The organism is Sporosarcina sp. P25 (assembly GCF_002743235.1).
GTDB lineage: Bacteria > Bacillota > Bacilli > Bacillales_A > Planococcaceae > Sporosarcina > Sporosarcina ureae_B.
This window is the reverse complement of record NZ_PDYV01000015.1, coordinates 1-57,671: the sequence shown is the minus strand read 5'-3', so window position 1 is coordinate 57,671 and position 57,671 is coordinate 1. Positions and strand designations below refer to the sequence as shown.

The 57,671-nt window shown below is 40.8% G+C and carries 49 protein-coding genes, 1 pseudogene and 1 other annotated feature (1 of these 51 running past the window's edge); of the genes and pseudogenes, 33 read left to right on the top strand and 17 right to left on the bottom strand.

The window, feature by feature from the left end:
- On the top strand, window positions 1-807 hold the final stretch of the coding sequence (locus tag CSV70_RS12585) for an ATP-binding protein (RefSeq protein ID WP_143560919.1). Its footprint begins 2,214 nt before the window's first position; only the last 807 of its 3,021 coding nucleotides appear in the window; its start codon lies beyond the left edge, outside the window; it ends in the stop codon at window positions 805-807.
- 38 nt (window positions 808-845) lie between these two features.
- Here CSV70_RS12585 and CSV70_RS16940 read toward each other — a convergent pair whose 3' ends face one another.
- Window positions 846-1,175: a bacterial transcriptional activator domain-containing protein gene (locus tag CSV70_RS16940; protein WP_369822361.1), complete on the bottom strand. Its 330-nt coding sequence runs from the start codon at window positions 1,173-1,175 to the stop codon at window positions 846-848.
- On the bottom strand, window positions 1,166-1,969 hold the full coding sequence (locus CSV70_RS12575; RefSeq protein ID WP_158232418.1) for a LytR/AlgR family response regulator transcription factor: 804 nt from the start codon (window positions 1,967-1,969) through the stop codon (window positions 1,166-1,168). The genes CSV70_RS16940 and CSV70_RS12575 overlap by 10 nt, the downstream gene beginning before the upstream one ends.
- A gap of 215 nt (window positions 1,970-2,184) precedes the next feature.
- Between CSV70_RS12575 and cls the strand changes: the two are divergent.
- A pseudogene (cls, locus tag CSV70_RS12570) lies at window positions 2,185-3,638 on the top strand (cardiolipin synthase).
- Between the two features lie 104 nt (window positions 3,639-3,742).
- Here the strand turns inward: cls and CSV70_RS12565 are convergent.
- Both CSV70_RS12565 and CSV70_RS12560 read right to left on the bottom strand, forming a co-directional pair.
- Window positions 3,743-5,881 carry a type IA DNA topoisomerase gene (locus tag CSV70_RS12565; RefSeq protein ID WP_099661100.1) on the bottom strand — a complete coding sequence of 713 codons (2,139 nt, stop codon included), beginning with the start codon at window positions 5,879-5,881 and terminating at the stop codon, window positions 3,743-3,745.
- A gap of 489 nt (window positions 5,882-6,370) precedes the next feature.
- Window positions 6,371-7,351: an NAD(P)H-quinone oxidoreductase gene (locus CSV70_RS12560; protein WP_099679262.1), complete on the bottom strand. Its 981-nt coding sequence runs from the start codon at window positions 7,349-7,351 to the stop codon at window positions 6,371-6,373.
- Window positions 7,352-7,923: 572 nt separating this feature from the next.
- Between CSV70_RS12560 and CSV70_RS12555 the strand changes: the two genes are divergently transcribed.
- A complete protein-coding gene (locus CSV70_RS12555) occupies window positions 7,924-8,811 on the top strand; it encodes a stalk domain-containing protein (protein WP_099661102.1) in 888 nt (295 codons plus the stop codon).
- Window positions 8,812-8,868: 57 nt separating this feature from the next.
- Here the strand turns inward: CSV70_RS12555 and CSV70_RS12550 are convergent, their stop codons facing one another.
- On the bottom strand, window positions 8,869-10,239 hold the full coding sequence (locus CSV70_RS12550; RefSeq protein ID WP_099661103.1) for an alanine/glycine:cation symporter family protein: 1,371 nt from the start codon (window positions 10,237-10,239) through the stop codon (window positions 8,869-8,871).
- A 292-nt stretch (window positions 10,240-10,531) separates the two neighbouring features.
- Window positions 10,532-10,770, top strand: a binding site (T-box leader).
- Between the two features lie 60 nt (window positions 10,771-10,830).
- Here CSV70_RS12550 and CSV70_RS12545 point away from each other — a divergent pair.
- Entirely contained in the window at window positions 10,831-12,417 is a 1,587-nt protein-coding gene (locus CSV70_RS12545) for a 2-isopropylmalate synthase (protein ID WP_099627813.1), read from the top strand.
- A 393-nt stretch (window positions 12,418-12,810) separates the two neighbouring features.
- Here CSV70_RS12545 and CSV70_RS12540 read toward each other — a convergent pair whose 3' ends face one another.
- Entirely contained in the window at window positions 12,811-14,175 is a 1,365-nt protein-coding gene (locus CSV70_RS12540) for a sigma-54 interaction domain-containing protein (RefSeq protein WP_085132361.1), read from the bottom strand.
- Window positions 14,176-14,424: 249 nt separating this feature from the next.
- Between CSV70_RS12540 and CSV70_RS12535 the strand changes: the two genes are divergently transcribed.
- The 6 genes from CSV70_RS12535 to CSV70_RS12510 all read left to right on the top strand — a co-directional run bounded on the left by CSV70_RS12535 (window position 14,425) and on the right by CSV70_RS12510 (window position 21,146).
- Entirely contained in the window at window positions 14,425-15,459 is a 1,035-nt protein-coding gene (locus CSV70_RS12535; RefSeq protein ID WP_085132362.1) for an NAD(P)/FAD-dependent oxidoreductase, read from the top strand.
- 25 nt (window positions 15,460-15,484) lie between these two features.
- Window positions 15,485-15,733, top strand: coding sequence for a ferredoxin (locus CSV70_RS12530; RefSeq protein WP_085132363.1), 249 nt, complete (start codon window positions 15,485-15,487; stop codon window positions 15,731-15,733).
- 47 nt (window positions 15,734-15,780) lie between these two features.
- Window positions 15,781-16,875: an aromatic ring-hydroxylating oxygenase subunit alpha gene (locus CSV70_RS12525; RefSeq protein WP_085132364.1), complete on the top strand. Its 1,095-nt coding sequence runs from the start codon at window positions 15,781-15,783 to the stop codon at window positions 16,873-16,875.
- Window positions 16,868-18,313, top strand: a complete 1,446-nt coding sequence (locus CSV70_RS12520) for an aldehyde dehydrogenase family protein (protein WP_099661104.1) — start codon at window positions 16,868-16,870, stop codon at window positions 18,311-18,313. The genes CSV70_RS12525 and CSV70_RS12520 overlap by 8 nt, the downstream gene beginning before the upstream one ends.
- 17 nt (window positions 18,314-18,330) lie before the next feature.
- Window positions 18,331-19,413 (top strand): tartrate dehydrogenase, encoded by a 1,083-nt coding sequence (locus CSV70_RS12515; protein WP_099627836.1) that lies wholly within the window; start codon window positions 18,331-18,333, stop codon window positions 19,411-19,413.
- 110 nt (window positions 19,414-19,523) lie between these two features.
- Window positions 19,524-21,146: a BCCT family transporter gene (locus CSV70_RS12510; RefSeq protein WP_085132366.1), complete on the top strand. Its 1,623-nt coding sequence runs from the start codon at window positions 19,524-19,526 to the stop codon at window positions 21,144-21,146.
- A 62-nt stretch (window positions 21,147-21,208) separates the two neighbouring features.
- Here CSV70_RS12510 and yedF read toward each other — a convergent pair whose 3' ends face one another.
- A complete protein-coding gene (gene yedF, locus CSV70_RS12505; RefSeq protein ID WP_099627815.1) occupies window positions 21,209-21,448 on the bottom strand; it encodes a sulfurtransferase-like selenium metabolism protein YedF in 240 nt (79 codons plus the stop codon).
- Entirely contained in the window at window positions 21,438-22,646 is a 1,209-nt protein-coding gene (yedE, locus tag CSV70_RS12500; protein ID WP_099627816.1) for a selenium metabolism membrane protein YedE/FdhT, read from the bottom strand. Before yedE ends, yedF begins: the two co-directional genes overlap by 11 nt.
- A gap of 515 nt (window positions 22,647-23,161) precedes the next feature.
- Here yedE and CSV70_RS12495 point away from each other — a divergent pair.
- On the top strand, window positions 23,162-24,700 hold the full coding sequence (locus tag CSV70_RS12495) for a BCCT family transporter (protein WP_198166120.1): 1,539 nt from the start codon (window positions 23,162-23,164) through the stop codon (window positions 24,698-24,700).
- A 111-nt stretch (window positions 24,701-24,811) separates the two neighbouring features.
- Here the strand turns inward: CSV70_RS12495 and CSV70_RS12490 are convergent, their stop codons facing one another.
- The 4 genes from CSV70_RS12490 to CSV70_RS12475 form a co-directional block, all read right to left on the bottom strand.
- Window positions 24,812-25,381, bottom strand: coding sequence for a nitroreductase family protein (locus tag CSV70_RS12490; protein ID WP_099629386.1), 570 nt, complete (start codon window positions 25,379-25,381; stop codon window positions 24,812-24,814).
- Window positions 25,382-25,498: 117 nt separating this feature from the next.
- Window positions 25,499-27,031 carry an AbgT family transporter gene (locus CSV70_RS12485; RefSeq protein ID WP_085132371.1) on the bottom strand — a complete coding sequence of 511 codons (1,533 nt, stop codon included), beginning with the start codon at window positions 27,029-27,031 and terminating at the stop codon, window positions 25,499-25,501.
- A gap of 349 nt (window positions 27,032-27,380) precedes the next feature.
- The gene (locus CSV70_RS12480; RefSeq protein ID WP_085132372.1) at window positions 27,381-28,223 is read right to left on the bottom strand and encodes a YitT family protein; all 843 of its coding nucleotides are present in this window, start codon (window positions 28,221-28,223) and stop codon (window positions 27,381-27,383) included.
- 140 nt (window positions 28,224-28,363) lie between these two features.
- Window positions 28,364-28,798 (bottom strand): hypothetical protein, encoded by a 435-nt coding sequence (locus tag CSV70_RS12475; RefSeq protein ID WP_085132373.1) that lies wholly within the window; start codon window positions 28,796-28,798, stop codon window positions 28,364-28,366.
- Window positions 28,799-28,932: 134 nt separating this feature from the next.
- Here CSV70_RS12475 and CSV70_RS12470 point away from each other — a divergent pair, with 134 nt between their 5' ends.
- The 14 genes from CSV70_RS12470 (at window position 28,933) to CSV70_RS12405 (ending at window position 41,184) form a co-directional block, all read left to right on the top strand.
- Window positions 28,933-29,832 (top strand): DMT family transporter, encoded by a 900-nt coding sequence (locus CSV70_RS12470; protein ID WP_099661105.1) that lies wholly within the window; start codon window positions 28,933-28,935, stop codon window positions 29,830-29,832.
- Window positions 29,833-30,092: 260 nt separating this feature from the next.
- Window positions 30,093-30,785 carry a GntR family transcriptional regulator gene (locus CSV70_RS12465; RefSeq protein WP_099629388.1) on the top strand — a complete coding sequence of 231 codons (693 nt, stop codon included), beginning with the start codon at window positions 30,093-30,095 and terminating at the stop codon, window positions 30,783-30,785.
- 137 nt (window positions 30,786-30,922) lie between these two features.
- Window positions 30,923-31,345 carry a phosphonate C-P lyase system protein PhnG gene (gene phnG, locus CSV70_RS12460; protein ID WP_099627822.1) on the top strand — a complete coding sequence of 141 codons (423 nt, stop codon included), beginning with the start codon at window positions 30,923-30,925 and terminating at the stop codon, window positions 31,343-31,345.
- A 36-nt stretch (window positions 31,346-31,381) separates the two neighbouring features.
- Entirely contained in the window at window positions 31,382-31,978 is a 597-nt protein-coding gene (gene phnH, locus CSV70_RS12455; protein ID WP_099629389.1) for a phosphonate C-P lyase system protein PhnH, read from the top strand.
- Entirely contained in the window at window positions 31,979-33,094 is a 1,116-nt protein-coding gene (locus tag CSV70_RS12450; RefSeq protein WP_085132378.1) for a carbon-phosphorus lyase complex subunit PhnI, read from the top strand. It abuts the gene before it with no gap.
- Complete coding sequence (locus tag CSV70_RS12445; protein WP_099629391.1) at window positions 33,084-33,950, top strand: alpha-D-ribose 1-methylphosphonate 5-phosphate C-P-lyase PhnJ; 867 nt, start codon at window positions 33,084-33,086, stop codon at window positions 33,948-33,950. Before CSV70_RS12450 ends, CSV70_RS12445 begins: the two co-directional genes overlap by 11 nt.
- On the top strand, window positions 33,943-34,782 hold the full coding sequence (locus CSV70_RS12440) for an ATP-binding cassette domain-containing protein (protein ID WP_099627825.1): 840 nt from the start codon (window positions 33,943-33,945) through the stop codon (window positions 34,780-34,782). Before CSV70_RS12445 ends, CSV70_RS12440 begins: the two co-directional genes overlap by 8 nt.
- A gap of 14 nt (window positions 34,783-34,796) precedes the next feature.
- Window positions 34,797-35,978 carry a phosphonate metabolism protein PhnM gene (phnM, locus tag CSV70_RS12435; protein ID WP_099627826.1) on the top strand — a complete coding sequence of 394 codons (1,182 nt, stop codon included), beginning with the start codon at window positions 34,797-34,799 and terminating at the stop codon, window positions 35,976-35,978.
- A 26-nt stretch (window positions 35,979-36,004) separates the two neighbouring features.
- Window positions 36,005-36,730, top strand: a complete 726-nt coding sequence (locus tag CSV70_RS12430) for a phosphonate C-P lyase system protein PhnL (RefSeq protein ID WP_099629393.1) — start codon at window positions 36,005-36,007, stop codon at window positions 36,728-36,730.
- Window positions 36,720-37,517 carry a PHP domain-containing protein gene (locus CSV70_RS12425; protein ID WP_099661111.1) on the top strand — a complete coding sequence of 266 codons (798 nt, stop codon included), beginning with the start codon at window positions 36,720-36,722 and terminating at the stop codon, window positions 37,515-37,517. Before CSV70_RS12430 ends, CSV70_RS12425 begins: the two co-directional genes overlap by 11 nt.
- A gap of 113 nt (window positions 37,518-37,630) precedes the next feature.
- Complete coding sequence (locus CSV70_RS12420; protein WP_099661106.1) at window positions 37,631-38,674, top strand: PhnD/SsuA/transferrin family substrate-binding protein; 1,044 nt, start codon at window positions 37,631-37,633, stop codon at window positions 38,672-38,674.
- Between the two features lie 77 nt (window positions 38,675-38,751).
- On the top strand, window positions 38,752-39,534 hold the full coding sequence (phnC, locus tag CSV70_RS12415; protein ID WP_085132384.1) for a phosphonate ABC transporter ATP-binding protein: 783 nt from the start codon (window positions 38,752-38,754) through the stop codon (window positions 39,532-39,534).
- A 13-nt stretch (window positions 39,535-39,547) separates the two neighbouring features.
- On the top strand, window positions 39,548-40,336 hold the full coding sequence (locus CSV70_RS12410; protein ID WP_085132385.1) for a PhnE/PtxC family ABC transporter permease: 789 nt from the start codon (window positions 39,548-39,550) through the stop codon (window positions 40,334-40,336).
- Complete coding sequence (locus tag CSV70_RS12405) at window positions 40,336-41,184, top strand: ABC transporter permease subunit (RefSeq protein WP_099661107.1); 849 nt, start codon at window positions 40,336-40,338, stop codon at window positions 41,182-41,184. Before CSV70_RS12410 ends, CSV70_RS12405 begins: the two co-directional genes overlap by 1 nt.
- Before the next feature lie 211 nt (window positions 41,185-41,395).
- Here CSV70_RS12405 and CSV70_RS12400 read toward each other — a convergent pair whose 3' ends face one another.
- On the bottom strand, window positions 41,396-42,046 hold the full coding sequence (locus CSV70_RS12400; RefSeq protein WP_099661108.1) for an SDR family oxidoreductase: 651 nt from the start codon (window positions 42,044-42,046) through the stop codon (window positions 41,396-41,398).
- A 141-nt stretch (window positions 42,047-42,187) separates the two neighbouring features.
- Between CSV70_RS12400 and CSV70_RS12395 the strand changes: the two genes are divergently transcribed.
- The 4 genes from CSV70_RS12395 (at window position 42,188) to proS (ending at window position 47,318) form a co-directional block, all read left to right on the top strand.
- A complete protein-coding gene (locus tag CSV70_RS12395) occupies window positions 42,188-43,462 on the top strand; it encodes a sensor histidine kinase (RefSeq protein ID WP_099627831.1) in 1,275 nt (424 codons plus the stop codon).
- Window positions 43,459-44,334, top strand: coding sequence for a response regulator (locus tag CSV70_RS12390; RefSeq protein ID WP_099661109.1), 876 nt, complete (start codon window positions 43,459-43,461; stop codon window positions 44,332-44,334). The genes CSV70_RS12395 and CSV70_RS12390 overlap by 4 nt, the downstream gene beginning before the upstream one ends.
- Window positions 44,335-44,432: 98 nt before the next feature.
- Complete coding sequence (locus tag CSV70_RS12385; RefSeq protein WP_085132390.1) at window positions 44,433-45,722, top strand: cation:dicarboxylate symporter family transporter; 1,290 nt, start codon at window positions 44,433-44,435, stop codon at window positions 45,720-45,722.
- A gap of 159 nt (window positions 45,723-45,881) precedes the next feature.
- A complete protein-coding gene (gene proS, locus CSV70_RS12380) occupies window positions 45,882-47,318 on the top strand; it encodes a proline--tRNA ligase (protein WP_085132391.1) in 1,437 nt (478 codons plus the stop codon).
- A 389-nt stretch (window positions 47,319-47,707) separates the two neighbouring features.
- On the opposite strand, the gene CSV70_RS12375 is transcribed toward proS, so the two are convergent.
- Entirely contained in the window at window positions 47,708-49,900 is a 2,193-nt protein-coding gene (locus CSV70_RS12375; protein WP_099661110.1) for a DNA topoisomerase III, read from the bottom strand.
- Window positions 49,901-50,171: 271 nt separating this feature from the next.
- Between CSV70_RS12375 and CSV70_RS12370 the strand changes: the two genes are divergently transcribed.
- A complete protein-coding gene (locus tag CSV70_RS12370; RefSeq protein WP_085132393.1) occupies window positions 50,172-50,609 on the top strand; it encodes a GatB/YqeY domain-containing protein in 438 nt (145 codons plus the stop codon).
- Window positions 50,610-50,660: 51 nt separating this feature from the next.
- Here CSV70_RS12370 and CSV70_RS12365 read toward each other — a convergent pair whose 3' ends face one another.
- The gene (locus CSV70_RS12365) at window positions 50,661-51,263 is read right to left on the bottom strand and encodes a hypothetical protein (RefSeq protein WP_099627833.1); all 603 of its coding nucleotides are present in this window, start codon (window positions 51,261-51,263) and stop codon (window positions 50,661-50,663) included.
- 415 nt (window positions 51,264-51,678) lie between these two features.
- Here CSV70_RS12365 and CSV70_RS12360 point away from each other — a divergent pair, with 415 nt between their 5' ends.
- Entirely contained in the window at window positions 51,679-52,908 is a 1,230-nt protein-coding gene (locus CSV70_RS12360) for an acyl-CoA dehydrogenase family protein (protein ID WP_233191810.1), read from the top strand.
- A 260-nt stretch (window positions 52,909-53,168) separates the two neighbouring features.
- Here the strand turns inward: CSV70_RS12360 and CSV70_RS12355 are convergent, their stop codons facing one another.
- Together CSV70_RS12355 and CSV70_RS12350 are read right to left on the bottom strand one after the other, a co-directional pair.
- Window positions 53,169-54,686 (bottom strand): ABC transporter permease/substrate-binding protein, encoded by a 1,518-nt coding sequence (locus CSV70_RS12355; RefSeq protein ID WP_099627834.1) that lies wholly within the window; start codon window positions 54,684-54,686, stop codon window positions 53,169-53,171.
- Entirely contained in the window at window positions 54,679-55,629 is a 951-nt protein-coding gene (locus CSV70_RS12350; protein ID WP_085132396.1) for an ABC transporter ATP-binding protein, read from the bottom strand. Before CSV70_RS12350 ends, CSV70_RS12355 begins: the two co-directional genes overlap by 8 nt.
- Window positions 55,630-55,787: 158 nt before the next feature.
- Between CSV70_RS12350 and CSV70_RS12345 the strand changes: the two genes are divergently transcribed.
- Window positions 55,788-56,819 (top strand): ABC transporter permease, encoded by a 1,032-nt coding sequence (locus CSV70_RS12345; RefSeq protein ID WP_085132397.1) that lies wholly within the window; start codon window positions 55,788-55,790, stop codon window positions 56,817-56,819.
- Window position 56,820: 1 nt separating this feature from the next.
- Window positions 56,821-57,498, top strand: coding sequence for an ABC transporter ATP-binding protein (locus CSV70_RS12340; RefSeq protein WP_085132398.1), 678 nt, complete (start codon window positions 56,821-56,823; stop codon window positions 57,496-57,498).
- Window positions 57,499-57,671: the final 173 nt, after the last annotated feature.

Sequence of the window (57,671 nt, the reverse complement as noted above, 5' to 3'; positions counted from 1 at the left end):
ATGTCCGGCTATGAGCTGACACGCGAGTTGCGAAAGCGATTTTCACTGGCAGAGCTACCCATTCTATTGTTGACTGCCCGGACCCAGCAAGTTGATATTCAAATGGGGTTTGACGCAGGAGCTAATGATTATGTTAGAAAACCAGTAGAAAAGGTTGAGCTGATCATGCGTGTACGGGCGTTGACGAATCTAAATCAAACGATTGTTGAACGGATACAAATGGAAGCGGCATGGCTACAAGCACAAATACAACCGCATTTCCTGTTCAATACACTTAATACAATTAGCGCACTCAGCGAGATTGATCCGGAAAAAATGGTGAAGTTACTGGATAAATTCGGAACATACCTTGAGCAAAGTTTTACAATCCAAAATCTTGCATCAACTGTCTCTTTGGAGAAAGAACTGGAATTAGTAGAGGCTTATATATATATTGAAAAGCAACGCTACGGAGACCGTTTGCAAGTTGAGATGGATATTGCACCAGTCCAAGTTGAAGTACCCCCTCTATCCATCCAAACATTGGTAGAAAATGCGATAGAACACGGCGTGCTGAAGCGACCTGAAGGTGGTACTGTATGGATTAAAGTGTCGGAATGTGACGATACAGTAGATATATCGATTTCTGATAATGGATTAGGGATGGAACAAGATCTAGTAACGCTTCTGCAAACGGATACGAATATCCAAGCAGGTGTAGGCTTACCGAATACACATAAACGACTTCGCCAGTTGGGTTATTCAGGATTGACAATCGATAGTATACCGAAGATAGGCACTGTCATTCGATTCTCTATAGACAAATAGTAAAAGGAAGAAAATCAATACGATTTTCTTCCTTTTACTCATATATTAGCACACAATATTTGATTAAATAATTCATTGGTAGATTCACTAGGGGATATTCCTAATTCTTCAATCAACTTCTCTTTGAAGTTATGATATGCCTTGATAGCCTCAGTTCTTTTACCTTGTTGCAGATAGTGTATTAAAAGTTGCTGTAGAGCTTGTTCTGAATATGGATCCAAAAGAACTAAACGTTCCAGTGAAGTTTGGAGTTGGGGAGTATCCTGATGAATTGTGTAATAACTAATCATTCGGTGAAGTAATTTTATCGCCTGCTGTTTCATATGTTCGGCATGTGTGTAAGACCAATCATAACCTTCTAATTCCAGGTAATCACCTTTATACTTTTGAATACTTTTTCAAACTTCTCAATAGTAGCATCTGTCGCGTTGATATGTTGCTGAACGAGTTGATTCATTTCCAGTGCATCGCAGTGGAAATTCACTAATTCTAGGCGATAGCTTTGATTGGTAAAAACAATCACTTTGGAAAACCCTAAACTCTCTAGTGTTTTTCGTAAATGGGAGAGAGTGGTATGTAGTTGTATCTTAGCTTTCGAATATTCAGTATCGGGCCAAAGCGTTTCAATTAGTACATCACGATGGATTAATTCTTTATGATGCGTAAGGAAATAGGCAAATAGTTCTTTAATTTTTATCGTTTTCCATTTAACAAACTCTTGCTTATATTGCACAATGAATTCTTGGAAACATTGTATTTCTAATTGTTTTCCAGATTCAGGTTGTAAAATGGAGGCAGAAGAGAGTGCTTGTGTTAATCGTGTAATAGTTTTTTCAAGACGCTCATTTGTAAGAGGTTTTAGTATGAAGTCAATGGAATTTAACTCGAATGCCTGTATTGCGTAATCACGATAAGCTGAAACAAATACTATTTTAATCGTTGGATCTATACTTAAAAGATGTTCAGCCAGATCTATTCCATCGATTCCAGGCATGGAAATATCCAAAAAAGCCACGTTAAAAGAAAGATCTTTTATATCTTCGAGCAAATGCAATGAATTGGTAAATGTCTTGAGGACTTGCACCTCTTTGAATGTTGCCAACTTATGCGTGAGCAATTGTAAAGCTAACGGCTCATCATCTACTAAAATGGCACGAATCACACAGATCATCTCCTTCATTTTCAAAATACTATTACTAGTATATGACATTTACTATGAGTTTGTCTTACAAATGGTAAAGCATTTCCTGTTGCTAGTGTAAATAATAAAATCCACAGAAATCACGGCAAGAATATGTGCTGTATGCTATATTAAAGACAACATTCTAATGAAATGGAGCGGGAAAAATGATAGAAATTGAAGGGATGGTGATTGGCATGGAATTGGGCAATGTCTTAACGTTACTCTTATCTATCGCTACAATTCTCAATATCCTGCTATTGGCATGGGTTTTGTTTATCGAAAGAAGAGATGTAGGAAATACATGGGCGTGGATTATGCTTCTAGTGTTCATTCCTATCCTCGGTTTCTTTATTTATCTGTTCTTCGGACGTAGTTTAAAACAGAAGAATTTCTATAATCTTTCTGTTGCAGAAAGAAAGGCTGAAAAAACGGAAGTTGATAAACAATTATTGCCAGAAAACTTGGCCAGACTAGAAGATAATACGTTATTAAAAGAACATGCCGAATTAATTCATATGAATCTAAAATCAGCTCATTCACTGCTTTCCAAAGATAATCATATTGAAATATTTGATGACGGACATAAAAGTTTGCTGCCTTGTTTGATGATATTAGCTCTGCTACAAAAGAGATCAATATCCAGTATTATATTATTCAGTCTGATTCCCTTGGGACTAAGTTACGTGATCTTTTGATTCAAAAGGCGACAGAGGGAGTTAAAGTCAGACTCTTGTATGATGAAGTAGGCTCAAAGAAAACACCTCCCAAATTTTATAATGAATTACGCGCAGCAGGTGGAAGAGTGGAAGTATTCTTTCCATCGTTGTTTCGTCTAGTAAATTTTCGAGTCAATAATAGGAATCACCGAAAACTTTGTATTATTGATGGGGAAATCGCGTATATTGGCGGTTTCAATGTTGGAGATGAGTATCTTGGACTTGATGAAAAGTTTGGCTATTGGCGCGATACGCACTTTAGGATTAGAGGCGGCGCTGTCAATCATATTCAAGCGAAATTCATTTTAGATTGGCATCAGGCGAGTAAAAAGGAACCCGGTGATTGGGGAGATTACTTATTTCAAACCGAAAAAAATATTGGCACGAGTCCAGTACAAATTGTTTCAAGCGGTCCGAATTCCGAGACGGAACATCTGAAGAATATGTATATCAAGTTACTATTATCTGCTAAAAAAAGTGTCTACATTCAGACACCGTACTTTATTCCGGATACAAGCTTTATGGATGCCTGCAAAATTGCGTTGCTGTCAGGCATCGATGTACAGATTATGATTCCGTGTAAGCCTGATCATCCGTTTGTCTACTGGGCTACTTGGTCGTATGTCGGGGATTTGCTTGATTATGGCGCCAAGGTATTACTGTATGAGAATGGTTTCTTGCATGCGAAGACTATTGTGGTGGATGAAGAAGTAGCGGTAGTAGGTACTATGAATATCGATTCACGTAGCTTCCGATTGAATTTTGAAGTGACCGCGATTGTCTATGATGACAAAGTAGCGGCGCAGTTGACGGGACTGTTCCGTCAAGACGCGGAACAGAGTTCTGAGTTGACGAAGGAACGTTATGAGGAGCGGTCATTACTAATTAAGTTTAAGCAATCGATTTCACGGTTGTTGTCACCCATACTCTAATGGTGTAAAACGTATATTATATTGTTTAGTAATGGGTACGCGTAATCATAATAGTATGCAAAAAAGAAGCAGCCTTGTGCTGCTTCTTTTTATTAGTATTTACGTTACATAAAGACCAAGTTCAGTTTTCCGTCTTTTAGCTCCAACGAAGCATCGAACTTTTTCCCATCGGCCGAAGTGAAGCCTTTGATGACGTTTGTCTGCCCTTTAGTACATAATAATTTCACTTGAGGCACAGTTAGTTTCTTTTTCAGGAAGAGCCCTGGGAAGGTTTGCTTGCAGCCATTTTTATAGTTACTACAACCGTAGAATTTAGGATGTTCAATGATGTTGCCTTTGCCACATTTTGGACAGGGCGCGACTTCAGTTCGTGTATACGAGCTTTTGCCAGAAGAGGGACGTGGCGGCAGCACGATATCAATCGTCTGTTTTTCAATCTGGACAGGTACGTCTTCAATCAGTTTTTGGATGAATTTCGATACACTCCCCAGAAAGTGTTGACCTGTTCCTTCACCATTGCCGATTTTCTTTAAGTACGTTTCCCATTTCGCTGTCATGGAAGGGCTAGCAAGCAAGCTACCTTCAATGGTCTGACAGAGTACGCGTCCTTTGTCGGTGATCGATACAATATTTTTCGTCACGGAAATATATCCATGCTTTTTAATGGTTTCAATAATTCCGCTTCTTGTCGCTTCTGTTCCAAGCCCTTCAATTTCTTTCAAAATATCCGTTTCGCTTTGATCTTCTACCAGCTTCCCGCATGTTTTCATCATGGCGATCAATTGGCCTTCTGTATAAGGTTTTGGAGGCTGTGTCGCGCCTTCTTTGATACCAATTTCGCTTTGCACGGTTTCCTCTCTCTCAAGTGGCGGTAAGGCGGGTTCTTCGGTATCCTTTGCCTTCTTTGGCGCAGCAAAAAGTTCTTTCCAACCTTTATCTCGTTCGGTTTTGCCCGTTGTGAAGAATGGCAAACCGTTGACGTCGGTCGTTACTTTCGTTTCTGTATATAAGTAATCCCGATGGAACATAGCTAGTGTCGTTCGAATGACTTCTTCATAAAGATTGCGCTCAAGTGGTGACAACTTTGTCAGTGCTGCAGGGGTCGGTAGCTTTTTTGTCGGGATGATAGCATAGTGTTCCTGTACTTTCGAGCTGTCAACATATCGTTTTTTCGGTGTGCGGGAAACGACCTCAAAAGGTTGCTCAATGAGTTTTTGATAGTCTTCCACAGCCGCTAGCAAGTAGTTGAATTCACTTGGTGTGATGTGACGTGTATCCGTCCGTGGATACGATACAAGCTTCTTTTCGTATAGAGTCTGCATGGTTTTCAATACAGTCGCAGGACTTGCTTTCCATCGTCGGTTGGCAGTTGCTTGCAATGTTGAAAGTGAATGCAACTGTGGCGGTGGTGTCCGTTTGTCTGTATGGGTCAGCTCACTAATGACCCCGGGCGTCCGTTTTGTAATATTGCGGCTGTTGAGTGCTTCCGCAATTAATTCACGCTTAGGTTCCTTAAGCTTTGCTTTTCCTTTATACGTACCGTGCGCCGCAGTAAAAATGCCTTCCGCTTCGAAAAAAGGTTCCGATACGAACGTCTCGATTTCGCGCTGACGTTGATAAATCAAATAAACGGTAGGGGATTGCACACGACCGATAGGAAATACTTCCTGAACGCCTTTGGCTTTCAACAACAGTGTATAGAGCCTAGAACCATTCATCCCTACGAGCCAGTCGCTGATTTGTCGTGCCTTTGCTTCTTCATAGAGTTGTAGATCTTGTCGATTATCCCGTAGATTCTCGAAGCCTTTTCGTACTTCATCCGATTCCAGCGAGTTAATCCATAGTCGCTCAATCTTCTGGTTGCGAGCTCCCGTCATATAATAGATGGAATAAAATATATTTGAACCTTCGCGATCCACGTCACATGCGTTGATGACATGATCAGTCGCGCGAATAAGCTTCTTGACTACTTGGAATTGCTTATACTTTCCTGGTGCTACTTGAAACTCATAACGCTCGGGTAAGATAGGTAAACTGCCGAGGTTCCAGCGTTTCCAAGCAGGATTGTACGTATGTGGCTCTTTTAATTCCACGAGATGCCCAACACCCCATGTAATGAAGGCGCCTTGGGGGAATATATCGCACGGTTGAATTTCTGTATAGCCGTCGTGTTTACGTGTAGTAAATGCGTCTGCGTAAGCTTTGGCCTGGGATGGTTTTTCTGCTAATATTACTGGTCTCATAAAAACACCTCTTTGGCTTCGATAATAGAAACGCTAGTTCCAATATTATCGCATAAATGGAGGAAGTTTACGAATTCATGTTTTGGGGTGACTATAGAATGAAGAAAATAGAAAGGATATCTAGCTGAATCATTGAGTTGAAGATGTCTTCTGTATTAAAGATAAAGAACACTTGAAAAGCCAATTATTTGTTGTTATTTTTTACTGCATTGGAGGTTTTCAATAGGTAGATTTGGAAGACTGTTTGATCAAATGACTGCTAGTAGTTGTGATAAAAGGGCAAAAGAAAAAAGCGTGTTTTAAAAAAGACTAATTAAAACACGCTCTTATAGTACTGAATGGGATTAACCTTTTATAAAAAGGATAGATCATTTTTGTAAATCTTCATTGACTAAATATGTGGTACTTGAGAAAATATTTTTTTCGACTGACTTGAACCAATTGTTAATTTACCTTCATTCATTTTCAAGATATAGTATACCTACAAAGTTACCCCTCTATCTCAAGTATAATCTTACCGATATTGCGGTTCTCTTCCATATGGAGATGAGCTTTTCCAACCTTTTCTAAAGGGAATGTAGTGTCAGTAACGGGTACTATATTTTTTTGTTCAAAATAAGGGATTACGTTTTCGGCAAATTCTTTGGTCAAAAGAGCTTTGTATTCGTCACTTCTTGGGGTTAGTAATGTCCCTGTTAATTGAATGCATTTTGACATCAAATTAAATAAGTTTACCTTTTCGATCTCACTTCCACCTAGTATTCCGATAAGAACCCATCGACCTTCATTCTTAATACTGGCTAAATTTTTCTCCCAGTAATCAGCACCAATAAAGTCTAAAATCAAATCTACGCCTTTACCGTTTGTTGCTTTTAGAACCTCTTCATCAAATGACTGCTCCTTGTAATTTATAAGGACGTCAGCTCCAAGTTCTCGGCAAAAATCGAGTTTGCTTTTAGAACCAGCAGTAACAATAACCCTAGCATTACAAAGTTTTTTTGCTAATTGAATTGCTGCCGTTCCAACTCCGCTTGCACCTGCATGAATTAATACGGTTTCCTGATTTTGAAGTTTGCCTAGCCAAAATAATGTTTGGTAAGCAGTTAAGAACACTTCAGGAATCGCTGCAGCTTCTGCAAACGATAAGGAATCGGGAATTTTCATCGCTCGATCTGCTGGCATAACAGCAAACTCTGCATAACCGCCACCATTAACAAGTCCCATCACTCTATCTCCAACCGAAAAGGAACTATCACCATTTACTTCAACCACAGTTCCGGCAATTTCTACGCCCAAAATAGGGTTTTCAGCATACCCTACTTTCCCTTCACGGGTTATAATATCTGTACGGTTTACCGCTGTTGCATGAACACGTATAAGCAATTCCTTCTCTTTTGGTTGAGGACTAGCAACTTCAACAAGCTCCAGTTGTTCTGGACCACCTGGTTTCTTTACAATTATAGCTTTCATAAATATTCCTCCTTTTAAAAATACCCTTAGAAAAAATCTAAGAGAAAAAGCTTCGCAACATTTTAGCGCGCGACTTTATTTTAACTATCCCAACCTTTTAATCGATTTACAATTATCGAGGCTTATCATGCTAGGATGGCTAACCAATTATACATCCTTTTCTAACAGTTTTCAGCTTCAGTTAAATCTAGAAATGTTAGCAGGAGACTAATGTTACTATGATAACCCTTCATATCAAGTGTCAAACCTGAAGACCTCGAAATTTTATGTGAAGCACTGATCATCTAAAACCTTTTTATATGATCGACCTATTTTGTTAAAAGCCAAGCACGTAAATAGTCCGTTTCCTTGTCCAGTAAGAATTAATTCAAGATTGAATAATGTCTGGCCACAGTTATACAATCTCACATTTGGGAATGGGGTGCTATTAGCCGTGTAGTAGAAAAAAGAGTTTTCATGACAAACAAAACAGGTAGAAGAGTAATAGAGGATCTAAAAAATTAATTACCTGTAACCTTTTCCCGTCTTATTCGAACTACTGTATAGAAACTATAATAAGGAGCGGATTTTTTATGAAGTTGAATAAATTTGTACCATTTGCGATGTCGGCATTGCTTATTGGCGGCGCGGCGGTACCTGAAGCAGTTAGCGCAAAAGAGGAAGTGAAGGCCGAAGTGACATCTGATGAAAAAGCTTTTGTTAAAGTAGAAGGAACAATCGAAGGCATAGAAAAGAACGAGGAGTTCACACTGTACACGATTAAAGGAAAAGAAGAGTCTTCTGCATTGGCTATTAACAAAGAAACGCTAATTTTTGATAATACGGGAAAGAAGGTCGAATTGAAGAAAGGTGACAAAGTATCTGCCTATACCCATGCAGATAAACCCATGATTATGATTTACCCACCGCAGCACACTCCAGATGTAGTCATTGTAGAAAAAGATAAAGAGAACACTGCAGTAGTTGGAATATTTGATGACGAAATGGTGGATTCGTACTTGAAGCTACAGTTGAATATAGGTGACAGTACAGACATTTCCAGCATTTCGGGTAATAAAGTAAAAGCTGATGACTTGAAAGGTAAAGACTTGCTGGTATTCTACAAAGAAACAACGCGAAGTATTCCAGCTCAGACAACGCCAGAGAAAGTAGTTGTACTTGACGGAAATACAGTAGATGAAGATGCTACTGTAGAACAAATCATAGAAGACGATCATTATATGGTTGATGGTGTGAAGATGGTGCCGCTTCGTTTGCTTGCTGAGAAACTTGGATATGTAGTGGATTCGACTGGTAATGGTGCGATCATATCTAAAGGTGCTCCATCTTACACAATTACACGTGGTCAGAAGGAATATGGCTACAATAAATCATTGTTGAAGTTTGAAGTGGCACCGGAGCTACTTGAACCGAAGAAGACCTATGTACCAGTAGAGCTTATTGATGAATTGATGGAGTAATTAAACCATATAAAAAAGGCAGGGGTCCGTGGACTCTTGCCTTTTTTGATATTTACATCAAGACTTTCTTTTCTTTTCTATTGGATAGAGGTTTGTAAAGTAATCGTTCGTAATGTCCCGTACTTGTCCACTTAAGAATAGTACCGCAATCACGTTAGGAATTACTACGATTGCGAGTAATAGATCAAGAAAATGCCAGACGAATTGCAATCCACCAAGTGCTCCGATGATGATCGCCGTGATATATGCCACGCGTATTACGACAGAGAAGTTGGGTCCAAATAAGAACTCTGCCTGCTTTTCTCCGTAATATATAATGACTACAATCGTTGTAATCACGAACAAGAATAATACAATGGATATGATAATTCCACCGAGGGAAGCACCGAATACTGTACTATACGCTTCTGTCACCATGTTCGCCGCGTTGTCTGCGTCAATGACTTTCCAAACATCTGTAGTCAGTATGACGAGTGCAGTCATAGTACAAACGATCAATGTATCCACGACGACTTCAAAGACGCCCCAGAAACCTTGTTTAGCGGGATGACTATTCACTGCCGCTGCATGGGCTATTGGTGCTGTACCGATACCGGCTTCATTGGAATATAATCCGCGGGCGAGTCCCCATCGAATTGCTGCGGCTACACCGGCCCCTGCGAAACCGCCTGCCGCTGATATCGGTTGGAATGCATGTGTGAAAATCAAGCCAAATGCTGTAGGTACTGCATCGATATGAGCTCCGATAATAATGAGTGCTGTTAAAATGTAGACCACGACCATGGATGGAATTAGACGTTCCGTTACACGTCCAATCGCTTTAATTCCTCCGAATGAAATGAGTGCAACCAGTAAGGCGACGAACATACCTGTTACGATTGGAGGTAAACCGAATGAACCTTTAAGGGTCGTTGCGATGGAGTTAGATTGCACCATAGTACTCGCCATAACTTCTAACATGAGGGCAAATGCAAAGATATACGCAACCTTTTTCCAGCCAAGTCCTTTTTTTATGTAATACATCGGACCACCGACGTAATCACCGGCAGCATTCTTTTCACGATATTGGATACCGAGTACGACTTCGGAATATTTCGTACCGATTCCAATCAGTGCGACAATCCACATCCAGAAAATCGCACCAGGCCCACCTAGCGCGATGGCTACAGGCACTCCCACGATATTCGCTGCTCCCATTGTGGAGGCAAGCGCAGAGGTGGTTGCTTGAAAAGGAGTTAGCGTGCCGTCCCCAGAACCTTTAGACATAACCTTTCCAAAGGTTTGACGAAAAATGTGAGGCATATATCGGAACTGGAAGAATTTCAGACGAATGGTGAGAAACAATCCGCCTACTAGAAGTAAAATGATGATGGGGAATCCCCATAAAAAGTCCGAGACGATTTCTACCCATTTCGTAAACGGATTCATTGGCAACGACTCCTTTTGTGGTTTGATACTACTCAAACAACTAGTTATTTCGTTTCGGTTTACGAAGTAGTTGTCTACTATACTAGTGAATGTATGGAAGAAATGTCAAATGAAATTGGAAATGTACTTATTTTTAGTGCTTGAGTCATTGCTGATAGATACACAACGAAATTATATTTGGAAGAGTAAGGACAAGCCTTCTTGCCACAAATTACTGTATAAAATATATAGAATTATTTGAAATCAATTGACAAACAGCTAAAGACCATGTAATATTACGTTCAATATTACATTGCAGACGAAGAATGGAACTAGTAAAAATGTTTATGTCTATATAGAGAGCTGATGGTTGGTGGAAATCAGCAGACGCACATTTTGAACTCATCCATGAGTCACTCCCTGAAAGTTCTACAGTAAGGGACGTCGGTTTCCTCCGTTAACGGGATAGACAGTAATAGCTGTCGATAAGGGGATTTGCCAAGTATGGCGAATCAATTAGAGTGGTACCGCGAGTATAACCTCGTCTCTATATTTCAATATAGAGACGAGGTTTTTTTGTATTTATTTTTTTAAAAAAAGGAGTGCAAAGAGATGAGCAGAAAAATTTGGGTTTTTGATACAACATTACGTGATGGAGAACAGGTACCAGGCGCTAAACTGAACCTTTATGAAAAAGTAGAGATTGCACAACAATTAAAGAAGCTTGGCGTCGATATTATCGAAGCTGGTTTTCCTGCTTCATCCCAAGGTGATTTTGAAGCGGTGAAGGCTGTTGCGCAAAGAGTAGGCAACACGAATGACATCATGGTCACAGCATTGGCACGCGCAGTTCAAGCAGATATTGATTCGGTTTATCATGCAGTAAAGTATGCAGAAAATCCGATGATTCATATGGTGTTAGGCACTTCTGATATTCACGTGGAAAAAAAGTTCAATAAATCAAAGGACCAGATCCTTCAAATAGGCGTAGACGCAGTGAAATATGCAAAAACATTAATGCCCCAAGTACAATATTCAACGGAAGATGCTTCACGTTCGGAGTTCGAGTATTTATGGCATACAATCGAGTCCGTTATGAAAGCGGGTGCAACTATGATCAATGTGCCTGACACAGTGGGCTTTGCAGAGCCAGAAGAATTCGGTGCGATGATCTATAAATTAAATGACCGCATGAAAAACTTGAATCCGGATGTCTTATTAAGTGTTCACTGTCATAATGACCTGGGAATGGCGACTGCAAATACACTAGCAGCAGTCAAGAATGGCGCGGATAAAGTAGAATGTACAATTAATGGAATCGGAGAACGAGCAGGAAATGCTGCACTTGAAGAGGTAGTCATGGCATTGAAAACAAGAAGCTCAATTTATAATGTGAGCACACAAATCAACACAAAAGAAATTATGAATACTTCTCGCCTTGTATCTAGCTTCATGGGATTGGATGTGCAAGTGAACAAGGCGATTACGGGTGATAACGCCTTTGCACATTCGTCAGGTATACATCAAGACGGTTTATTGAAATCCCGCGATGCATATGAAATTGTTCATCCGGAAGACGTCGGATTAGATGATATGGAATTGATTTTGACGGCACGGTCAGGGCGACATGCAGTGAAAAACGCCCTTGAAAAGCTAGGATTCACTCATATGAAGCCCGAGGAATTCGAAGGTATTTTTGAAGGATTCTTAACGTTGGCAGATAGAAAAAAGGAAGTATATGACCATGATTTATATGTAATTGTTGAGAATTATCATGAAAAGTATGACAAAGAGAATGTAACGAATTACAGTGACCATTTCTTTGAATTTGAAGATCTACAAGTGGTCAGTAACTCTAGTTTCCCTTCAGCCAGCGTCAAGATTTGCAAAGGAGGAGAAGTTTTCAAGTCGAGTGCTGTTGGCACAGGTCCAATCGATGCACTGTATTCAGCAATTGCAGAAATCACAATGATACAAGTTAAATTGATTGGCTATGATATAAGCAGCGTTTCACGGGGTAAAGATGCATTAGGAAAAGTGAAAATTACGATTGCACATGAAGGAGAAAATTATGTCGCGAAGGCAGCAGACACAGATATTTTAAAAGCAAGTGCACTAGCGTACATCAATGCGGTCAATAGCGTAATCGTAGCGAAAATAAAGGAATCATCTGAGCACAAGCTTGCTGTGAATATTTAATTATCAAATTAATTGGGACGAAATATTTCGATTTTTATATTCACTTAGATGATCTGTGAAATACACAATTTATATTTTGAAATCGAGTAAGTGCCACAGGCTAAGCTTTCTAAATAAGGCGACATGTGAATATAATTTTGTCGTTCGAGAAAGAAGTTTTTTCTTGCATTATAGGTAACAGTAAGTGCTGATAAACGTCAATATTAAGCGTGGAGACAAGCGATGGATTGCACGATATGCGAAACAGATATGGTTGTTTGATTGGTCATTCCATAAAATAGAATCTCCAGAGAAAATACTATACAAACAATAATAAAAGGCTACGCTCGGCAAGAAGTTACTCATGCCGAGTGAAGCCTTTTTATTATTGCCAAGTCCATGATAATAGTTCTGTTATTCCTCGTCGCGACAATAATCTCGGATCAGTCGAGATGCTTTTGACTGGCTGATCTGGAGGTCGGATGCCACACCCCTCGTTGAACCAAACTTCTGATAGGATCTCCTGACCATGGTAGCTGTTACATTATCTAATGCCTTTTCTAGTGAATTGGAATAGGCGAGTTCAGGAATTTCTTTTACTTTTTCCAATAGTACTTCCGGTAAATCTTCTGTAGTGATAACTGCATCACTTGTAATTACCAGTCGCTCTATTAAGTTTTCTAGTTGTCGCACATTGCCTGGCCACGAATAATGATAGAGCACATTCAAACAATCTTCAGAAATTATTTTAGTAGAGTGATATTTATTATTAAAATTATTCAGAAAACTATAAGTTAAAGGGATGATGTCTTCTTTGCGTTCATTCAATGGTGGCATGTGTATGTCAATAACGTTGAGTCGATAAAACAAATCTTCACGGAAAGTTTTATTTTCTACCATCTTCGGTAAGTCTTGATTTGTTGCAGCAATAATGCGGATATCCACTGTCTTGCTTTCGTTGCTACCAATCGGAATAAATTTTTTATCTTGGATAACTTGAAGAACTTTCGCCTGTAGAGGCAAAGCCAACTCACCTATTTCATCCAAAAAAATGGTGCCGCTATCGGCTGCCTCAAATAGACCAATTTTACCGTCTTTTTTGGCTCCGGTAAATGAACCTGCCGTATAACCGAATAACTCCGATTCAAGCAAATCCCCTGGAATGGCTGCACAATTCACATTAAGGAAAGGACCATCCTTTCTCTTACTCATTTTATGTAATTGATAAGCGATGACTCCTTTTCCGGTTCCCGACTGACCATGTACTAAGATAGTAGAATCTGTAGGCGCCACCTTTTCACAGAAACGTAGTATTTTTCGCATTTTCGCGTTGTTCGTAATAATTGTACTTGCAAAAACATCATCCAGTGAGTTTGTAAAGTCCAATTCTTCCTCTTTTACAAGACGTTTGAAGTCCTGTATTTCTGTTGCTGTGCACACAATATATTCAATTTCATTGTGCGAGTTCAATATAGGGAAAGCCCTAGTCAGCAACTCGGCACCTATATGGGTTTGTTGGCGTACTGAAACGGGAGTTTTCTTTTCCAGAACGAGTGGCACTACAGAAGGGGTCCAATAACCATCGTTTAGAAAGTCGTCATTATACTTGCCGAGCACGTCAGTTTTTACCATGCCATAATGCTTTTCGCAATTTCGATTTACATAGACAATTTTAATTTCTTTATCCAACACATAAATTTCATCCGATGAATAATCCAATATGTTAAGCAATGATTCCAAGGAAAGATCCATTTTCACTTGTTCGTTCTCATGGGACATACTATTTCACCTTCCTGTTATTTTTGTGAGTCAATTTTGAGAATATTTATATACTTTCGGTTTACAATTGATTCAATTGTGACTCAATTGTACCAGCGTTTTGTAAAAAAGACGATAACAATCTTATTCCCATGCCAATCTCAAAAGTTGGCACGATACTTGCAATAGTATTTAGTAACGCGGCAAGGATGAGGGAATTCCCTGATTGCCCGGTAACCATATATAAAAATGACAACAAGGAGGCACAATATGAACAGAGCAGCCGAAGTTAGCGATATAACAATTATTGGGGGAGGACCAGTCGGCTTATTCACTGCGTTTTATGCAGGACTTCGACAAATGTCTGTAAAAGTTATTGAAAGTTTACCACAACTAGGCGGTCAACTTTCTGCATTATATCCCGAAAAATATATTTATGATATTGCGGGCTTTCCTAAAGTTAGAGCTCAGGAGCTAGTAGACAATCTGGTTGAACAAATGAATCAATTTGAGACTACTATCTGCTTAGGTGAGACGGTAACGGAAGTCTTAAAAGAACATGACGGTGTTTTCAAATTGACTACAAATAGTGGGGTACATTATTCTCGAACAATTATTATCACTGCTGGTAACGGAGCTTTTCAAGCAAGGAAAATGGAAATCGAGAGTGAAGAGAAGTTCAAAAATCAAAATATTCATTACTTCGTTCAGAATATGAATCAGTTCCAGGGCAAGAAAGTGGCTTTGTTTGGTGGAGGAGATTCAGCAGTAGATTGGGCATTGATGCTTGAGCCGATTGCTGAAAGGGCTTCCATTATTCATCGGAGAGATAAGTTTCGAGCACATGAACATAGCGTAGAATTGTTGAAACAATCCAGCGTGAATTGTTTGACACCATTTGTTCCAGTTGAATTGGTGGGAGACGAGAAAGTTGAAAAGGTTATCATCAAGCATTCGAAAACAGATGAGTTAGTAGAGCTCGAAGTCGATGACGTATTGATCAATTATGGTTTTGTTTCATCATTGGGCCCTATCAAAGACTGGAATCTTGAAATAGATAAAAACTCTATAGTGGTAAATTCAAAAATGGAAACGAATATTGAAGGCCTTTACGCAGTGGGCGATATTTGCACATATGAAGGAAAAGTTAAGCTAATTGCATCAGGTTTTGGAGAAGCGCCTGTTGCGGTGAGTAGCGCAAAAGTATATATAGATCCGACTGCAAAAATGCAACCTCTACACAGTACTAGCGTTATGGGGGAAGCGGAGGAAGTACCAAAGAAAGTGAAAGTTGGAGTCAACTGATTAATTTTAGATAGGAGGCTAGGAAATGGCGCAATTTACAATGGTGGAGCGAAGTACATGTATCGCTTGTGGAGCATGTAATCCTGTTGCTCCTGAACTATTTGACTACACTGCTGATGGATTTGCTTTTGCATTATTGGATGACAATGAAGGGGTTACGGAAGTTCCAGAAGATTTGATTGAGGATTTGGAAGACGCGTTTGAAGGTTGTCCGACCAACTCTATCAAAATGGCAGATACACCGTTTTCCTGTCAGAAGATTAAAGCTAGTTAATGAAATAAAAATGAATTGTAAAATATAACTCTGAAGGAGAATGAAAAATGGCTTATAATAAAGTACAGAACGCAACGGAAAGAACTTTCGAGAGAACGATGCCTTACAATCTATTTACGGATCCAGAGGTGCTGAAAAAAGAAAAAGAAATGATTTTTGCAAAGAGTTGGCAATTAGTCGGCCATGTTAGCCAAGTTGAGAAAAAAGGTGCATTTTTTACTGCTGAGATTGGTGATGACCCACTTATCATTATTCGCGGAACAGATGAAGTCCTACGCGCGTTCTATAATGTTTGTCCTCACAGAGCAACGAAACTGGAGAAAAGTGATTCGGGCAAAAAGAAAATTCTACAATGCTCGTATCATGGCTGGACATTTAAAACAGATGGGGCTTTAAACAAAGCACCGAACTTCCGTAGCGAAGAAGATGCTGCTTGCGTTCAAGACGCGTGCTTGCGTTCCGTCAGAATGGAAGTAATTGAGTCTTTGATTTTTGTTAATTTGGATGACAACGCAAAACCATTGGCTGAATCATATGGCGATTTCTTCGATCGTCTAGGAAAGTTTGAATTCTTGAAGAATTTACAGTTTACTCACAAGAAGTCCCGTCATATTAAAGCAAACTGGAAAGCGTTTATTGAAAACTATCTTGAATGTGATCATTGTCACGTAGCGCATCCAAGTTTTATTGACACTTTAGACATGGATGATTATCAAATCATTACGTGTGAGAACTATTCAATCCAAGGTTCTATGGTGAAGCCTGATAAGCAATACGGAGAAGTAAATCTAGATGAAGCGGAAATGCAAGGTGGGTCATTCTTCTGGTTATGGCCAAACTTGATGCTGACAATTTATCCGGGACCTGCAAATATGGCTACTATTCAGTTAGTCCCGATCGATGAAGAAAATACTGAAATCGTTTATACGTATTACTTTAGCGAAGACAGCTTGGAGAAATTGACTCAGGAAGAGAAAGACTTAATGACGTTCGCGGAGCAAGTTCGCTTTGAAGATATCGAATTGGTTGAATTAGAGCAACTCGGCTTCAAATCACGTGCATTCAAGAAAGGCCGCTACTCACAATCTGAACAAGCAATCGTACAATTCCATGAAATGGTTCTGGAGGCGCTCAATGAATAAATTACTTGATAGAACAACTAATAAACAATTAATGATCAACGGGGAATATGTAGAAGCACCAAATTATGCCCCACTATATTCCCCATACTCTAATAAAAAAATTGCTGATATTGCTATGGCGGATCAAGCACTGACTGAACAAGCAATTGAAGCTGCGTATAATGCTAGAAAAATTATCGGTAACATGCCAGCGTTTAAACGTGCCGAAATATTAGAAAATGTTGCAAGTATACTAGCTGAGAGAACGGAAGAGGCTGCGAAAGTCATTTCAAGTGAATCTGCGAAGCCCATCATGTTTGCAAGAGCTGAAGTGTTAAGAACAATCGAGACATATAAATTCGCTGCAGAAGAAGCAAAACGTATCCATGGAGAAACGATTCCATTTGATGCTGCTTCAGGCGGTGTAGGACGCATTGGGTATACATTACGTGAACCGATCGGTGTAATCGCTGCCATTACACCATTTAACTTCCCGATGAATTTAGTGGCGCATAAAGTTGGGCCCGCAATCGCTGCTGGGAACCCAATCGTCTTAAAACCGGCATCTCAAACCCCTTTATCTGCCTTATTCATCGCAGAAGTATTTAAAGATGCTGGTCTTCCGGCGGGTGTGCTAAATGTCATCACGGGACCAGGTGGTGTGATCGGTGACGTTCTTGTCATGGATGAGCGTGTTAAAATGGTCACGTTTACTGGAAGTCCAAGTGTCGGAATCGGAATCAGCAATAAAGCTGGACTGAAGAAGACGACATTGGAATTAGGATCTAACTCTGCGTTGATCATAGATAAAGACATAGATATTGACTCTATTATCGATCGCTGTATTATGGGAGCTTTCTCGAATCAAGGTCAAGTATGTATTTCAACACAACGAATCTACGTTCACGAAGATCTTTACGAAGAATTCACGACTAAATTTGCGGCTGCTGCCAAACAGTTGAAGTTAGGCGATCCGCTTGCAGAAGATACGTATATTTCATCGTTGATTTCAAAGAAAGAATTGGAACGTACACTTAGCTGGATTGAAGAAACAAAGAAAAGTGATGCAGAAATTCTTGCAGGCGGCAATGCGCAAAACGGTGTCTTGGAGCCTACAATCATTGCACATGCAGATCATGCACTAAAAGTTTCTTGCCAAGAAGTGTTTGCGCCAATTGTCGTGGTGAATAAAGTAGATTCCGTGCAAACAGCTGTTGAGTTAGTCAATGACTCTCGTTTCGGTTTACAAGCGGGAATCTATACAAATAATGTACAACATGCTCTATATGTTTCGAAAAACTTGGAAGTGGGTGGCGTGATTATCAATGATGTGCCTACCTATCGAGTGGACCAAATGCCTTACGGCGGTGTGAAAGAGAGCGGAACAGGACGAGAAGGCCTGAAATATGCCATTGAAGAAATGACAGAAATGAAACTCGTCGTCTGGAATCAAGGATGAAAGTGGTGGATTTGAAAATGAAAACGTATAAAATTGCAGTTATTGCAGGAGATGGTATTGGCCCTGAAGTTATTGACGAGGGGATTAAGGTTTTAAAGAAAACTGCTGAACTAGATGGCGGCTTCACATTTGATTTCACGTATTTCCCATGGGGTTGTGAATATTACACACAACAAGGACGGATGATGGCGGAAGATGGCATTGAGCAGCTAAAGGAATTCGATGCTATCTATTTAGGGGCAGTTGGTTTCCCAGGTGTTCCTGATCACATTTCCTTGTGGGATCTCTTGTTGATTATCCGTAAGAGTTTCGATCAGTATGTCAATATACGTCCTGTGACGTTGCTCGAAGGGGCACATACCCCACTGCAGAATATCGAACGCAAAGATATTGATATGCTGTTCATTCGTGAAAATACAGAAGGTGAATATTCGGGTGCTGGTGATTGGCTATTTAAAGGTCAAGAGCATGAAGTGGTTCTACAAAGTGGTGTATTCTCTCGAAAAGGTACAGAGCGAATCATTCGCTATGCTTTCGAGACGGCCAAAAAACAAGGACGCAGCTTAACAAGTATCAGTAAAGCAAACGCTTTAAACTATTCAATGGTTTTCTGGGATCAAGTATTTGAAGAAGTGAGTGCAGAATATCCGGAAGTCAAAACAGCTTCTTATTTAGTGGATGCTGCTGCGATGCTCATGATCACTGATCCCAAACGTTTTGAAGTAGTTGTCACTTCGAATTTGTTTGGCGATATTTTAACGGATGTTGGAGCAGCAATTGCAGGCGGCATTGGTTTAGCAGCAGGTGCGAACATTAATCCTGAAGGCACATTCCCTTCTATGTTTGAACCGGTACATGGCTCAGCTCCTGATATTGCAGGAAGAGGCGTTGGGAATCCTCTAGCTACTATCTGGTCAGCAAGTCAAATGTTGGATCATTTCGGTTACGATCAGTATGGAAAAAAGATAATAGAAGCCATAGAACAACTATTGGTTGAAGATAAAGTTTTAACGCCTGATATGCAAGGAAGTTCTTCCACTTCGGAGGTAGGCGATCGTTTGATTACTTTATTGGAGCAATCAATTACGGCGCGTGTTTAACTATAACCTATCGGTGTTTTTCAACACCGATAGTTTTATTACAATGTACGACTCAAGAGATCCATTAATGAAATTAGATTGAATCACAGAGGGTTACAAGGAGTGTATATATGAGATTCGAGACAATTGATAAACAGATATTGGCCATTGCCTTGTCAATAGTTGCAATACTGACTGTACCTATTTTAATCAATCCTGTTAAAGGAACCTCTTTTTTAAACTCGGTTCTAAATTCGATCACCGCAAACTTCGGTCCTCTTTATTTATGGGTTTGTTTGGGGTTATTCGGCTTTTTGATTTGGCTTGCTTTCAGTAAATTTGGTAAGATTCGATTGGGGAACACGAAGCCGGAGTTTTCAACTTTTAGCTGGTTAGCATTAATTTTTACTGCGGGCATTGGGTCAGGTATTATGTATTGGGGGATTATCGAATGGGGCTTTTATTATACCAGTCCTCCATATGGCATTACAGCTGAGTCCGTTGAGGCCGCAAGTTTTGCTTCTACATATGGAATGTTTCATTGGGGCTTTTCAGCTTGGGCTATTTATTGTGTACCTTCCATTCCTATCGCATATGCAGTATACGTCAAAGGTCAAAAGTCTTATCGACTGAGTACGGCTTGCCGAGGCATCATAGGGGATAAAGCAGATGGCTTACTTGGCAAAGTGATTGACGTATGCTTCATGTTCGGTCTGATCGGTGGCATTGGGACATCTTTAGCTCTGGGAACACCATTGTTAGCTGAAGGAGTGCATGCTCTTTTCGGCGTTGAGAAAACGCTTACATTGAATTTGTCGATTGTTGTAACTTTAATGGTATTCTTCTGTATCTGCCTTTATTTCGGGTTGAAAAAAGGATTGAAGTTATTAAGCGACTGGAATCTGTATCTCTATATCGCAATTGCAGTTTTTATCTTTATTTTTGGACCTACACTCTTTATTATCTCAAGCTTTACAGACAGTGTCGGTGTACTGTTCCAAAACTTCTTTAGAATGAGTTTGTATACAGACCCTGTTGGGAAATCAGGTTTCAGTGAGACTTGGACACTCTTTTACTGGGGATGGTGGTTCTCTTACGCACCTTTCACCGGCATGTTTGCCGCCCGTATTTCGAAAGGTCGTTCGATTAAGGGATTAATTCTAGGACAGTTACTAGGTGGAACATTTGGCTGTTGGATTGCCTTCGCGATCTTCGGAAACACGAGTATGTATTTTCAAATGAATAACATCGTTCCTGTACTGGATATCCTTCAGAAAGATGGGGCTCCTGCTGCCATCTTAGCTTCTTTAAATGCATTACCACTTGGTGGGATTGTCATGGTACTATACTTGCTGATTGCAGCTATCTTCCTTGCGACTACTGTCAACTCGGCTGCCTATACATTGTCAGACGTGGCGTCTATAAACTTACAGGAAGGTCAAGAGCCAGCAAGATGGTACCGTGTATTCTGGGGAATCATCTTAACAAGCATCTCAATTGTTTTAATGTATGGCGACGGCTTAGAGGCTCTACAGACTCTATCCATCATTACGGCATTACCTCTGGTCTTTATCATACTATTAATGGTTGCGTCATTCATGAAGTGGGTGCGCCAAGGTGAAAGAGATGGCATCCATATTTATGAGGGAGCGCCATATGAAGAACCAGAAGAACAAACTGTTGAAATCACTATTGAAAGAGGTACGAAGAATAAAAAGACAGCCAAAGTCATTGAAAAAGAAAACTTGATTTAGATTTGCGATTTTCAGTTTTGAGAATGAAAAGGCAGCTCCCATTCACAGGAAGCTGCCTTTTCTCATGCGTAAATATGAAATATATATTCTTGTCCGTTTTTAACAGGGTCTTGGGCAAATTTGTAACCGTGAGCAATTGCTTCTTCGGGTACGTTGCGGAAAGAGCCGGGGCAATCGGTGATGACTTGTAGCAGCTCGCCTTTATTCATACCTTCGAGAGTTTCCAAAGTGTAAATAACAGGGTAGGGACAGGATTCGCCGCGAAGGTCGAGTGTGAAGTCCGCTTCTAATTTAGCTTGCATGTATGCTCATTCCTCTCTTAATTGCTAGTTTTCGTTGATAGCGTTTTTCCCCAAATACAGTTAACGCATAGAGCCCCCCAAGCATTAACAGTGTGATAGAGATGGCACCAATCGGTCCCAGCGTATCAAGTAGATTGATTTTCGTGCCACTCTTGACTAATACATTATAAACACCGAGGTGATCCCATGCATAGGCAAGGAATGTAGCACCGATGATATTGCCCACAAACACTGGTAAAAACAGTATTTGACCTTCCATCAAGCGGTACATCATCCCTGTTTCACAGCCTGAAGCCATAACAATGCCAAGTCCGAATAATGCACCGCCGACAAATGTGCTAAGAGCGGCGATTTGTGTGATCGGTGTTAAATCATAGATTGAAATGACAATGATCGTCAAAATAGAACTGACGGCCATTCCTATGATGATCGCCTTCGCCATGATGCTGCGTCCCACGAGAAATAAATCACGGAATGCAGAAGTGAAACAAATTTGTCCACGTTCGATTAGAATACCGAATGCGAGACCAAATAGTGCACCTAAGCCAAGTAGTTTTTGTCCTGAAATAAAGAAGTATATTATGAGTCCGATGTAAAGAGCGGCGATGACTCCACCAACGTACGGTTGAATTATACGCTTTTTTAGCTGTGTTGGCTTTGCATTCCCTCGAATCAACGAAGGCTTGCCTTTCCACCAGCGTGTTTTAGTTAGTTTAGCACCGAAGAATGTACCAATACCTGTCGCTACAATGAAAATCCAAGAGTGGAAGGAAAATTGCGGAACACCCGTGAAGAAAGCAGCCAAGTTACAGCCGAGTGCCAAACGTGCACCGAATCCCGCGATAATTCCACCGATTAATCCTTGTACATAGCGCCGCTTTTGCTGCGGGAGACGGATTTTAAAGCTATTACTAAGCAACACCATAATGAGCGCGCCTGCAAACATTCCCCAGACAATCCAGCCATCCGGCCGATTCCACGTTGTACCTTGTAGATGTACCATATCAAAGTATTGCCAGTCTGAGATATCTACTCCGAACAGCAGTAAAATATCTCCACCAAGCCGGGTAAATTCACCGGTAACCGCCCATACAGTTGATGTTAAGCCAAAATATAATGCACTCAGAATACCAGCCATCAATAAGACGAGATAGGGATTCCAATAGCGTTGAAAGATAAATTGTATGCTCGATTTCATATGATAGCCCCTTAAAAAGTTCTTTTTCTAGTGTAAACCTAAATGACGAGAAATCAAGTGCAATGTGAATAAAGTTTATTCAAAAACTCGGCATAATAGACTATGGTATTCGATCAAATGTAATGATGTGTAGCCTAAGCATTTCACTTTAAAACAAAGAGAAATAAAGATTGTTAACAGATTAATTTGATATATATGTTAAGTTGACAATTTTAAAACAAGGTTATAGTCTGTAACGTAGGTTCTTTTGAGGAAGAGCATAACGAGAATTTGAATGTGTCTGTAATGATGATATCTATTTTAGTACGGGAACAGTTTTTCTTCATTACGTTCCTGTACTTGGACATAACCGGAAGGGAATATGGTGTACTTTTTACCGAGTGCTGTCATACCGGGGTTGAAGCAGATGAAATCATAGTATGGTATACGGACTGCTGACGCGGACGATACTTTTACTAACAATCGCCAGGTTATGACGGGTCGAGAGAGCTTTAGAAATAGAACGGAGGAGAAATATAATAGAAGAGTATTGGCAGTTCATACGTAAAAAGATTGATTGGCCGGTGTTTATATGTAGTGGAGGAGTATTGTTGGCATTTGTGTTGTTTTCACTTTTTAAAGTGGAAGCGGTAAATGCATTTGTGAATAAGGGATTTGAATTATCTATTCGCTATTTTGGAGCTTATTGGCAGTTCTTAATGATTGCGACTTTCGTAGTCGGAGCAGTTTTAGCCATATCCAAGTACGGAAAAGTACGTTTAGGAGATTCTCAAAAACCTGAAATGAGTTATTTTAAGTGGGTAGCGGTTATTTTGACTACTGGACTTGGAGCGGGAGGAGTTTTTTGGGCGGCAGCAGAGCCTATGTATTACTTTTTGGACGTCCCTCCCATGCATAAAGGAATCACAGGAGGGACAGAAGAAGCAATCGGTCCTGCACTAGCCCAAAGTTATATGTCATGGGGGTTTACTGCATGGTCAGTGTATGGGGCGATCAGTGCAATCATACTGATTTATGCGCACAAGCATAAAGGAATGCCTTTGAAACCCCGCACTCTCCTGTATCCTATTTTGAAAGAAAAAATCTTGACAAGTAAATGGGGCACAGCGGCAGACGTGTTTTGTATAATCGGAGCTGCGGCAGGAACGATTGGTCCGATCGGCTTCCTTGGTTTACAAGTTAGCTATGGGCTCAGTTCTATTTTCGGAATTCCCGACCAATTTACTACACAGCTCGCTGTCATCGTTATTTTAACTGGAGTTGTTCTAGTTTCCACACTTACCGGCATCAATAGAGGAATTCAATTTTTAAGTAAGCTGAATGTCAATATGGTAGCAGTAATCGCTGTATTTCTATTATTGCTCGGGCCGGGGCTATTCATCATCAACTCTTTCCTGACTTCTTATGGAACGTATGTCAGTGAATTTATTACTATCAGTACATTTCGCGGGGACAATGCGTGGCTTGGCTCATGGATGTTATTTTTCTTCGGTTGGTTTATCGGATTTGGGCCGTTAGTGGCGCTATTCGTAGCGAGGATCTCCAATGGAAGAAAGATCAGAGAGATATTTGTTGTAGTCGCCATTATTGCACCCGTTGTAGCCAATCTTTGGTTCACAATTCTAGGAGGAAGCGGTATATTCTATGAGTTGAAAAATGCGGGGTCTGTGAGTGAACCGTTAACTGAAGGCGGCTTACCTAGTGCAATTATTGCCATAGCAGAGCAGATGCCACTTGGAACTATCATGCCGTCTGTTTTCTTGATACTAACCACTTTGTTTGTGGTGACTACGGTGGATTCCATGTCTTACTCAATTTCAATGGCCGTAACAGGTGAGGGAAATCCACCAAAATTAATTCGTGTATTTTGGGTTATTATCATGGCGACAATTGCCACGATACTTATAAAGATTGGCGGGGGTGGAATTGGAGCGTTACAGTCCTTTGTAGTCATCGCGGCCGTCCCGGTATCTATTCTATTACTTCCTGTTATTTGGTATGCTCCTAAGGTAGCCAAAGAGCTAGCAGTTGAGCAAGGGATAGTCAAAAAGTAAGTAATCCATGTAATAAATAAAATTTTGTTGTATCAATAAAAGAGCCCCTCATTTCTTGCTTGCCATGTACGGACAAGCAGGCGATGGGGGGCTCCGCTATTTAACTGGAAATCATTCATTGATAATAGTAAGTACTTCCTCTATGTCCTTCCTATTCTCAGCATCAGGAATATGGGCAGGGTAGCCAATCATCAATGTCCCAACAATTTTTTCGTCTGGTGTTACATCGATTGCATCTTTAAATATAGGATCGTGCGTCCAATCATTAGTGCGCCAGATCATACCGATACCGCGTTCCCACGCAGCGAGTTGGAAGTTCTGAACCATTGCGGAAATTGCTGCATAGTCTTCATCCCATCGTTTTTTACGGGAATCTTCCGGCATAATGACGACTAAGTGAAGTGGAATGTCACGGAAATATGCTGCTTTGTTTTTAGCTTTGTCTGGTAAGGTACCGTCTCGTTCCTGTGAAGCTAGAAACGCTTCCACAAACTTTTCCTTGCCAGCGCCTGAGTATAACTGAAAACGCCATGGTTGAGTCAATTTATGGTTAGGTGCCCACTTTGCAACATTCAGTAATTCGATCACTTCATCTATATCAACTGGATCTGTTTTGAATTTCTTAATGGAGCGTCTGCCTATGATCGACTTTTCTACTTCGTTTTTCCCTACATAGCTCATAATGTAAAACTCCTTTAACTAAATAGAATCATTCTAAATGAAAATCATTATCAACTACTATCGTATCATAAAAAACCCCGGGAGAGCAAAGGATGCTCTTCCGGGGTAATGATGATCTTATTTCAAATAATAAATAGGGGAGCCAGGTCCGAGATCAATTCCTAGCAACATCCAAATAATTAATGTTGCGCTCCAGAATAGTAAGAAGAACATGGAATAAGGGAACATAACGGAAACGAGCGTTCCAATCCCCATTTTCTTATCGTACTTCTGCGCAAACGCAATAATGATCGCAAAATAAGTCATAAGCGGTGAAATAATATTGGTTGAAGAATCTGCTACACGATATGCCATTTGCGTCAGTTCAGGGGAATAGCCGAGCTGCATCATTATTGGCACGAAGACGGGTGCCATCATGGCCCATTTCGCAGATGCACTACCGATGAACAAGTTGATGAATGCTGCAATTAGGATGAACATCAGTAACAACGGAATCCCCGTTAAATTAATACTATCAAGGAAGTTTGCACCGTAGACACCTAACACTAAGCCCATGTTGGACTCTGAGAAAAATGCAACGAACTGACTTGCCGTGAAGGACAATACGATAAACATTCCCATTGCAGACATCGTTGTGGACATCATAGCGGCTACATCTTTGTCGTTACGAATCAGTTTCGTTACTCTACCGTAGACAAGACCCGGCACAAAGAACAAGAACGCAATGATCGGCACAAGTGATTTCATGAATGGTGATTTGATGATTGGCATATCTGCTTCATCCCCACGCAATGGAGCACCAGGGAATACGACAAGAAGCGCAACCAACGCTCCTGCAACAATGACAGAAACACCTGCCAAAATCAAACCTTTCTTTTCAAGACGAGTTAGCTTTTCAACTTTCTCACGGAATTCACCGTTATATTCGCCAAGACGTGGCTCGACAATTTTTTCTGTGACCCACGCACCAACGAATGTCAGAACGATAACTGAAAATGCGATGAAGTAGTAGTTCATGGCAATATTCATACCTTCTGCATATTCGGGATTGATGATCGCTGCTGACATGATCGTCAATTCGCCAAGTAATGCATCGGTACCAGAAAGTAACAAGTTTGCACTAAATCCACCGGAGACCCCGGCAAAGGCAGCTGCTAGACCCGCAAGAGGGTGTCTACCAAGTGCTGCAAACAATACCGCACCTAGTGGCGGTAGGACAACATAGCCCGCGTCAGACGCCACACTCGACATAACGCCTGCAAACACTAATCCAAGCGTGATCATTCGTTTTGGAACAGACATTACAAAGCCGCGAAGTAACGCGCTGATCAATCCTGAGCCTTCCGCAACACCAATTCCAAGCATCGTGATGAGTACGACGCCAAGCGGAGCGAACCCGATGAAGTTATCGGTCATATTCGTAATGATGTAATGAATACCTTCACTACTTAGTAAGTTATTTACTTCAATCATTTCGCCTTCTTTACCCGGATGTTCTGCACTAACTCCGAAGTAAGAGACTACTGCTGAGATGACGATTACCAACAAAGCCAAAACAGCAAATAACGTAACCGGATGTGGTAATCGGTTACCAGTTTTCTCAATCATATCCAAAAACTTTTGGAAAAATCCTTTTTTCTGTTGATCCATGATAATCTCCTCCCACTTGAAAAATACTATTCAATACATCACGAAAAAGTATAAATTTTTCAGATATTATCAAGTATATAGAAGAACTCATTACAGGGAAATGCTTTATTGAAATAATTAAATTGGAAGATAGTTGCGACTCTTGCGAGGAGGGTGAATAGTATAAAAACTAAAGAAAAAACCTACCAAATAAAATAATAGGTAGGCGTGTGCTAATCATTTAGTATAACTTCACACTAATTACCAATATCCTCCAAGTAAGTAAAATATATGCCTTCTTGCTTGCGAAGCAGGAACCATAATTAGTAGCGATAACTTTATCGGCCCTTCCAAAGACTGTGGCAACAATTTATTTTAGTGGCCTTTCCTTAAATCCACGCTTAAAAATTTCTTGTACATTATTGATTGTAACGTATGCATCTTCATCTACCTGTTCCAAAATACGTCGCAATTGAACAATTTCAGCTTGGTTGATAATAATATATAAAATCGCTTGTTTCTCGAGCGTATAGCCGCCACGTCCATCGAGAATCGTCACACCTCTGCCCATCGTAGTGAGTAATTCTTGACGAATGTCTTCTTGGTGTTTCGAAATGATCATCACAGCTTTTCGATCATCTGCCCCGTCGACGATTTTGTCGATCACTTTTGCACCCACGTAAACAGCAACGAGTGTAAACATTGCTTTTTCTTTACCGATTACAAAAGCCGATAATAAGATGACAGAAATGTCGATGACTAACATTGCTTTCCCGACGCTCCAGCCGAGCCATTGCTGAAGCATCCGTGCCACTGTAGTCGCACCTCCAGAAGTACCGCCAACACGAAAGATCATTCCGAGACCACCACCAACAAATAAACCAGCAAACAACGCAGCCAGTAATGTATCGCTACCTAACTGTTCTCCCCAATTCTTCGTCAGCTCAAGGAAAATGGATGAGAATATGATAGTGATGACCGTATAGAGAATCGTCCGTTTACTGAAGAATTTGTACCCGATTGCAACGAGTGCTAAGTTGATGATGAAGCTGACAAGTCCAGGTGACCATTCGAATAAATAGTATGTAATAATAGTAATCCCGATGACGCCGCCTTCAGATAGCATATTCGGAATCGCAAAGTAGTTAATACCAATTGCGAATAGGAATGACCCTAAAATCAAAGTGGTGTAATCAAGTAGTCTTCGTTCCATTCAATCCCCTCTTTCTAAAAGCGGCATTTTCGTATAGTGCTTTTGTATTCTTGTGGCACTACTACTGCAACAGTACTTTACCTGTTGTTCTCCCTATCAAAACGTATAAAGTAACCAGTTCTGATTGATCCTTTCGATTTTCAGTCAGCGTCAATAAAAATTCCTTTAATGACTGGTACATTTTCATCGTCTTTACCATCATACGTACCATAAACGGAAACTTCGAAGCCTTCCATAATATCCGTACGTTCTCCTAGTCGGATATCTTTTACATATACAAATTTATCCGACGATTCGTCCGCTTTGCTTTCCACGGTAAACGTATCTTCGTTAATAGCCGTTACAATTCCAAGAAACTTCACTTTGGAATTGACGGGTACTTCATCATCAGCGAATGCAGCATACTCTCGTTCTACCGTATCTGCTTTTAAACCTTCTTCCACTTCGTCACTTGCTTGTTCTATCGGTGCTGTCTCTTCTGCTGGCTTCGTTGATTCAACCGATTCTTTTGGCTCTTCATTGCTACAAGCTGCTAATACCGCAACAGTTATCATCATGGCAAATAGTTTTTTCAAGAAAAATCGCCTCCATTAGTAATCATAAGGAACTTTTGCAAAAAAGAAAACCTTTGTCTTTGATTAGAGTCATAAAAAAGATTACGAGAATAGACTAGATTCAAATGATTAATATAAGTAGAAAGGATGGAGGAGTGAACAAGCTATTTACAAAATCTTCTGTAGCGTTGGCAGTTTTAGTAATGATTTGGGGGATTAGCTGGCCGATTTACAAACTATCTATCGTGTATGCACCGCCACTATTATTCTCGGGAATGCGTGCGTTGCTTGGCGGTTGTTTAATTGCATTGCTGATTATAAAACTGCGTGACAGATTGCAATGGCGTCAACATTGGCGGAAGTATTGTATTTCAGCTTTGTTCAACACCGTCCTGTTTTTCGGATTGCATACGATTGGACTTCACTATTTACCAGGCGGGTTATTCTCTGTACTCGTATATTTCCAGCCGGTTCTTCTTGGATTATTTGCTTGGATGTGGCTGGATGAAAGAATGACTCCAATTAAAGTAACGGGCCTGTTAATTGGGTTCATAGGAATTATTGTAGTGAGTGTTGAGCACTTCACTACTCATATTTCCATACTGGGTGTGCTATTAGGTGTACTGACAGCTTTCTTTTGGGCAATTGGCGTTGCATATGTGAAGAAAGTAAGTGGAGAAATCGATGCGTATTGGATGGTTGCGATGCAATTTACTATAGGAGGTGTGGTGCTACTTGTACTCAGTGCCATTACAGAGAGTTGGTCTGCAATAGAGTGGCATCCAATGTATTTATTCGGGCTTGGATTTGGCGCAACGCTGGGAATTCCTGTTGCCTATATCATTTATTATTCGCTGATTCGTGCGGGAGAGGCAAGCAAGGTGGCTGTCTTTACCTTTTTAGTCCCCGTCATTTCTGTATTTATCAGTACAGTATTTGTCGGTGAACCGATGACGCATACATTATGGGTAGGCTTGTTGTTAGTCGTTGTCAGTATTTGCTTTGTTAATTATCAAAAGAAGGTTCCTGTTACATTGATCGATAATAATGATTAGGAGTATTGAAGAAAAAGAAGAGTTACTGCTCCAATAGTTCAAACCTCATAAAACAATCAAAAATTGACGTAATACCTTTTATTGGTACAGTGTCGACTCATTCAAAATAGGTTGAGTTTATAGGGATTTGCTGAATTCCTATGTGCTATCTTTTATCTTTTCAAATCCGAAGTATAGTACAATATGATAGAAAATATGTCTGCTATAACAGTTCGTAAAGGGAGATGGCTATCATTTCTACGGAAAAGGAAACAATCATTATGGATGAACTGATGAAACAAATTGTTTCAAAGACTATCGCATATGGGGAAAGATTGCCCTCTGAAAACATTCTGGCAAAAACACATAATGTACCCAGGATAACTGCTAGGAATGCATTAACAAAGTTAGAGGAACGGGGTTTTATTTATTCAAAACAAGGCAAAGGACGGTTTCTAAAAGAGCAGGCAATACAAATTCAGCTGTCTTTAACTGCGGGGACGAGTTTTACTGAAAAGATGAAGGCTTTAGGGTATGAATTGGAAACCCGCACGATAGATTGTGAAAAAATAACGTACGACGAACATATGTATCAAGTATTGGAAACGAAGAAATCAGACGCTATTTACAAAATAGGAAGATTGCGTTTGATTGACGGTGAGCCAATCGCTATTCATTATTCTTTTGTCAGCGAGACGACTATACCGCGTATTAAAGAAGATGGCTTCGATATCCAATCAATGTTTGGCTATTATCGGAAACTTGGCTATGGAGAATTTAACAGCCGCAAATCCCTGCTAAGCATCACATTTCCAACTGCTGGCGAGCAACAATTGTTATCTTGCAAAAGCATGGTCCCGCTCATAATGGTTGAAAGCGACTGTGTGGACCAGAAAACTGGTAAGGTGCTTGAATATACTAAAGTGCTATATCGCAGCGATAAGTTCAAATATGATATTACAATGAATTCATAAACAAGCAAAGGTCTCTCCACCTTGCTTGTTTTTTTATGTCCAATTGTAAAGGATGTTTACAATATACTAACCGTATCTTAAAACTCACCAACTTGGCGACAAGTTACTATTAATTTATAGAAAAGGAGGGAGCACATATGAAAAGAAGAAAAAGAACGGAAATTCTTATTCAAGAAAGAGGCCATCTTGCAAAAGTATTTGCTGAAACCATAACGGCTGCATATGAGTGTCGTGAAATTACAGCGCCTCAATATGGAATGACGATGATCAAAATGCGTGAAACGGCTAAGAATTCCTTGTTCTATATGGGTGAAGTCCTGGTAACGGAAGTAAAAGTGGAAATTGCCAATCGCATCGGCATCGGCATTGTCGCGGGGATGGAAGAGGAGCTTGCTAAGCATTTGGCAATCATCGATGCAGCGTATAAAGCCGAGTTGCCTGAAACGTCTCTATGGGAACCCCAGTTGATTGCTGCTGAGGATGAAATCAGAAAAGAAAAAGCAAGACGACAAGCAGAATTAATCGGTACAAAAGTCAATTTTGAAACGATGGAAATATAAATACTTACTTGAAACAAAGTAGACAGGAGAGAGAGTATGGCGATTGATAAAGTACATGATTTGCAATATGTCTATCGTAAATTACTGCATAGTATGTCACGACCTGGCACGATTTCATCCATTACTGAACCGATGAAACGAATGGATTATTCTATTCCGTGCAGTGAAGCTTTACTTTTAACTGCCATGGCATTATTGGATGGAGAGGCCACTTTCCATATTATATCCAATGAACACCAAGAGCTAATAGAAAAGATATCGGAATATACGTCTGCTAAATATGCAGCCATTCATGAAGCTGATTTTGTCATAGTCCTTTACGAAGACAATGAGCAAGAGATACAACAGGCTATGGAACGTTGTAAAATCGGTTCTCTCATCGATCCACAGCAATCTTCCACTTGGCTTGTTGAAAGTCCTGTTTTACAAAATGATGGTCAAACGGTTTTAAAAGGTCCGGGTATTCAAACGGAAGTGCTCTTGCAAACAGGATTTCCAGAAGTATTATGGCAAGCACGAAATCAGCGAACGAAAGAATTTCCGATGGGAATCGACTTGATTTTTATAGATCAAGATTCACAAATTGCTTGCGTACCCAGAACAACGGCAGTGGCATGTAAGGAGGTGGGATAAGTGGGTTATGTTCCTGTAAAAGGAGGCACAGAGGCGATAGAGGCTTCTATCAAACGAGTGAAGTTTGAACGGCTTAAAGGGGAAGCCATCCTTGAAATAGAAACTATTTTGTCGACGATGAGAGCTTTGGTTGATCAAGTCATGTCGGAAAGTAGTTTATATTCACCGCAATTGGCGGCATTGGCGATCAAGCAAGCAGAGGGAAGCATGGAAGAAGCAGTATTCCTTATGCGTGCCCACCGATCTACCTTGCCGAGATTGTATTACAGCCAGTCAGTTGAAACAGAAGCGATGTTTGTAGAACGAAGAATTTCTGCAAGCTTTAAAGATATACCAGGCGGTCAATTATTGGGTGCCACATATGACTATACACATCGGCTTTTAGATTTTGATTTGATCAATGAAAAAAAAGCTGATAATACGCATTGGCTGCACAGCTATGCTAAAGAACTTCAAGAGGTGAAAGTGGAAGAAACGATTGAACGCTATCCGAAAGTTGTAGAGTACCTTCGTAAAGAAGGATTGTTTGAACAATATGAAATGGATAATACAGAACCTGAAGATATTACGAAAAGAAGTTTGGAATTTCCGGCAAGCCGCAGTGCGAGACTGCAAGTCCTGACCCGCGGACAAACAGGTGCGCTCACTTCTTTGGCATATGCCTCGTTGCGTGGATATGGAGAAGTCCATCCTACTGTAGGTGAAGTGCGTGTAGGTTCGCTACCGATTTACGTTAAGCATCCGAACGAAGAAGATGGTTCAGCGGACGAAGAGTTTTATATCGGTGACATTCAAGTAACCGAAGTAGAATCGTTTGTGCCCGTCAATGTGAAAAATGAACACAATGAAGACGAACTGGAATTTGAGATTGGGTATGGGATTTGTTATGGACAAAATGAAACCAAAACGATTGCAATGAGTATTCTCGATCAATGTCTAGAACACCTAAATGATGAATTTCCAACGCATGATGAAGAATTTGTACTGCTTCACATTGATTCAGTGGAATCCAGTGGGTTTATTTCCCACTTGAAGCTACCACATTACGTGACGTTCCAATCTAAATTAGACAGTATTCGGCAAGTGAAGAAAGGGGTGCAGGTCAATGAAGGCTAACACGCATTTTGCTTTTTTTGATGAAGGTTCAAAAAAAGAAATTCGTCGCGCTACTCTAAAAGCTGTAGCGATTCCAGGCTATCAAGTGCCATTTGCTTCTAGGGAAATGCCCATTGCACGGGGCTGGGGAACAGGTGGTTTGCAGCTTACACTTTCTCTTATTGGCCAAACAGATGTGCTGAAAGTGATCGACCAAGGCTCTGATGAATCGGTCAATGCAGTGAGTATCAAAAAGCTAGTTCAAGATACAACGGGTGTACAACTGACAGAGTGTACAGAGCAAGCTGACATCATTCAATCAAGGCACCGGATTCCGGAATGTTCATTGACGAAAGAGCAAATTCTTGTGTTACAAGTACCGATACCAGAACCTCTGCGTGCCATTGAAGCTAGAGAGTATGTGACAAAATGTATGCACGCAGAAGATGATTATAGTGGTGCATGGCTGATGTTGTTCGAGCAAATTATGAAGTATGGAAAAACGGCGACAACTGCTGATCATCCCGTGTCCATTCACGATCGTTATGTCATGGCGCCAAGCCCGATTCCAAGATTCGACAACCCAAAAATGAATCATTCTGAAGCATTGATCCTTCTGGGAGCAGGAAGAGAAAAGAAAATATATGCTGTACCGCCATATACATCCGTCAAATCGTTAGCTTTTGATGATTATCCATTTACTGTCGAATCTTTTGAAGGAGCTCATTGTCATTTATGTGGAGCAGTAGATGTTTTCCTGGATGAACTCATAGATCACGAAAAGAGTGAAACGATTTATCAGTGCAACGATTCGGCTTATTGTATAGAACAATTAAATAAACAAGAGAAAGTCGAGGTGGAAAGCACATATGCATGAAACTCCGATTTTACAGGTTAAGAATTTGCGTAAGCAATATGGCGCGGGCTGTCTTGTATGCCGAGATATACAGCAAAATAGTTTGGAGAAAAATTACTGTAAAAATTGTGGAACAGTTTTTGCCGTGCGAGACGTCTCTTTAGATCTTTATCGTGGAGAAATTTTGGGGATTGTTGGAGAAAGTGGAAGCGGCAAATCGACGATGATGCAGTGCTTATATTTTGATACCGACATCACATCCGGAGCGGCATACATTAACCGACCGGGGAAAGAAAATGAAAATGTTTTTGAATTATCCTCTCAGCAAAAGCGGTTGATTCGAAATCATGATTATGGCATGGTGTATCAAAATCCCGTCCACGGGCTGAAGATGAACTTTTCATCGATTGGCAATATAGCGGAAAAATTAATTGCGGCAGGAAATCGAAATGTGTCGGATATGGAGGCCACAGGAAAAAGGTTGCTTACGAATGTTCATATTCCGTTGCATCGCATGAAAGAGGAACCTGAAAATTTTTCGGGTGGGATGCAGCAACGCGTACAAATTGCTAAAGCGTTATCGAATAACCCACCTATTTTGTTTTTGGATGAAGTAACAACTGGGCTAGACTTGTCGGTGCAAGCAAATGTACTAGATTTAATCAAAAAAATCCAAAGAGAACTACAAATCAGCATGATCGTGGTGTCACATGATTTGGCAGTGATTCGGATGCTGGCTGACCGTACTATTGTCATGTTAAACGGCGAAATAATTGAAGAAGGTTTGACAGATCAAGTTTTAGAAGACCCACAACATGCGTATACACAACAACTGGTGTACTCATTACTATAGGAGGAGCTGCTGATATGTATGTAATCCACAATGGGAATATCATAACGGAAAATGAAATACTTGAAGGTTTTGCGGTTGTTGTAGAAGGAGAATTCATTCAAGATATCATCCCCCAGGAAGACGTTATGAAATTTCCTGAAGCTAACCGGATAGATGCCGGCGGCGGATTTATTTCTCCGGGGTTTATTGACATTCATTCTGATTATATTGAAACCATTGCATCGCCAAGACCTTCTTGCATGATGGATTTCGATTTAAGTTTGCGAGAGGCTGAAAAAATTTTGATCAGTCACGGGATTACGACTATGTTTCACTCCCTGTCCTTTTATGGGGAAGACGTCTTTACAAAGAAAACGATGCACCATCCAAAGAATATCCAGCGTATGATCGATGCCATCCATTCCACACATAGGAATTTGCACTTGATCCGTCATCGTTTACATGCACGATTTGAGATTGACAATATGGATGGTGTGGCGAGTCTTGTGCAGAATATAGAAGATGACAAAGTACATTTGCTCTCTTTTATGGATCATACGCCGGGACAAGGGCAATATCGTAATTTAGAAGTGTACCGTGAAACATTAAAAGGATACCGCGATCTATCGGATTCAGACATCAATGTGCTGATCGCGGAAAGACAAACAACAGAGTCTCTAACGACTGAAAACATTAAGGGAATAGCAGAGATTGCTGCGAAGAAAGGTATTGCCATTGCCTCTCATGATGATGACAATACTCAAAAACTCGAATTAGTGAAAACCTTTGGTACGACCATTAGCGAATTTCCGATTACGTTAGAAGTTGCGAAGAAAGCGAAAGAACTTGGCTTGCATACGATTGCGGGTGCTCCCAATGTTTTACTCGGTGGTTCACATTCTGGCAATTTATCTGCAACAGAAGCAATTCGTCACGGTTGTGTAGATATTTTATGCAGTGACTATTATCCAGCGGGTCTCTTGCATGCGGTCTTTGCATTGCATGAGCAATATGGCAACGATCTGCACAAAATGTTCTTGATGGTTACATTGAATCCGGCGAAAGCAGTTCGAATAGATGATGAATTGGGATCCATTAAAATTGGGAAGAAAGCCGACCTGCTAGTCATTGAGAGAATGGATGACGGTTATCCGATGTTGACGACGACAATGGTAAACGGAAAGCTAATTACGAAAACAAATTACCGCACAAACTAATGTAATTGGAGAGGAGCATCATCGTGATGTCCATACTGAAAATCGCTGGATTCGGCAAACGTTTCACTATTCATCATTTAGACAAAACCATGTCAGCTACAGAGAATATTCATTTTTCCTTAGAAGCTGGTGAGTTCATTGGTATTGTGGGAAAAAGTGGGAGCGGGAAATCAACGATCTTAAAAAGTATTTACCGTACGTATTTACCCGATGAAGGTGAGATCCTATACGACTCACAGAGCTTTGGACTTGTGGACTTGTCACAAGTGAGCGATCGACAAATGCTGTACTTGCGTAAATACGAAATAGGTTATGTATCTCAATTTTTAAATGTTATGCCAAGGACAACTTGCCGACAGTTAGTGACCAATGCGTTGCTGGAAATGGGGGAATCTGAAATAACAGCCAATGCTGAAACTGAAAAAACGTTAGCTCATTTCGAACTGGATCCCAAACTATGGGACAGTTATCCAAATACCTTCTCGGGCGGCGAGAAATTACGCTTGAACATTGCCATGGCTACGGTGAAAAAACCTAGGCTATTATTGCTTGATGAGCCGACTGCTAGTTTAGATCAGCAATCAAAAGTAAGAGTTCGTGAAATGATAGAAAAACTAAAGAATAATGGGACAACGCTTGTAGGGATTTTCCATGATATAGAGTTCATGGAAGGGTTATGTGACAAAGTATTCGACATGAAGGCGAAAAAACTCGTGCTAGATAATAAGGTGGGTGTTGGTTCTGAAAGCTGATTTACATGTTCATAGTCACTATTCAGATGGCTCGGATTCTGTTTCTACTGTTTTTCAAAAGGCTGTACAGGCTGGCTTAACACATATTAGTTTTGTCGATCATGACACCGTAGCCGGATGGGAAGAAATCCGAACTGTAAGTAAGGAATTTGGCATCATGGCACTACCCGGAGTTGAAATATCAGCTTATGATTTCCAGCGGCAACGGAAGGTACATGTGCTTGGTTACAACTATGATTCCGATGCAGTACATATCCAATCGATTTGCCAACCTTTACTAGAAAGAAGGCATGCTCACTCGCTTTGGCAAATAGAACAAATCATAAAGGCCGGTTATTTGCTTGACAAGGATAGAATTCTTGAATCAGCGAAATCTTCCGGAACAATTTACAAACAACATATTATGAAAGAGCTGACGGAGGATCCGTTTACTTCCGTTGCCTATCAACAATTATATAAAGAGTTATTTAAAGGACAGGGTATCGCTTCAGGTGATATAGAATACATCGATGTGTATGATGCCGTGGAAGCCATTAAAGCTGACAGCGGATTGGCTGTAGTCGCGCATCCAGGTCAGCTGGATTCATATGATTTGATCCCTGAATTGGTGGAGGCTGGACTTGACGGTATTGAACGCCATCACTTTGATCATACAGCTGAAGATCATAGACGAGTTGTAGAACTAGCCAAACAATATCATCTGTTAATGACAGGCGGCTCAGATTTTCACGGTGCATTTGGGAAAGAAATTGAAGTGGGCGATATTGTGAGTCCTTCCAATTTTTAAGGGGCGGATAAAAATGGTGTAAAGAGTCTATAAAGATCCTGTAAATACGCACCTTGCGTTATCTTTCTGTGTTTCAATAAAGTGGAGTAACCAGTTGAAGAGGAGTGAACTTGATGAAGAAATTGAATTCGGTCTTTGCAATACTTGCGTCAGTCACCTTACTAATGTCTGCATGTTCAAGTGGCCAAGCGGGGGCGGAAAAAAAAGAAGTGGATGACGTTATCAGTATCGTCTGGTATCCGAATGAATCGGGAAATGACATGAAAACTGCACGAGATGAAATTGGAAAAGCTATCGAGGAAACAACCGGGAAATCGGTAGAGCACAAATTGACGACTGATTATGCAATTGCAATTGAAACTATGGTGAATAATAACGCGGATCTTGCCTACATGGGTGCGCAAGGGTATGTCCAAGCGAATAAAGGAAATGAAGCGAATAAGCCGTTAGTCGTTTCCACTGGCCCGTCTGGTACATTGGACGATGCCTTATATTATAGTTGGCTTGCAGTAGACATAGAGGATCAAGAAAATTTTAAAGTAAACGGTGAATTTTCTTTAGATACATTAGCGGAGAAAAGCATTTCATTTGTTTCAAATAGCTCAACTTCAGGGTTTGTAATTCCTTCCTCAACGATAATTGAGCATTTTGCTGAAAGTAAGAAGTATGGAAACTTGAATTCCGAAGATCTAATGGAGGGTGGCCCTCTATTTTCACAAGTCTTATTCGGTAATTCCCATCAAGGTTCAGCGGTGAATGTATTGAATGACAGTTCAGACGTGGCGGCTTTTTGTGATACGTGTGTCGAATCCTATGTAGACGTGGTAGAAGGTGAAGAGAATGAAGTGGGATCAGTATATAAAGTAAAAAAAGATGCAGCTGAGCCATTTAATCGTGTAGTTGGTAAGGAATTCACCCTAATGGAAGTAACGCCTGTACTAAACGCTCCATTTGTTGCGAATACGAATGTTCTTGGTCAAGAAGACTTTGATAAATTACAAAAACTATTCACTTCAGATGAATTTGCCAATAACGAAGAAATCTTCGTCCCGAAAGATTCTAATGCAGCAGGGTTATTCTATAAAACAGAAGAAGAGCGTTTTGAGCCAGTTGAAGACGCTTGGTTTAACCCGGTCCGAAATCTTTTTAATGAATAGGTAAGTCTAATCAAAGCGTGCATAGAATTGTGCGCTTTGATTGTATATATATTCGAATGAAAGAGGAGCGAGAAGATATGTCTTTATTAACAGTAGAACAGCTTGGGAAATCATATAACAATCAAACGAAAGTCTTGCAAAATGTAAACTTTGAAGTGGAAGCTGGTGAATTCATTTCAATCATCGGTCCTTCAGGCGCGGGAAAGTCTACCTTGCTTCGATGCATCAATCGAATGGTTGACATTGATGAAGGCGCAGTCGTCTTTGATGGAGCAGATGTAGGGACGTTGAACAAAAAGGAATTGCGAAAGTTGCGAACGGATATCGGTATGGTGTTTCAGCATTATAATTTGGTACCCAGATTATCTGTCATTGAAAACGTTCTACATGGTCGATTTGGGTATAAAACGACACTACAAGGAGTTATGGGCAGATTTACAGAGGAAGAAAAAGAGCGAGCATTTTATTTGTTAGAAAAACTGGGGATTGCTGATCACGCCTATAAGCGCTGTGATCAACTAAGTGGGGGACAGCAACAGCGAGTTGGCATTGCACGTGCATTGATCCAAGAACCTAAAATTGTTTTATGCGATGAGCCTATCGCTTCTCTTGATCCGAATGCTTCTAAAATCATCATGGATCATTTGAAGTCCATCACCGTGGAACTTGGTATTTCATGTATCGTGAATCTGCATCAAGTTGAAGTGGCACGCGATTATTCAGATCGTATTATAGGGCTCAGGCAAGGACAAGTAGTCTTTGATGAGATGAGTCATCGATTGACTATGGAACGAACGGATGTCATTTACGGTACTAAGACAAAGCCTGTGCCAGTAGTAAGAAAACTAGCAACGGTATGAGGAGCTAACTATTGTGAATGAAAATAGAATGCGATACAAGAAAAACCAACAGATGATCGTAGTGGTCCTTCTTCTAACATTATTAACATATCTGTCATCCGTGATCACAGACTTTAATATTTTACATGGACTTGCGACGTTACCAGAAGCTTTTATATGGATATTTTCCAACTTGGTGATCACTGATGAATCACTTGAACGTATGCCAACCATTCTAGACAAATTACTTGAAACTATCCTCATGTCTATTGCGGCAACAACAACAGCTACTATTCTATCACTTTTCTTGGGAGTGATGGGCTCAAAATCGGTGGGGACGAGCAAGGGGCTTGGCATTCTGGCAAGGTTTATAGCATCGCTTTCAAGGAACATACCCGTAGTAGCCTGGGCATTGATTTTACTTCTATCGTTTGGGCAGAACTCTTTGACAGGGTATCTCGCTTTGTTCGTTGGTTCCGTAGGTTTTCTAACTCGGGCGTTCATTGAGGTCATTGATGAGTCGAGCCAAAGTGCGGTAGAAGCGTTACAAGCAACAGGCGCAACATATATCCAAATTATTATGAAAGCGGTCATTCCCGAGTGCTTGCCGCAAATGATTAGTTGGATACTGTTTATGATTGAAACGAATATACGCAATGCTACGTTGGTAGGAATCTTGACAGGGACAGGGATCGGCTACACATTCGACTTGTATTATAAAACACTCAATTATCATGGAGTGGCATTAGTAACTGTCAGTATCGTCGTGGCTGTCATCCTCATTGAACTACTATCAAACCATGTACGGAAGGTGATTCTGTAATGCAAGCGACAACACATATCAAGCGGCGGAGTGATGGTCGGATTAGTATAAAGTCGGGCAATCAAGTACAGCTTGTAATGCAGTCGACTATACTACTTCTAACTGTATTGACTGTCTTAGCCTTCCTATTTTTTGATTATACAGGGCTCGACATCCAACAAGCTATCCAAGAAACAGCCTATAATTTACGGGTTATGTTTTTAGAACCGGCCCTCAGTCATTTCGGTTGGGGAGAAGCCTTCTATCAAGTGGGCATCACGCTTGGACTCGCCTTTTTATCAACGATTCTGGGAGCCATTCTTTCGTTTTTTCTAGCACTGACTGCAGCAACTAATTTGACCAATGAATGGATCACTAAAATTGTTCGTGTTTTTTTGGCCTTTATCCGTGCCGTCCCAACGGTTTTATGGGTATTAATCTTTGCCATTGCAGCTGGATTAGGAAGTGAAGCGGCAGTGCTTGGCATGCTGTTTCATTCTATTGCGTATTTAGTAAAAGCTTATTCTGAAGCGTTTGAGGAAGTGGACAAAGGAATTATCGAGGCGTTAAGAGCTACGGGTGCGGGTTGGTGGCATATTGTAGTACATGCCATACTCCCTTCGACATTTACATATCTTATGTCCTGGACTTTTCTGCGGTTTGAAATTAACTTTGCGGTAGCAGTTGCAATGGGAGCGGCAGCTGGAGCTGGAGGTATCGGTTTCGAGCTGTTTATGGCTTCGAGCTTCTACTTTGATTTGCGTGAAGTAGGAATGATTACATATATGATCCTAGTACTAGCGATAGTATTGGAGATCATCTCCACATTGCTGAAAAACCGCTATTTTCCTGCAAGTATGAAAAATTGAGTTCTCTACTTCTCCTTGTAAATGGGAGAATAGTATGTACACTGAAGGCCAACTCAAGGGGAGTTGGCCTTCAGTGTTTCTTTATTCCGTGATTAAAGTTGGTATCTAAATTATCTATTATATTGCTTTGTTTTTTGGAAGAATTCTGCTAGTACAAGTTGCTAAGTAATCAGAAAAGCCTGAACGGTCGATACCGGACAGGCTTTTGCTTTTATAATGCATTAATGGCCTCTTTAATCGATGTAGCGCCACCAATTACTTGGAACTCTTTGCCGATTGTTGAGTCGTTTTCTAAACAAGCGATAATGACTTCCGCTATATCATCCCGTGGTACTTCCTTTGGTTCGACAGTAGTCGCGGCTTCAACTTTACCTGTTCCTTTGTCATTTGTTAAAGCACCTGGATGAATCATTGTATAGTCTAGATCAGTCGTGCGTAACCATTCATCTGCGTAGTGTTTTGCCACAACGTAAGGAGCAAATGATTCCGACGCTTCCTGGATTGCTTTACGTGTAGTGTCGTATGAACTAATCATGATGAAGCGTTTAACATTGGCTTTTTCTGCAGCTTGTATAGTTTTGATAGCGCCATCGAGGTCAATCATCATAGTTTTATCTGGACCTGTTTTGGGGCCGGAGCCTGCTGTGAAGACGATGGCATCTACATCATCTGCTGCCTCTACGATGTCGTTTACTTCGCCTTCAAGATCTACAAGTACGGTTTCAGCCCCGATCTTCTCAAAGTGTTCCGCTTGTTCTTGCTTACGGATCATCGCTTTTGCTTCAAGCGTATCGCTATCTTGAATCAATGATACTAGCTGCTTTCCGATTTGACCGTTTGCACCTACAACTAATACTTTCACTGTATTTTCATCCTTTCGATATATAAATATAATAAATGTACCTTCTTACTATACCCGTCCTATTCCATTACAAAACTGTACATTGGTATTCAGGTTGCTATAATACGTGTACACTTACTTATTTTATTAGGAGTAGAACTTATGAATATAAAATTAATGTGGCGTCAATTCTATCAATCGGAAGCGGCCAGAATTGTATTTATTGCAATCATGACAGCTCTTACCGGTGAATTGAAAGTGATGCCGTTTGACGGAGAAATGTTCCGTTTTGCGCTTGGTGGTATTGTATTCTTTTTACTGATTCTCATCTATCCGCCTGTTTCAGTTTTGCGTACAGGGTTCGTTACAGCAGTTACTGTAGTCGTATTTCGCGTAATGAAAGAGCTATGGTTTGGCGCTGCTTTGTCTGATAGTTTACTACTGCATATGCCAGTGTTTTTATTTTACTTTATCGTAGCGATAGGTTGGCATGTTGTAGGGCTTGAAAAGTATAAGTCTTTCCCACTTCGACTGGGAGCGTTAGCTTTCTTATTTGAAGTAGTTAGCAATACGTCTGAGCACGCATTGCGTAACTGGTGGTTGCATAGTTCACTGCTTAATAGTCAAGAATGGGGAGTACTAGTAGGGGTCGCATTATTGCGTAGTTTTTTCACAGTGGGGTTATATAGTTCTGTGGCATTGTCGAAAGAGAAGCAGCGTGTAGAAGAGATGCTCGGGGTAGGCTCAGAACTATATGCGGAAGCATTGTATTTGCAAAAATCCATGAATCATATAGAACAAATCACCGCGTCAAGTCATGATCTGTACCGCAAGCTCAAAAAACAGAATCAACGGGAGCTTAGCACCCAGGCATTACACATTGCGCAGGAAATCCACGAAGTGAAAAAGGATTCTCAGCGTATTTTAGCTGGATTGTCAAAGTGGACAACACGGCAGCAGATAGAAGTGTTTTACTTATCTGATTTACTCGACATGGTCGTCACTGCAAATGAAAAGTACAGTGAAATGATTGGTAAGGAATGCATATTAGAAACTACAATTAATGAGGATTTTCAAACGGGTCAGCACGTACCTTTACTTGCCGTGTTGAACAATTTGACAGCGAATGCCGTAGAAGCGATTGAAAGAAAAGGCCGTATATTCATTACAATTGACAGTGATAAGGAATGGGTGCATTTTAGTGTACATGATACAGGAAAAGGAATTCCTATTGAACATGAAGACGTGATTTTTGAACCGGGTTATACAACGAAATTTACGGATCAAGGAACGGCAGCAACAGGTATCGGGTTATCGCATGTTTCCGCAATTATTGATGCGATGCAAGGTACTATTGATGTAGAACGTCTGGATAAAGGACTGAACGTAACCGTGAAAATCCCTATGGAATCCATCATGAAGGAGATAGAAGCATGAGGTATTTTATTGTAGATGATGACAAAGCAAGCCGCGTGATGCTGAAAAACATCCTGACCGAGCAAGAAGGAATGGTAATTGGAGAGGCGGATAGTGGAGTAAAAGCTATCCCTCAAATCTTATCCTTGGCTCCAGACGTTGTACTGATTGATTTATTAATGCCTGAATTGGACGGAATTGAAACCATTCAACAGTTGAAGACAGAAGGCTACAGTGGACAATTCATTATGTTGAGCCAAGTGGTCAATAAAGAAATGGTTGGAGAAGCTTATCAAGTCGGTGTAGAGTTCTTCATACATAAGCCGATCAATCAAATAGAAGTGCAAAGTATAGTCCGACGTACATCGGAACAGCTACGCCTGAAAAATTCCTTACTAACGATTCGGGAATCATTGGCGCAATTCGCTTCCGTTGAGCAGCCAAAAGTGCAACAACCGGTAAAAGATATTGTCCTAAAGAAGCTACACGATATGGGAATCTTCAGTGACAGTGCGAGCCGCGACATCGTAGCCATTATGGAAGTATTAACCGAACGACGAGCTATTCAGCTACCGCCTTTAAAAGGACTATATGAAGACACCTTAACTAAACTAGGTGTACCTGACCAAGATATTCCCAAAGAGAGCAAGGCAATGGAGCAAAGAATTCGTCGGGCGATCCTGACCGCAATAGAACATTTAGCATCACTTGGGGCAGTGGATTATACGATAGATGAATTTGAATACTATGCACCGCGTTTTTTTGATTTCCAAGAGATTAGTCTGCGAATGAAACAGATTCAAGAAGAAATTTACGATATTAAGCCTATCAAAGTGAACAGTAAAAAGTTTCTGCATGTTTTATATATGGAGATAGTGGAAGAACGAAAATAGTTTTTGTAGGATATTGTAGAATTTTGTAGGATCCCCGTAAGATATGAATAAGTTACTGAAAGAAAGCGTTTTCAGAGAACGTCAAAGGGGGATTATCGATGAAAAAGATATTTAAATTGTCTTTGGCTTACCAAATATTGATTGGATTGGTTTTAGGTATTGCAGTCGGTGCAATCTTCTACGGTAATCCTAGCGTAGAAAAGTATTTGCAGCCAATCGGCACGATGTTTATCAATATGATTAAAATGATTGTTGTACCTATTATTATTTCAACGTTAGTAATTGGAGTAGCGGGTACAGGTGATATTAAGAAATTAGGAAAGCTTGGCGGTAAAACGCTTTTATATTTTGAAATTGTTACAACGATTGCGATTGTTGTTGGTCTTATGTCAGCTAATATTTTCAAACCGGGTGAGGGCATTGATATGTCTTCTCTTGAAAAAGGTGACATTTCGCAATATGTTCAAACAACAGAAGAAGTGCAGAATGGCGGCTTTATGGATGTATTGGTCAGCATTGTACCAAGTAATATCGTAGACTCGATGGCAAATGGTGATATGTTGCCAATCATTTTCTTCTCTGTATTATTTGGATTAGGTGTAGCGGCAATCGGAGAGCGCGGCAAACCGGTACTGGATGTTTTCCAAGGGGTCGCGGACGCGATGTTCTGGGTAACGAATATGATTATGAAATTCGCACCGTTTGGTGTATTCGCGTTAATTGGTGTAACGGTGTCCAAATTCGGTTTGGAATCACTCATTCCGATGGGGAAATTAATGGTTCTCGTATATGCTACGATGATATTCTTCATCGTCGTCGTGTTAGGCGGAATCGCGAAGATGGTCGGCGTGAACATCTTCCACTTCATGAAGATTTTGAAGGACGAATTAATTCTGGCGTTTTCTACTTCCAGTTCGGAAACCGTGTTACCGAAAGTAATGGAGAAAATGCAAAAGTTCGGTTGTCCAAAAGATATCGTATCTTTCGTAGTACCAACTGGCTATTCGTTTAACCTAGATGGATCTACACTTTATCAGGCACTGGCGGCAATGTTTATTGCGCAAATGTATGGAATTCAGCTGAGTATTACGGAACAAATTACATTAGTATTAGTGCTGATGATTACGTCTAAAGGAATTGCGGGCGTACCTGGTGTATCTTTCGTCGTTTTACTTGCAACGCTTGGAACAGTGGGTATTCCACTTGAAGGATTGGCATTCATCGCAGGTATCGACCGTTTGCTAGATATGGCACGTACAGTAGTTAACGTAGTCGGAAACGCACTTGCAACAGTAGTACTGTCGAAGTGGGAAGGTCGCTTTGGTGAGGAACCTGAGAAAGTAGAACGCGAACCACAATTTGTCTTTGCAGAAGAGAAATTAGTTTAATGAAAGGCTGTCCTCGTGAGTGAGGACAGTTTTTTTGTGGAGTTTATGACGTCGAGCAGGCATTGTGACGGCATTCAATTGTAGGAATGCTTGATTTGTTATATGATTAGCAGTATGGAATAACAAGAGTGCGGTTTTTACTAAGGAGGAAATGAAGTAATGAGCAATCAGCAAAATGATTTTACGAAATGGTATATCGACACAATCCAGAAAGCGGATTTGATGGATTATACACCAGTGCGCGGATGTATCGCGTTTAAACCGGACGGCTATGAAATCTGGGAGCATATTCAAGATGAAATGAATCGTCGTTTTAAAGAAACGGGTCACCGTAACGCATATTTTCCAATGCTAATTCCGGAGTCGTTTTTCGAAAAAGAAAAAGATCATATTGAAGGATTTTCTCCAGAACTGCCATGGGTAACAGAAGCAGCTGGCGAGAAATTGGAAGAACGTTTAGCGTTACGTCCGACATCTGAAACGATGATTGGCCATTTATATTCCGACTGGATCAAGAGCTATCGTGACCTTCCTGTACTGATCAACCAGTGGGCAAACGTATTCCGCTGGGAGAAAAAGACGCTACCATTCATTCGTACGTCAGAATTTTTGTGGCAAGAAGGACATACTGCACACGTAGATGAAGAAGAAGCGCGCCATGAAACGATGCAAATGTTGGAAATCTACAAAGAAGTTGTAGAAGATCTACTAGCGATTCCTGTATATGACGGTCAGAAAACACCATCTGAGCGTTTTGCGGGTGCTATTGATACATTCTCGATTGAAGCTATGATGAAAGATGGTAAAGCAGTACAAGCCGGAACTTCACATTACCTTGGGACGAAGTTTGCGGAAGCATTTGATATCAAATACTTAACAAAAGAAAATAAGCATCAGTTCGTGCATACAACATCTTGGGGAACATCAACACGCTTGATCGGTTCGGTTATCATGGTACATGGTGACGAGCAAGGTCTTGTATTGCCTCCGCGCGTTGCACCGACACAAGTCGTGCTAATCCCAGTTGGTCCTTGGAAGAAGAACCCAGCGATCATGGAGAAATTGGACGAAATCTACGCTGAATTGAAATCTAAAGGCATTCGTGTCCGTTTGGATGATTCTGATCAGTCTCCAGGTTATAAGTTCAATGAGTATGAATTAAAAGGTGTTCCAGTACGTCTAGAACTTGGGCCGCGTGATCTTGAAAACAATCAAGCATTGATGAAAGCGCGTGATGGCGGCGAGAAAGTGGCAGTGGATCTGGCTGAAGCTGTGGCGAGCATCGAGCAAGAACTACAGACGATGCAGAAGCGATTGCTTGAAAATGCTCGTACGTTCCGTGACGAAAATTCTCATACAAACATCGACACGCTGGATGAGTTGAAGAAGCATATTGAAGATAGCGCGACTAACGGAGTAACTCCGGGTTGGATCCTTGCAGGCTGGTGCGGCGATGACACATGTGAAGAGCATGTTAAAGATGAATCGAAGTTTACGACACGTAATATTCCGTTCAACCCACCAGCAGAGAAATCTACTTGTATTAACTGTGGAAATGAATCGAAGCATACAGTTTGGTTTGCAAGAGCTTACTAATAGAGAAATCAAAAGCTGTCCCACGAAGTTTTCGTGGGACAGCTTTTTTTGGTGATGTTTAGTTGACATGCTGTAGAGAGTGAGTTGGTGCGTGTGATGGGATGGAAGCTCCAGCTGGCAGACGCTTACATCCTACATTGATAGTGCGGGTACTTAGATCACTCACTGTAGGTAGTATGTGAATTATTGTTTTGCCTTAACTCATTTAGATTCAAGTACTGAAATTCAAAAGCTATTACAGCATTTACTTTAATGCACAACCAAAAGTATCAATCACTCATATTGTAAGGGATTGGCGCGTAGGGGGGCTTTTGCGAGTTAAAGCGAAGTGTTAGGAGCACATCTTTGGACTCAATCCTCCCAACACAATAGCCAGCTTTTTTTTAATATTAGTCGTCTAGCTTCAACCCTTTCAATGCATCCGCAAATGGATTGTTAACAGGTTCATCATCATTGTTCTTCTTCAAATACTTCTGCACATCGCGCTTGTTGACTTTACCTTTTGAATCTTTCTCACGCCGCGATTTGAACGTAGAAAGCTTTTCGCGATAACCACACTTACACGTAAAGATTTGCCCGTCGCCTTCGCCGCGAAGCTCCATCTTCTTCTTACATTGTGGACAGCGTGCGTTCGTGACACGGGAGACGTTTTTACGGTGACCACATTCACGATCCTGACAAACGAGCATCTTGCCATGCTTGCCATTTACTTCAAGCATCGGCTTACCGCAGTCCGGACATGTTTTCGTAGAAATATTATCATGCTTGAACTTCGCTTCGCTCGCTTTAATCTCTGAAACAATTTCTTTTGTATAGCCTTTCATTTCATTAATGAAATCTTCTTTTTTCAGCTGACCTTTGGCTATCTTCTCTAGTTTCAACTCCCATTCAGCTGTCAGCAAAGGAGACTTCAATTCATCCGGTACTAATTGAAGCAACTGTTTTCCTTTGTTCGTGACATGGATGTCTTTCCCACGCTTTTCAATTAGGAAGGAGTTGAAGAGTTTGTCGATAATATCAGCACGTGTTGCGACCGTCCCGAGTCCACCTGTGGATTTCAATGTATCTGCCAATTTCTTATCCTGTGTGCCCATATATTTCGTTGGGTTTTCCATGGCAGATAATAGTGTGGCTTCATTGAATCGGGCAGGGGGCTTCGTTTGTCCAGATGTTTCTTTGATGAGTTTGATGTCTAACTGATCGCCTGCTACGAGCTTAGGTAACAATTGTTCTTTCGTGTCCTGTTCAGTTTCTTCTTCGTCAAATTGGTTGTTATACACTTCTTTCCAACCAGCAGCCAAAATCGTTTTTCCGCGCGCTGTGAAACGTTCGTCTGCTATTTTTGCATGAACCGTTAATTGTTCGTATTCATGTGCTGGGAACAGAACAGCTAAGAATCGCTTGACGACTAGATCATATATTTTCCGCTCACGATCGGACAATTTGTCGAGTAATACGATTTCTTCTGTCGGAATGATGGCGTGGTGATCGGATACTTTGCTGTCGTCAACAAAGGACTTACTCGTCTTAATCGGTTTCTTTAGTATTTTATTCGTAAGTGAACGATATTCGCCTATGCCGACTGTTTTCAAACGCTCAGGAAGTGTGGCAACGAGATCGCTTGAAAGGAAACGGGAATCGGTGCGTGGATAGGTAAGTATTTTATGTTGTTCATATAATTTCTGCATGATGTTGAGTGTATCTTTTGCTGAGTAGCCGAACATTTTGTTGGCGTCACGCTGTAATTCAGTCAAATCGTAAAGACCTGGTGAGAATGTCTTTTTCGCTTTCTTCTCGATATTTTCAATTACAGCTTGTTTTCCATCGGACTTTTTGACGATAGCAGATAGTTTGTCACGGTCGAATGAACGAGTATCACCTGTTTTTGCATCCTGCCACGTCAGTTTTAAGTTCGAGTCAGACTGTGCTTCGATGCCGTAAAATGTTTTAGGGCGGAAGGTGTTAATCTCTTCTTCACGCTGTGCAATGATTGCAACGACAGGTGTCTGCACACGTCCACAGTTAAGTTGTGCGTTAAACTTGGTTGTCAGTGCACGCGTGGCATTAAGACCGATATACCAATCGGCTTCTGAACGTGCGACTGCTGCTTCAAATAAATTTTCGTAAGCCTTGCCCGGTTTTAACTGGGCGAAACCATCTTTAATTGCTTTGTCTGTTACGGAGGAAATCCACAGACGTTTGATCGGCTTCTTAACCTTTGCTTTTTCGATAATCCAACGAGCAACTAATTCTCCTTCACGTCCAGCATCTGTACCGATAATGATATCTGCAACATCCGTGCGGAGCAACTGCGCTTTTACGGCATTGTATTGTTTGCTCGTTTGTTTGATGACCGTAAGTTTCAAATCGTCAGGCATCATCGGTAGATCATCTAGTTTCCACGTCTTGAATTTCGTATCGTAATTCTCTGGATCAGCGAGCGTCACCAAGTGTCCGAGCGCCCACGTCACGATATATTTATCGCCTTCTAAATAGCCATTACCTTTTTTATTGCAGTTAAGTACACGGGCAATATCCCGTGCCACGGAAGGTTTCTCCGCCAGTACTATACTTTTTTTCATATAATGAACTCCTTTTTATATACATGTCGAAAAACTCCTCAAACAGATAAGGTTAAAGACCTTATGCTATATGAAGGAGTTACTTACTAAAAAGTGTAAACCAGACCGGAAGTTTCGTCAATTAAGGCGGATGCATACTTTCTGTGAGTTCATTGTATTAACAAGATGCCTCCTAAGCAGAGAACAGAATTCCAGATGGAGTGAAAATACAAGACTGAACGTATGATTTTTTTGTATACTATGAGTAACACTATAGAAACGAGGGATTTCAATGTCAGAATTAAAAGATCGTTTAATGGCCGATATAAGGACAGCAATGAAGGAAAAAGACACGATGAAAAAAGGCGTCATTAATTTATTGCGTGCAGGTCTACAAAATGAATCGATTGAATTAAAGCGCGAACTGACGAAAGAAGAAGAAATCAAAATCGTTCAGCGTGAGCTTAAGCAAACAAAACAATCGCTCGATGAAGGTCAAAAAGCCAATCGTGAAGACATCGTGGAAGCAGAAAAAGCGAAGATTGCGATTGTCGAATCTTACTTGCCGAAGCAAATGAATGTGGAAGAAGTAAAAGAATTGATTGCTTCATTAGGCATTCCACAAGACGCATCAATGGGTCAGACAATCGGCGTTGTAATGAAGGAAGTTGCTGGTCGTGCGGAAGGAAAGACTGTTTCGCAGGCGGTGAAAGAGTATTTGCAGAATTGAACTATTAATAAGGAACTGGACGACAAGTCGTGTACTTGTCATCCAGTTCTTTTATTTTTCAAATGAAGCCCGTAATACGTAAACCACGTCGTATTCTTTTAATTCGTCCAAGGAGCCTTCTTTTTGTTCATAAAAATCGTTAGATAGCGTACTAGTCGGTGATCCTTCTGTCGTAGATGTATAGATGATACCAGCCAACAACATGTTATCTGATAGAAGTAAACCTTCTTGTGGATTGGTAGTAAATAGAGTGGCCATGTCGTTCATACTCTTTAGTTCTTCTTGATTGCGAACACTTGCCGAGCCTTTAGCGTCGCTTATGCTTGCGGAAAATAATAATTCTTCTTCGAGTGTTTGTGTGACCGTCAAAACGATGCTACCTTTCGTTGATTCTCCAGGCAGCGGAGTGGATAACTCGCTGATCGGTTCTGCAACCTTCTTACCTTTTTTGTACTTTTCTACCCAAAGAGTTACCTTTTTATAGTTTTGATCGGCTGTATAATCAAAGACAAATGCGATATTGGCAGCTGTTTCAAGTATTTGTTTTTCCCGATCCGTAAGTTCAGGCATCGTCAATTTATTCGTATCAGTTGCTGCACAAGCGCTGAGAAATAATATACAGCTTAAGAGCGCTATACTCATCCATTTTTTCATCGTATATGCCTCCTTATCTTTACATTTTATTATAACATTTTACAGTATTGTCTGAAATGTTCGAGTGTTTTTATGTATTTTACAAGAAATATGTCGATTTGTGATAAAAAAGTAATAGTTAACTAGAAATAATAAATAAATCGTACCCATACAAATAAATTGATAGGACTGTCACAGCTTATATACTGTCGTACATTCTTTGATATCAATACATGTATATGAAGTGGAAGTGACAAGTTATATTGAAGAGTTGAATGAATTCAGTAGGTATATTTCTTAAATGAAAATTAAATATAGTATTTAATTTTCATATTAATCTTTACTATTTCATAAAGAATGATAAAGTTGAAAGATAACTGTCTACTTGCTTGTTAATAAAAAGGTAGGCAAATGATAAAATGGAGTGGTAATTTTGATGAAAAATGCTGTAATGGAAAAAGAAAAACAACAAGAAGGAATTATGCAAATTCCCGAATGGTGGACTTGTCCAGAAGGGCATGAAGAATTACAAAAAGCTGCACATGCGTTAGGCAAGAAAGAACTGCTACCGCGTGCACTTATTTCTGATCAAGAGAAAATGTATCCGCGCGAAAGTTTACGTGAAGTGGCGAAGTCTGGTTATTCGGCTGTTACCATCCCAGTTGAAGCGGGTGGTCTGAAAGACGGATTCACAGCATTCGCAGTTCTTTCCGAAAGCTTTGCGCATTATTGCCCGTCTACGACGATGTGCTGGGTTATGCATATGACAACAGCGCATACGATCTATGAAGCGGGAACAGAAGAACAGCGTCAACGTTTATTGCCACGCCTACGTGACGGGCAAATCGGTGGCCTAGCGTTTAGTGAAAGAGCGACAGGAGGGCACTTCTGGAATATCGGTAGTAAAGCGATACGAAAAGCAAATGGTTATTTGTTGGATGCAGAAAAGTCATTCGTCACAAGTGGTGGAGAAGCAGACTTTTATTTAGTTGCAACGACATCACCTGAAACAGATGATCCCGATAATTTGATGTTCTTGTTGGTAGAAAATGATCAGCAGGGTGTCGAAGCATTTCCGTTTGATGCAATGGGGCTACGCGGCAATGCAAGTGGTCCGATGAACTTTAAAGAGGTGCAAGTTGCTCTTGAAAACCGTATAGGTGGCGAAGGCGGTATGGGCTATTTCAATGACAACACGATCGATCCTCTATTCTTATTAGGTTCAGCAGCTTGCTGGATTGGTATTGCACAAGGTGCTTTGAATATGGCAACAGATGGTGCTAAACGCAGGGTACACGCAGATACGGGATCATCCGTTTCAGATTATCAAGTGATTCGTCATGAGTTGGCGAAGGCGCAAATTAAAGTCGATAGCGCACGTAGTATGTTGTATCGTACAACAGAAGCGATGGACCGTTGTAATAAAGAAGGTAAGGAATTATCGGAGTGTTTATATCCATTATGGCAGCTGAAGACGCATGCAGCAGATATGGTGATTGATGTTACCAATTCAGCGTTGCAAGTGTCAGGTGGCCGTGGTTATATGACGGGTCAGGTAGAGAAGTTCGTCCGTGACGGGCGTGCTGGTGCTATTATGGGGCCGACAAACGAAGTGTTGCGTGAGTGGATTGGCCGTACCATGATAGAAGTACCTTGGATGGATTAATTGAATACAATTAAACAGTCACCGGCAGAGTATATCTGCGGGTGACTGTTTGTGGTTTTTATAGATAAATATCGTCGTGCGTAGGCGAGTATTGTGCGATTTTGCTCATTAATCCGTATAAGCGCTCTACGTGTTCGGTTAACTGCTCTAAGAGGGTGTCCAAGCGCCCTATCAGCGTGCACAAGCGCTCTATCAGGCACCACAAGCGCTCATACCTGCCATGTAACCGCTCAATACGTACAACGATCACACTGTAAGCGCTACTCCAACAACCCTTGTTCTCTCAAAAATGCCTCTGCTACTTTTTTCGCGTTAGCACCTTCCGCGTTCACTTGATAATTCATTTCACGCATCTCCTCGTCCGTTACGATTCCAGCAAGGCTATTTAACGCATCCTCAAGTTCGGGATACTTCTTCAACGTCTCTTTTCGAAGCAATGGTGCGCCTTGATACGGAGGGAACAGTTCTTTGTCGTCTTTGAGAACTGACAAATCATATTCGCGTAGCTCGCTATCAGTCGAATAGGCGTCCATCAAGTTGATTTCGCCAGTCTCTATAGCTTGATAGCGCAGCTTCGGTTCCATCGTTTGGATGGAGGGGAACGTAATGTCATAAAGCTTTTGAATGCCGAGGTATCCATCTTCCCGGTCATTAAATTCGAGAGTGAAGCCCGCTTTTACGGCCCGTTCAACTGCGGCTAGATCAGAAATTGTTTTGAGTCCGTACTCTTCTTGGAATGCTTTGGAAACGGCGAGCGTATACGTGTTATTGAAAGACATCGGTGTCAGGAATGTCATATTAAATTGTTCATCTAATCCTTTTCGAGCTTGCTCATACACTTCGTCACGGTCGTTGCTGACAGCTTTATCCTTCAAGAACTCGGATATAGCCGTACCTGTAAACTCAGGGTACAAATCGATGCTTCCTGATTTCAGTGCATTGAAGACGAATGACGTTTTACCGAGACCTGGTTTTAATTCCACAGAGAGATCAGTTTGGTCTTCAATCAATAGTTTGTACATGTTAATAAGAATTTCGGGTTCTGCGCCAAGCTTGGCACCAATGACTATTTCTTGTTTGGAGTTACCGCCTATGAATGGAGCCGCAATCATCAAGACCGCTACAATAACGAAAGTTACAAATGCGGTAATCGCTTTCCTGAACGAAAGACCTTCGAATGTCTTTAGTAGGAAATCGAAGAATAGTGCAAGTAATGCTGCAGGGATAGCGCCTAGCACGATTAATGATGGATTATTACGATCGATTCCAAGTAAGATCAATTCACCTAAGCCACCCGCGCCAATCAAAGCAGCTAATGTTGCGGTTCCGACGATTAGTACCATGGAAGTACGAATACCTGCCATGATAATCGGCATTGCTAGCGGTAATTCGACTTTCATCAGCCTTTTTCGGGTATTCATTCCCATCGCAGTCGCTGCTTCTTTAAGTGAAGGGTCGACTTCTTTAATGCCCGTATATGTATTGCGCAAGATAGGCAACAACGCATAGACGACTAACGCTATAATTGCAGGTACTTTTCCTATACCGAATAAGGGAATCAATAGACCGAGCAGCGCAAGAGAAGGGATTGTCTGCAATACAGCACTTGCGCCAATGACAGATTCCGCCATTTTTCGCCGATTTGTCAAATAGATGCCAAGTGGAACAGCAATCAACACGGCAATTAATAAGGAGATTAATGAAATTTGAATATGTTCGATCAGAGCTTCTAGTAATTGACCACGCCGATTTTGAAGAACATCTAGAAAACTATTCATTAGATATTCCTCCTTTCAGTGACTGCTCCGCTAGGAAATGTAGAATTCCTTTTCGGGTAACCATACCAATAACTTGTCCATTTTGTTTAATCGCAACTTGATCTTCAGAAGCTAAGAACTGCAAGAGTGGTCCCCATTCAGAATCAATGGGAATTGCAAAAGACAGTGATAGATCTGTCGGGATTTCTTCTATATGATCCGCAATGGAAAATGTGCGAGCCGCAGCTGATGCTGTAAATTCACGTACGAACGGTGATGCAGGTTTGGTGAGAATTTCTTGCGGTGTTGCAACTTGCTCAATTTTACCTTCATTCATGATACAGACACGATCGCCTAATTTAAATGCTTCCTGTAGATCATGCGTAACAAATACAATAGTCTTTTGAATTCTATGCTGTAAGTCCAGCAGATCATCCTGAAGTTTCAAGCGACTAATTGGATCCAGTGCGCTGAATGGTTCATCCATTAATAGAATATCTGGGTCTGCCGCCAGTGCGCGTACAACGCCTACTCGCTGTTGCTGACCGCCTGACAATTCATTCGGTTTACGCTTTCGGTACACTTCGGGATCTAATCCGACCATTTCAAGTAGTTCCGTTATACGTGCGCGGATATCTTTCTTTTTCCACCCTACCAGTTCAGGGACAATTGCAATGTTTTCTTCGATTGTCATATGCGGAAACAAGGCGATTTGTTGTAATACATAGCCGATTTGCCAACGAAGCTCATGGATTGGATAATCACTGATTCGCTTGCCATCGAGCCAAATCGTACCTTTTGTAAGTGGAATCAGCCGGTTGATCATCTTAAGCGTAGTGGTCTTCCCGCAACCACTTGGTCCCACTAGTACAAGAAACTCCCCGCGCTGAATTTCTAAATTCACTGATTCCACGACTAAGCGTGACATATCATAACTCTTTGAAACATCTTCAAAACGAATCATCGAATCCCTCCCTTTTTATTATGATTTTCACATAGTGTCAGAAAAATAGGAAGTTATATCCCTTTAAAAAGAATAACGCATTGTAATATACCGTTCATTCTCCGTTCATCTTCGTAAGATAATATATGAGTATAAAGAATAAAAACGGAGGCGTTAATATGAAAATCGCATGGAAAGAAATGAAGAAGAGTAAAACTAAGTTTCTAATTCTCGGGTCCATTATATTCCTCGTCAGCTTCTTGACGTTTATTATTTCAGGACTGGCAAACGGATTATCACAGGATAATGCAGCGCTGATAAAAGATTTACCGGAAGGACAATTTTATTTAAGTAAAGATGCAGACGAGACCTACAATCTTTCAAAAATAGATGAAGAAGTTCAAAAGCAAATACTCATTGACCGTCCCGATGCAACTGCATTTTCGGTTCAGATGGGATTCGTCAATGACGCAAAAGATAAGCAGCACAGTGTGGCATTCGTTGCTTCTACTGATTCCGAGCTATTTGAAAACGTCAAAGATGGAGAAATTGTTCTGGATAGTTCTTTAAAAGAAGATGGAATTCAAGTTGGTGACGTCTTAACGAATAATCAATTCAGTGGAGAGTTCGTTGTTAAAGGGTTTGTTGATCAACAAAAGTACAGTCACGCACCCGTTGCTTTCATCGGGATGACGAACTATCAGGAAATCTATCGAGTGATGGAAATGCAGACAATTTTCATCCCAGGTAAAGATGCACCAACACTAAGCGCATTAGATTCATTTTCAAATAAAGAGTTTTTAAATGCAATTCCAAGTTACAGTGCAGAGCAGATGTCATTGAATATGATCGTCTGGTTCCTAGTCATAATCAGTGGTATGCTGTTTGCAATTTTCTTCTATATGATGAATGTTCAGAAGATCGGATTGTACGGCATATTGAAAGCGATTGGTATGAAGACGATTTCGTTATTCAAGATGATTTGGTATCAGATGCTAGTCATTACCGCTATTTCACTCGTATTGTCCATTGCGCTCAGCCAAGCATTTAGTTTAATTGCCCCTGAAGGCATGCCGTTCCACTTAACGATGGACACCGTATTGATGCTATCAGCAGTATTTATGGTGGTCGGTTTTATCGGTGCTACCATTTCAGGAATCCAAGTGAAAAATATTGAACCGCTTCAAGCGATTCAACAAGGAGAGATGTAATATGTCTGCCTTTACAATTGATAAAGTGAAAAAGACGTTTTCCAATGGAGAAATTGAAGAAGAGATATTAAAAGGTGTGGATTTATCATTGAAGGAAGGGGAAATCACCGCGTTGATTGGCCCTTCCGGCTCTGGAAAATCAACTATCTTAACGATTGCAGCAGGTTTGCAAAGAGCATCTGGCGGCGAGATTTTATTTGAAGGGAAAGACATGACGAAGATGAGTCAGGAAGAGGTTCGCCACGTTCGTGCAACAGACTTCGGATTTGTTTTTCAGTCGTCCCACTTAGTTCCTTTTTTGACGGTGGAAGAGCAACTGCAGTTGATGCTTGACGTATCAGAAACGAAAATGAGTAAAAAAGAACAGGCCAAAGCAATAGATGAGATGTTAGAGTTAGTTGAAATGCAGCACCGCAAAGATGCTTATCCTTCTTCCTTATCAGGAGGAGAGCGTCAACGTGTGGCGATTGCTCGTGCGATTATTCATCGCCCAAAAATCTTGTTTGCGGATGAACCAACTGCAAGTCTTGATACGAAACGCTCAAAAGGTGTGATGGAATTATTGCAAGAACTAACACGTACATTAAACTTAACGACATTGATGGTGACGCATGATGAAGAGATGCTACCATATGTTGATCGGGTTATTACGATGCGGGATGGTTATATAGTAGAATAAGCGAGACTGAGACATAACTATCTCACCCCGTTTCCCTACACTCCGAAAGGCACGCTTTCCGAGGGGCGTGGCTTGAGCCGCTTCCTTCGCTTTGCTACGTCCAGGGTCTCAAGACGCACGCTGATCCCTCAGGAGTCGGCCTTTCTCCGTTCCGGTACATTCTGATACTCTAA

What these genes read in the sequence shown, in the direction of transcription:
- CSV70_RS12565 (WP_099661100.1), bottom strand. Translation starts at nt 5,881, where the DNA reads ATGAGACCAGTAATATTAGCAGAAAAACCATCCCAGGCCAAAGCTTAC.
- CSV70_RS12560 (WP_099679262.1), bottom strand. Translation starts at nt 7,351, where the DNA reads ATGAAAGCTATAATTGTAAAGAAACCAGGTGGTCCAGAACAACTGGAG.
- CSV70_RS12555 (WP_099661102.1), top strand. Translation starts at nt 7,924, where the DNA reads ATGAAGTTGAATAAATTTGTACCATTTGCGATGTCGGCATTGCTTATT.
- CSV70_RS12550 (WP_099661103.1), bottom strand. Translation starts at nt 10,239, where the DNA reads ATGAATCCGTTTACGAAATGGGTAGAAATCGTCTCGGACTTTTTATGG.
- CSV70_RS12545 (WP_099627813.1), top strand. Translation starts at nt 10,831, where the DNA reads ATGAGCAGAAAAATTTGGGTTTTTGATACAACATTACGTGATGGAGAA.
- CSV70_RS12540 (WP_085132361.1), bottom strand. Translation starts at nt 14,175, where the DNA reads ATGTCCCATGAGAACGAACAAGTGAAAATGGATCTTTCCTTGGAATCA.
- CSV70_RS12535 (WP_085132362.1), top strand. Translation starts at nt 14,425, where the DNA reads ATGAACAGAGCAGCCGAAGTTAGCGATATAACAATTATTGGGGGAGGA.
- CSV70_RS12530 (WP_085132363.1), top strand. Translation starts at nt 15,485, where the DNA reads ATGGCGCAATTTACAATGGTGGAGCGAAGTACATGTATCGCTTGTGGA.
- CSV70_RS12525 (WP_085132364.1), top strand. Translation starts at nt 15,781, where the DNA reads ATGGCTTATAATAAAGTACAGAACGCAACGGAAAGAACTTTCGAGAGA.
- CSV70_RS12520 (WP_099661104.1), top strand. Translation starts at nt 16,868, where the DNA reads ATGAATAAATTACTTGATAGAACAACTAATAAACAATTAATGATCAAC.
- CSV70_RS12515 (WP_099627836.1), top strand. Translation starts at nt 18,331, where the DNA reads ATGAAAACGTATAAAATTGCAGTTATTGCAGGAGATGGTATTGGCCCT.
- CSV70_RS12510 (WP_085132366.1), top strand. Translation starts at nt 19,524, where the DNA reads ATGAGATTCGAGACAATTGATAAACAGATATTGGCCATTGCCTTGTCA.
- yedF (WP_099627815.1), bottom strand. Translation starts at nt 21,448, where the DNA reads ATGCAAGCTAAATTAGAAGCGGACTTCACACTCGACCTTCGCGGCGAA.
- yedE (WP_099627816.1), bottom strand. Translation starts at nt 22,646, where the DNA reads ATGAAATCGAGCATACAATTTATCTTTCAACGCTATTGGAATCCCTAT.
- CSV70_RS12490 (WP_099629386.1), bottom strand. Translation starts at nt 25,381, where the DNA reads ATGAGCTATGTAGGGAAAAACGAAGTAGAAAAGTCGATCATAGGCAGA.
- CSV70_RS12485 (WP_085132371.1), bottom strand. Translation starts at nt 27,031, where the DNA reads ATGGATCAACAGAAAAAAGGATTTTTCCAAAAGTTTTTGGATATGATT.
- CSV70_RS12480 (WP_085132372.1), bottom strand. Translation starts at nt 28,223, where the DNA reads ATGGAACGAAGACTACTTGATTACACCACTTTGATTTTAGGGTCATTC.
- CSV70_RS12465 (WP_099629388.1), top strand. Translation starts at nt 30,093, where the DNA reads ATGGATGAACTGATGAAACAAATTGTTTCAAAGACTATCGCATATGGG.
- phnG (WP_099627822.1), top strand. Translation starts at nt 30,923, where the DNA reads ATGAAAAGAAGAAAAAGAACGGAAATTCTTATTCAAGAAAGAGGCCAT.
- phnH (WP_099629389.1), top strand. Translation starts at nt 31,382, where the DNA reads ATGGCGATTGATAAAGTACATGATTTGCAATATGTCTATCGTAAATTA.
- CSV70_RS12445 (WP_099629391.1), top strand. Translation starts at nt 33,084, where the DNA reads ATGAAGGCTAACACGCATTTTGCTTTTTTTGATGAAGGTTCAAAAAAA.
- CSV70_RS12440 (WP_099627825.1), top strand. Translation starts at nt 33,943, where the DNA reads ATGCATGAAACTCCGATTTTACAGGTTAAGAATTTGCGTAAGCAATAT.
- phnM (WP_099627826.1), top strand. Translation starts at nt 34,797, where the DNA reads ATGTATGTAATCCACAATGGGAATATCATAACGGAAAATGAAATACTT.
- CSV70_RS12430 (WP_099629393.1), top strand. Translation starts at nt 36,005, where the DNA reads ATGTCCATACTGAAAATCGCTGGATTCGGCAAACGTTTCACTATTCAT.
- CSV70_RS12420 (WP_099661106.1), top strand. Translation starts at nt 37,631, where the DNA reads ATGAAGAAATTGAATTCGGTCTTTGCAATACTTGCGTCAGTCACCTTA.
- phnC (WP_085132384.1), top strand. Translation starts at nt 38,752, where the DNA reads ATGTCTTTATTAACAGTAGAACAGCTTGGGAAATCATATAACAATCAA.
- CSV70_RS12405 (WP_099661107.1), top strand. Translation starts at nt 40,336, where the DNA reads ATGCAAGCGACAACACATATCAAGCGGCGGAGTGATGGTCGGATTAGT.
- CSV70_RS12395 (WP_099627831.1), top strand. Translation starts at nt 42,188, where the DNA reads ATGAATATAAAATTAATGTGGCGTCAATTCTATCAATCGGAAGCGGCC.
- CSV70_RS12390 (WP_099661109.1), top strand. Translation starts at nt 43,459, where the DNA reads ATGAGGTATTTTATTGTAGATGATGACAAAGCAAGCCGCGTGATGCTG.
- CSV70_RS12385 (WP_085132390.1), top strand. Translation starts at nt 44,433, where the DNA reads ATGAAAAAGATATTTAAATTGTCTTTGGCTTACCAAATATTGATTGGA.
- proS (WP_085132391.1), top strand. Translation starts at nt 45,882, where the DNA reads ATGAGCAATCAGCAAAATGATTTTACGAAATGGTATATCGACACAATC.
- CSV70_RS12375 (WP_099661110.1), bottom strand. Translation starts at nt 49,900, where the DNA reads ATGAAAAAAAGTATAGTACTGGCGGAGAAACCTTCCGTGGCACGGGAT.
- CSV70_RS12370 (WP_085132393.1), top strand. Translation starts at nt 50,172, where the DNA reads ATGTCAGAATTAAAAGATCGTTTAATGGCCGATATAAGGACAGCAATG.
- CSV70_RS12365 (WP_099627833.1), bottom strand. Translation starts at nt 51,263, where the DNA reads ATGAAAAAATGGATGAGTATAGCGCTCTTAAGCTGTATATTATTTCTC.
- CSV70_RS12360 (WP_233191810.1), top strand. Translation starts at nt 51,679, where the DNA reads ATGAAAAATGCTGTAATGGAAAAAGAAAAACAACAAGAAGGAATTATG.
- CSV70_RS12355 (WP_099627834.1), bottom strand. Translation starts at nt 54,686, where the DNA reads ATGAATAGTTTTCTAGATGTTCTTCAAAATCGGCGTGGTCAATTACTA.
- CSV70_RS12350 (WP_085132396.1), bottom strand. Translation starts at nt 55,629, where the DNA reads ATGATTCGTTTTGAAGATGTTTCAAAGAGTTATGATATGTCACGCTTA.
- CSV70_RS12345 (WP_085132397.1), top strand. Translation starts at nt 55,788, where the DNA reads ATGAAAATCGCATGGAAAGAAATGAAGAAGAGTAAAACTAAGTTTCTA.
- CSV70_RS12340 (WP_085132398.1), top strand. Translation starts at nt 56,821, where the DNA reads ATGTCTGCCTTTACAATTGATAAAGTGAAAAAGACGTTTTCCAATGGA.